Raw genomic sequence first — 56981 nt, 5'->3', positions numbered from 1 at the left:
TCCCCTTCTCCATCATCGAGGCCATGTCCTGCGGCCGCACCACCGTCTCCACCGACGTGGGCGGGGTCCGCGAGGCCGTCGGCGACACCGGCCTCGTCGTCCCGCCTCGCGAGCCCGAGACCATGGCCCGCGCCACCCTCGCCCTGCTCCGCGACGACGAACGCCGCGCGGAACTCGGCCGGATGTCGCGCAAGCGGGTGGTGGAGAAGTTCACGCTCCACCAGTCCGTGGACGGCTTCCGCCACATCTACCGCGAGCTCGCCGGCCAGCCCGTGCTGCCCGTCCACGTGGGCGACGAGTGGACCCAGCGCCTCGCCGACCCCTGGTACAAGGAACTCGCCGCCGACGGGAGCCTGTGGTGAGCGGATCCCTGTGGCTCAAGCCGCCCGGCCCGGACGGGACCTGGGTGCCCGTCGGCCACGCCGCGTCCGCCGGGCGCGGTACGGCGCCCGCCGCGGACGCGGCCGACGCCCTGCCCGGCATCCCCCGGCCGCGCCGCGCGGGACCGGCCGCCGACCCGATGGACGAACTCGCCGAGCGCCTCGACGTGTTCATCGCCGCCGCCGTCCACCCCGACGAGATCGCCGCCGTCCTGGAATCCGACGGGATGACCGACGAGCACATCCGCCTCACCTACGGGCGCCAGGACTCCTTCGGTCTCGCCGAGGAGCTCTACGCCCGGGTGCCGCGCTCCTTCCCGGAGCCCGACCGGGTCCCCGACCCGTGGAAGGTCCCGCTCACCGCCTGCCTCCTGCGCGGGGTGATCTTCGCGCTGCCCGGGCTCGCCTACCTGCTGGGCGCACCCCTGCTGGAGGGACCCCAGGACCGGCTGGGGCTGCCCGCCGGGACGCTCACCCTGCTCGCCGGGGCGCTCATCGGCTGGGTCTGGGACCAGACCCTGTCCCACCGGGCGTACTCCTGGCTCGGTCTCGGCGACCGGGCCGCCGCCGGGCGGACCCTGCTCGCCGGCGCCCCCGCGGGGGCCCTCCTGGGTACCGCCGCCGCCCTGGCGGTACCCGGCGGGCCCCCCTTCTCCTACGCCTTCGCCGCAGGCCAGGCCCTGTACGTCGGGGCCGCCACCGTGCTGCTCGTCCTCGGGCGGGAGCGGCTGCTGCTGGCCGCGCTCGCACCGATGGCCGCCGGGGCGCTGCTCTCCCTCGTCCTGGAACTGCCCGTCCCGGTCCGGGTGGTCCTGCTGACGGCCTCCCTCCTGGCCGCCTGCGGCCTCGCCGCACGGGAACTGCCGCTGGCCGACGGCCTACGGGCCCTCGCGACCCGGGTCCGCGGCTGGACGGAGCACCGGCCGGGCGAACGCGGCCAGGTGCGCTGGCAGATGCTGCGCGGCGCCGAGGAGGAGCACGCGCCGCGCGGACCCCGGCTCGGGGACTCCGTCCCGTACGGGGTGTTCGGCCTGGGCACCGGCCTGCTCGTGCTGTACGCCGCCCTGGGGGAGGTGCTCGCCGGCGGCCCCGCCGAGGCGGTCGCGGCCCCCTCGGCGGTGGCCCTCACCCTCAGCATGGGCCCCGCCGAATGGCTGCTCCACCGGTTCCGCAGCGGCAGTCTCGCCGGGCTGCGCGCGGCACGCTCGCCCCGGCAGTTCTGGCTGCGGATGCTCTCCACCCTGGCCCGGTGCCTCGCCGTCTACCTGGCGGTGCTGCTGGCCCTCGGCCTCACCGGAACCCTGCTCTGGCCCGGCGCGCCCGGTCTGACCGGGGTCCGGGTCGCCACCCTGCTGCTGCTCGGGGCCGTGATGTGGACCGGGCTGCTCCTGCAGTCCTTCGGGGCGGTCCGGCCCGCCGCGGTGGTCTGCGCCTCGGCCGCCGTCGCGCAGAGCCTGGCCCTGCTGCTGGGGCTCGGCCAGCCGCGCGCCGTGCAACTGGCCGTCGCCGGAGCCGCGGCGCTCGCGCTGGGCACGCTCGTCTGCCTGCTGCTCGGCCGCGCGACGGCCCACCGCTGACCCCGCCGTCCCCGCCCACCGCCGCCGACGCACGTGACCCCGTACGAGAAGAAGGACCTCATGCTCCTGGTGCCCCTCTACGAGCACCCCGCCGACCGCCCCGAGTACTGGGAGCGGCTCATCCGCTCCGCGGGCCGGCTGCACTCCGTGGTGCTCAACCCCGCCAGCGGGCCGGGCGAGGCCCCCGACGAGCGGTTCGCCGCCGTCGCGACACGGTTACGCCAGGCCGGGGTGCCCGTCCTGGGGTACGCCGACACCGACTACGGGCGCCGCCCGCACTCCGCCGTGGTCCAGGACCTGCTGCGCCACCGCGACTGGTACGGCACCGACGGGACCTTCCTGGACCAGGCCGCGTCCGGCCCGGAGTTCCTGCCGCACTACCAGCGGCTCGTCGTCGCGGCGCGGGCCGCCGGGGCCCGTACCGTGGCCCTCAACCACGGAGTGCACCCGCACCCGGGCTACGCCGAACTCGCCGACCTGCTCGTCACCTTCGAGGGGCCCTGGGACGCCTACCGCGACGCGGCCGCCGTTCCCCCGTGGACGGCGGACCATCCCGCCCACCGGTTCTGCCACCTCGTCTACGCCGTCCCGCCGGGCGCCCCGGCCGCCGAACTCGCCGAGCGGCTCGCGGCCCAGCGGGGGGCGGGGGTGCACTGTGCGGTCCCGGGGACCGGCGCGCACCCGTGGGGGACCCTGCCGTACGCCCTGGAGGCCGCCGGATGAGACGCCCGTCCACCCGCCCGTCCACCCGCCCGTCCGGCCGCTCGTCGACCCGCCGCCTGCTGGTCCACGGTGTCGCAGCCGTCCTGCTGCTCGCGGCCTGCACCTCCGGGCCGGACCACGACGAGGAGGACCGGCCCGACGACCTCTCGCCCGCCCCCGCGCCGGGGGAGCGCTGGCAGCCGGCGCCCGGGGTCAGCTGGCAGTGGCAGATCACCGGGAAGCTCGACACCTCGGTGAAGGCGGCGGTCTACGACATCGACGGCTTCACCACCACCAAGGAGCAGGTAGCCGAGCTGAAGGCCGCCGGCCGGCGGACCATCTGCTACCTCTCCACCGGCGCCTGGGAGGACTTCCGGCCCGACGCCGGGGCCTTCCCGCCGTCGATGCGCGGGGAGGGCAACGGCTGGGAGGGCGAGCGCTGGCTCGACATCCGCCGGCTCGCGGAACTGGAACCGCTCATCGCCAAACGGTTCGACATGTGCCGGGACAAGGGCTTCGACGCGGTGGAACCGGACAACATGGACGCCTACCGCAACACGTCCGGCTTCCCGCTCACCGCCGGCGACCAGCTGAACTACAACCGGCTGATCGTGCGGCTCGCGCACGACCGGGGACTGTCGGTCGGGCTCAAGAACGACCTGGACCAGATCCCGGAACTGGTGGGGGACTTCGACTTCGCCGTCAACGAGCAGTGCGCCCAGTACGACGAGTGCGGACGGCTGACCCCCTTCATCGCGGCGGGCAAGGCGGTCTTCCACGTGGAGTACGAGCTCCCGGCGAGCCGGTTCTGCGCCGGTACGACCGCGCTGAAGCTCAGCTCGCTGGAGAAGAAATACGACCTGGGCGCCTGGCGCAGGACGTGTGATCAGGTCCGGAAGCCGTAGCGTCCGGCATCCAGCGGCTCACAGGGTCGCCCGGGCGGTGGGGGTGAGGCCGTCCTGGGCCTCCTGGGCTCGCTGCGCCGCCATCTGTGCGAGCGCCTGCAGGGTTTCGACCTCGTAGTCGTCGTTGCTGCCCTTCTCGGACACGTAGACGACGGTGGTGCCGACACGGGCGAGTGCCAGGCCCTGCCCCTTCGACATCTCGGCGGCGGACGACTGGTCGCCGAGCGCCGGCATGGCCAGCGGGCTGCCGCTCCCCAGGCTCTTCCTGGCGATGTCCTCGTAGACGCGTTGCGCGTCGGCGGCGGAGGCGCAGGCGATCACCGCGAAGGACGCCGACTGGTCGAAGGGGTTGCGGAACGATGCCTGGGCCGTGTGCAGCACCCCCTTGCAGTCCGTGGCCTCCGGGCAGGCGTCGGCGCCGGACTTGAGGGAGTCCGTGGAGCGGGTGGTCCAGCCGGTCGGCATGCTGTGGAGGTCGGGCACGACGGACGAGACCACCGCCGGGTCGTCGAGCACCTTGACCTGGCGCCCGCCTCCGCCGCTTCCGCCGGGCGCCCGCCCGTCGTCGTCCGTGACCAGCCGGCCGAGCCCGTAGATGGCCGTGACCAGCAGTGCGGCGATCAGGACGAGGCCTGCGAGCGCACCCGGGCTGCCCTGGCGGATCTTGGTGACCGCCTGGTCCCCGAGTACGAAGGTGCCCCGGGCCCGGCCGTTGCGGTCGATGTTGATGCTTCCGACGAGGCTGGGCGGCGCCGCCGGCGGGGGCGGCGCCACCACGCTCGCCAGGTACGCGGCGAACGCGGGGTCCTCGGCGAGCACCGCCGCGAGCTTTTCGTGCAGCCGCGCACGGGCGTCCGGATCGTCCGGTGACAGCTCGACCGCGGCCACGGCCTCGGCGCCCTGGCTCACGGCGCCCAGTCTGCCCCGCACCAGGTCCACGATCATGCCCCCGGCGGCGGCGCCGGCCGCACCCGAGGCGCCGGCCACCGCGGCGTTCGCCGCCCGTGCCACCGCTTCCACCGCTGCTGCTGCCAGATCCATCGCCATGGCCGTCCCCCCGGACATCGGCTCGCCTCGAGTCGCACCAACTCTGCAAGTCTGTACGGGAGTTGCAGTTTTGTCAGGTGTGGTGGCAAGCCAAATCGAGAACGGCCGGGAGCGCTCAGCCCACCGGGAGGATCGCGTGCACCCGGTAGCCGCCCCCGAAGCGGGGGCCGGCGAAGCAGGAGCCGCCCAGGGCCACGGCCCGCTCGCGCATGCCGAGCAGGCCGTGCCCGCCACCGGGATCGCGGGGCTCAGGCGAGGGGTCCGGCGCGGAGCCGCCGTCGTCCAGCACGGTCACCTCCACCGAGCCGCCCACCCGCACCACGCTGACCTCGGCGCCGGCCCCCGGGCCCGCGTGCTTGCGGACGTTGGTCAGCGCCTCCTGGATCACCCGGTATGCCGCCAGGTCCACCGCGGCGGGAAGCGCGGCCGCGGCGGCCGGACCCAGCTGGACCATCACCTTCACCGGGAGCCCGGCGTGCCGGAAGGTGCCCACCAGGTCGTCGAGGACCGCCAGACCGGGCGCCGGTTCCGTCGGCGCCTCCGGGTCGCCGGACTGGCGCAGCAGACCGACGGTCGCCCGCAGCTCGTTCAGGGCCGAGCGGCTGGCGTCCCGTACGTGCGACAGGGCCTCCTTGGCCTGGTCCGGGCGCTTGTCCATGACGTGCGCGGCCACCCCCGCCTGCACGTTGACCAGGGCGATGTGATGGGCCACCACGTCGTGGAGGTCCCGGGCGATCCGCAGCCGCTCCTCGGCGACCCGGCGCCGGGCCTCCTCCTCGCGGGTCCGCTCGGCGCGCTCGGCCCGCTCCTGGATGGCGTCGATGAACGCCCGCCGGCTGCGCACCGCGTCCCCGGCGGCCGCGGCCATGCCGGTCCAGGCGAAGATGCCGAGGTTCTCCTGCGCGTACCAGGGCAGCGGTCCGGCCAGCATGGCCACGCCCGTCAGCCCGGCCATGGTGATCAGGCCGAGCTTCCAGGTGGTGGGCCGGTCGGTGCGGGAGGCCACCGTGTACAGGGCGATGACCGTGCACATGGCGACGGGCGCCCGCGGCTCCCCGGTGGTCAGCTCCAGCAGGGACAGCCCGATGGTCACGGCCAGCACCGCGCGCGGCCGCCGCCTGCGCAGCACCAGGGCGCCCGCGCCGAGCACCATGAGGACCAGCGAGAACGGCTCGGGGGTACGGGTTCCGAAGGTCGGACCGTGCTCCCCGTGCGGGTCGGCGAAGGACCCGACGACCATGGCGACGAGCGCCCCGAGCGCCAGTACGGCGTCGGTGGCCAGCGGATGGTCCCGCATCCACTGCCGCGTGGGGGCGAGCGGCCCGAGGTGTGTCGTCACCCCGATACGGTACGGCCCCGCACGCGTTCTCAGACCCGGGGCGGCGCTGCGGGTGGGGGCGGCGCCGCGGGTGGGGTCCCCGCCGGGGGCCGCCCCAGCGGGGCGCGGGAGCGCTCCGGGCCCCACCGGGCGCGGACCAGGCAGAGCAGCATCACCGAGGCGATGGCGGCCAGGTGTTCCTTGCCCGCCAGGTTGTCCTTGAAGACCAGTTCGCCGACCATGACCAGGATCACGACGGCGCCTGTCAGGTACGCCCGGTAGCGCCAGCAGACGTACACGGCGAGCCCGACCACCGCCGCCGAGGGCCCGGTGTCGTTGACGATCCTGTCCGACGCGGGCAGACCGAAGGGGTGGTCCGGGCCCAGCGAGAGCCCGATCCGCGCGTAGGTGGTCCCGGCCAGGGTGGCCACGTAGCCGATGACCAGCGTCCGCCACCAGCCGATGCAGATCTCCGAGATCCCGAAGACGAGCAGGATCTGCGCGAGCGCACCCCACACCGGCAGGTCCAGCGCCGGGACGAACAGCGACAGCGGGGTCCGCAGCAGGGCCAGCCAGAGCGGGTCGACGGCCTTGACCGACCCGAGGTCCTGCACCGGCTGGAAGCCCCAAGAGGTCTGCTGCACGATCTGGAAGACCGCAGTCAGGCAGACCGCGCCGAGGGTCATCGGGATCGCCCGCCACGTGTCGCGGACGAGCGCGTCCCGGACCGTCCGGTACAGGGGCCCCCACTCGCGGCGGGCAAACCGCCGCAGGGAGGCAGTGGTCAACGCTTGCTCTCCAGATGTCTGCGGTGCATCCACTTCGGCAGCCCGGGTGCTTCCAGGAAGCCCTCGGCCCGGCCCGCCGCGATCCCGATCCGCAGGAGGTCCGAACTCTTCTCGAAGAGCATGAACCGCGGTTCCCAGATCGGCCTGTATTTGGCGTTGGCCCGGTAGAGGGACTCGATCTGCCACCAGCGGGAGAAGAAGCTCAGCAGAGAGCGCCACAGACGCAGCACCGGGCCGGCGCCGAGCTTCGACCCGCGCTCGAAGACGGACCGGAACATCGCGAAGTTGAGCGAGACCTGGGTGACCCCGATCTCCTTGGCACGCTCCAGGAGTTCGATGACCATGAACTCCATCAGGCCGTTCTCGGAATCCCGGTCACGGCGCATCAGGTCCAGCGACAGGCCTTTGGGGCCCCAGGGCACGAAGGACAGGACGGCGCGCAGCTCGCCGTCTCCGTCGAAGCACTCCAGCATCACGCACTGGCCGTCGTCGGGGTCGCCCAGCCGGCCCAGCGCCATCGAGAAGCCGCGCTCGGTCGCGCCGTCGCGCCAGTCGTCGGCGCGCAGCAGGAGTACGTCCATCTCCTCGGCCGGGATGTCGGCGTGGCGGCGGATGCGGACGGTGTACCCGGCCCGCTTGACCCGGTTGTACGCCTGGCGGACGGTGCGCATGGCCCGGCCCTCCAGGGTGAACTCGTCGGTCTCGACGATGGCCTCGTCGCCCAGTTCCAGCGCGTCCAGTCCGTGCCGGGCGTAGATCTGCCCGGCCTCCTCGCTCGCGCCCATCACGGCGGGGACCCAGCCGTGCTCGCGGGCCTCGGCCAGCCAGGGCTCGATGGCGCCGGGCCAGGCCTCGGGGTCGCCGATCGGGTCGCCGGAGGCCAGGGAGACCCCGCCGACGACGCGGTAGGTGACCGCGGCCTTGCCGGTCGGGGACCAGATGACGGACTTCTCGCGGCGCAGCGCGAAGTACCCGAGCGAGTCGCGGTCGCCGTGCCGGGCGAGCAGCAGGCGCAGCTTCTCCTCGTCCTCCTCGCCGATCGGGTCCACGGCGCGGCGCGAGCGGAAGGCCGCGAACAGCACGGCGAGCAGCAGCAGCGTCGACATGACGTTGATCGTCACGTCCACCCAGCCCGGGGTGGTGATCGTGTTGTACGCCTTGTCGTCCGGAGCCAGGGTGACCAGACGCATGACGCCGTACCGCCAGCGGGCCAGGAACGTGGCGTCCGCGGCGTCCGGGTCGGTGTTGGTCGCGCCGACGAGCAGGGCGGCCACCAGCGAGGTCACCAGCAGGCCGACGGAGGCGACCAGGCTGGCCAGCAGCGGGTTGGAGCGGTCGCCCTTGGCGTAGAACTCCCGGCGTCCCAGCAGGAGGGCGCCGACGAAGAGCGCGGTCAGCCCGAAGGCCACCCAGTTCTGGGGATGGACGCGGAACTCCGGATAGCAGAACTCGTACGAGCCCCCCGAGCACGGGGTGAAGGAGGCGACGGCGGCCATCGAGAAGGCCGCCAGGAGCAGCCCGCTGAGCACGAGGTTCAGGATCCAGGCCGCGCGTTTGCGGCGGCCCATGGTGACGGTGAGCAGCAGCGAGAACGCCGCGGAGGCGAAGCCCGCCGTGAGCAGGTACGGCGTGTAGAAATCGGCGGTGCTGTGCCGGCGCAGGTCCTGGCCGAGCGAGAACCACACCGCGCTGAGCAAGTTGACGAAGGTGACGGCACGCAGGTACCACACCGCGAAGGCGGCGCTGCGCCGCGAGCGGACGCTTCCCCGGCCGGATTCGCGGCCGGATTCCCGGCCGTTCACCTGGCCGGCCGGTGCGGCGCCCTGTGCGGCTCCCTTGGTGTTCCCCTGGGCGCTCGCCTGGGCGTTCCCCCGCCCGCCCCCCGGATTGTTTCTGCCGTCCGGATCCCCACCGGTTCCTCGGTCGGTCTTCCGATCGGTCTCTGCGCTGGTCAAACGGACCTCTCCCATAAAAAGCGATGATATGGGGCATCGCGGTCCGTGCTGACGTGCGGAGTGCCGCGGCCTGGTCAGGACCGCGGGCTCCGGCGACTCATTCGGTGGGCTCGGCCGCTCGTTCGGGGAGTTCCGCCGCGAGTGCGGCGGCCGCCTGGACGAGGGGAAGAGCCAGCAGCGCCCCGGTTCCTTCTCCCACAGTGACGCCGTGGTCGAGCACGGGGTTGAGTGCCATCCGGTCCAGTGCCTTCGCCTGGCCGGGCTCCCCGCTGGCCTGTCCGGCCAGCCACCAGTCCGGGGACCGGAAAGCCGCCCGCTGGGCCACCAGCCCGCAGGCGGCCGAGACGACCCCGTCGAGGATCACGGGGGTACGGCGCACCGCGCACTGGAGCAGGAAGCCGGTGATCGCGGCGACGTCGGCGCCGCCGACGGCGGCGAGCAGCGCGACCTGATCCCCGAGGACGGGCCGGGCGCGTCGCAACGCGTCGCGGATCGCCGCGCACTTGCGCATCCAGGTCAGGTCGTCGATCGGCATGCCGCCGCGGCCGGTGACCACGGAGGCGTCCGTGCCGCACAGGGCGGCGACGAGGGTCGCGGCGACGGTGGTCCCGCCGACGCTCAGGTCGCCGAGGACGACCAGATCGGTCCCGGAGTCGGCCTCCTCGTCGGCGATCCGGATGCCGAGCCGCAGCGCGTCGGCGGCCTCCTCGGCGGTGAGCGCGTCCTCCACGTCGATCCGCCCGCTGCCGCTGCGGATCCGGTGCCGGGTGATCTCCTCCGGCAGCAGTGCCGGATCGCACGCCAGGCCCGCGTCCACGATCCGTACGGAGGCGCCGAGCCGCCCGGCCAGGACCGCCACCGGGCTCCGGCCGTCCAGGACGGCCCGCACCAGCTCGTGGGCGCTGCCGGCCGGACGCACGGAGACCCCCTCGGAGGCCACCCCGTGGTCGGCGGCGAACAGGACGACGCGGGGCCGCTCGATCGGCTTGACCGGCACCTGTCCCTGCGCGGCGGCGAGCCACTCGGCGAGTTCGTCGAGCCGCCCCAGCGCCCCGACCGGCACGGCCAGCCGTTCACGGCGTTCCTCGGCGTCACGCCGGACGCCCCCGTCGGGGCGCTCGATCAGATCGGAGAAGTCGTCGAGATTCAGCGTGGTCATTTGCCAGAGGGTACAGCGGCCCCCCGCGGTGCCCGAACGGTCCGTGCGCCGCGCTGCGTTGCCGGTCCCCGCGGCTACTGCCTCAGGACCAGCGCCTGCCCCGCCACCACCAGCAGGACGTGCTCGCACTCCCCGGCGACCCCCGCGTTCAGCCGCCCCAGCTCGTCCCGGAACCGGCGCCCCGACGCGGTCGCGGGGACCACGCCCGAGCCGACCTCGTTGCTGACCAGCACCACCGGCCTGCGGGTCGCGCGGACGGCGGCCACGAGCGACGCGGTCCGCTCCCGCAGCTCCGCCGCGCCCTTGTCCGCCCACACCGCGTCGTCCCAGGCGCCGACCCGGTCCATCGCGTCCGTGAGCCACAGCGCCAGGCAGTCGATGAGCAGCGCCGGGCCCTCCTGCTCCAGCAGCGGCACCAGATCGCAGGTCTCCACCGTCCGCCAGGACGCGGCCCTGCGCTCGCGGTGGAGCCCGACCCGCGCGGCCCATTCCGCATCGCCCTCGCGCGTACCGCCCGTGGCCACGTAGACGACCTCCGGGTAGCCGGTCAGCCGGCGCTCGGCCTCGTACGACTTGCCCGACCGGGCCCCGCCCAGGACCAGGGTCCGCCGCGGCACCTCCGGCGCCGGGCGGTATTCCCCGGCCGCCACCGTGGTCCCGTCCGCCACCGTCCGCGCGCCCGCGGCCGCGCACCGGCGCTCCAGTTCCGCTCCCGGCGGGGTGTCGTGGTCCAGGTGGACGGCGATCACGTCCGTCGCCGGGCCCACCGCCCCGCTGGCCCGCAGCCGCGCCAGGGCCTCCGGCCGGCCGAGCACGTCCGCGAGGACCACGTCGTACGCGCGCCGCCCGCTGGAACCCGAGGTCCCGGCCGGGGCCCCGCCCGGCGGCAGGTACAGCATCCGGGCGCCGTCGGGCCCGGTCACCTCGTACCCGGTGCCCGGCGCGTCCATCGGCACGGCCCGCACCCGGTGCCCGGAGATCACCGCGAGCTCCCGCCCGTCCGGCACCCGCCCGGCCGTCGGCAGCCCCGGCGGCAGCTCCACGGCGGGGCCGTCGTGCGGGTGGGTCAGCAGGACCTGCCGTACGGCGGCCAGCGAATGCCCCGCCCGGGCGCCCGCGAGCACCGCCCCGGGGGTCAGGTCCAGCAGCAGCGCCCCGTCCACGAGCACGGAGGTGGCGGCGCGCGCGCGGGGCCCCACGGAGAGCGCGCAGGCCGCGCAGGGACAGCCGGGGCGGGGCAGTCCTTCGGGTGTGCCGGTGCCGAGCAGAGTGAGTTCCACAGGATGATCCTCCCGCGTCGCCGGGACTGCTGCGCGCCCGGTTAGTCTGCGGGCACACTCAAGGCGAGAAGCGTGTGAGAAGCGGACGAGCAACGGAGGCGGACATGGCGTGGACGTGGCGGTTCGAGACGGCCGACGGCAGTGAGACGAGCCCGTCGGTGGTGCCGGAGGAGTTCACCACGCAGGGGGACGCCGAATCCTGGATCGGCGAGTACTGGAAGGACCTGCTGGAGGGCGGTACCGAACAGGTGAAGCTGTCCGACGACAACGGGGTCCAGCTCTACACGATGAGCCTGCGCGAGGCCGCGGAACTCTGACGAGCACTGACCAGCGCTGACCGGTACCGACCGGTACCGACCGGTGCTGGCGCGCCGACCGGGTACGCGAGAGCCCGGACCCCTCAGGGGTCCGGGCTCCGCCGTGTCCAGGGCGGCTCGGGTGCTCAGCCCCGTACGCCGCACAGGTGCAGCAGCGCGGCGACCCCGCGGTAGGGGTCGGTCCGCCCGGCGCGGTCCTCGGCGGCGAGCAGCCCCTCCAGCTCCGCGTCGGCGGGGAGCTGGTCCCCGGCCTCGGTGCCGTCGGTGAAGACGCGTACGCCGTACCAGGTCTGCAGCGGGGCGCCGATCCCCGACAAGGTCGCGGTCAGCGTGGCCAGCCGGTCGGCGCGCACGTCCAGGCCCAGCCGGTTCGTGTAGTCGACGCCGTCGAAGGCCGCCAGCGCGGCCGTCCAGTCACCGTGCAGGCCGGGTCGCATCGCGAGGGCGTCGCCGTTGCGCACCAGCAGGGACAGCAGTCCGCCGGGGGCCAGCATCCGGGCGAGCCCGGCGAGCATGGCGTCCGGCTCGGGGACGTACATGAGGACGCCGTGGCAGAGCACGACGTCGAAGCTGCCCGGCAGGAAGTGCGCACCGGTCTCCCGGCCGTCGCCCTCCATGAGGCGGACGCGGTCCCGGATCCCGGGGGGCTCGGCGGCCAGCACCTCGCGGGCGACGGCCAGCATGGCCGGATCCTGCTCCAGCCCGGTCACCATGTGCCCGGCGCGGGCCAGGCGCAGCGCCTGGGTGCCCTGGCCCATGCCGACGTCGAGGACGCGCAGCCGCTGCCCCACGGGGAAGCGGTGCGCGATCTGCTCGTCGACCTGACGGCCGACGAGCTCCTGGCGCACCACGTTGCGGAGCCCGCTCAGGCCTTCGAGCCAAAGCCGGGCCCCGTCCGTGAAGCCACTCCCGCCGAACGCTCCGGGCGTTCCTCGGCTCAGGGCCGTTCCCCGCGCTTGACCTGCGGCTTCGGCAGACGCAGCCGGCGCATCTGGAGGGTGCGCATCAGGCCGTACGCGACGGCGCCGCGCTTGGGCTCGTCCGGGAAGCGCTGGTTCAGTGCCTTGCGCAGGCGGATGAACATGCCGATGGAGTCGACGATGATCAGCGCGATCACGCCGAGCCACAGCAGGAGCGCGATGTTCTGGATGGACGGCACCCGCACCATGCTCAGCACCAGGATGATCACGGCCAGCGGCAGGAACATCTCGGCGACGGAGAAGCGGGAGTCCACGAAGTCGCGGACGTACCTGCGTACGGGACCCTTGTCGCGGTTGGGCAGATAACGCTCGTCGCCATTGGCGAGTGCCTCGCGCTGCTTGGTCATCTCGACCCGGCGGCGCTCACGAGCTCGCTTGGCATCCTCCTTGCGGTTGCCGGTCGAAGCCACCACGGCCTTGCGCTGCGACTGGGCCACAGCACGCTTCGGCGTCGGGCGGCCCTTCGGGGCCTGAGGGTCACGGGACTGCGAGAGGTCGGCGCTCACCTTGTCGGTGACGGCGTCCTTCTCTTCCTTGGAGGATCGGCTACCAAACACAAAACCCAAGGGTACGTGGTTGTGGGCACGGGCCCCATACCGTCGGGGAACGATCCGGCAACGGCGGGCGTCCTACCTGAGGGAAGCACCTACTCCTTACGCCTGACACGGCGGACGCGCAGTCGTCCTGGAGGAGGAGCGCATCCCCGCTCGAACAGTGCGGTAATGGAGGCAGGGCCCGTACTGTGGGTCTTGTTGGTGACCTGGAGCGAAGTCCGTCTAGAAGGGGGCGCGCGAAGCCCATGAGCGGTGTCATGAAGCGTATGGGGATGATCTTCCGCGCGAAGGCGAACAAGGCCCTGGACCGGGCCGAGGACCCGCGCGAGACCCTCGACTACTCGTACCAGAAGCAGCTGGAGCTGCTTCAGAAGGTGCGCCGCGGCGTCGCCGACGTGGCGACCTCCCGCAAGCGGCTGGAGCTGCAGCTGAACCAGCTCCAGGGCCAGTCCAGCAAGCTGGAGGACCAGGGCCGCAAGGCGCTGGCCCTGGGCCGCGAGGACCTGGCCCGCGAGGCCCTGTCCCGCCGCGCCTCGCTGCAGCAGCAGGTCAGCGACCTGGAGGTGCAGCACCAGACCCTGCAGGGCGAGGAGGAGAAGCTGACCCTCGCCGCGCAGCGGCTGCAGGCCAAGGTGGACGCCTTCCGCACGAAGAAGGAGACCATCAAGGCCACGTACACGGCCGCGCAGGCGCAGACGCGGATCGCCGAGTCCTTCTCCGGCATCTCCGAGGAGATGAGCGACGTCGGCCTCGCCATCCAGCGGGCCGAGGACAAGACGGCGCAGCTGCAGGCCCGCGCCGGCGCGATCGACGAGCTGCTCGCCTCCGGTGCGCTCGACGACCAGAGCGGCCTCGGCTCCAAGGACGACATCCAGGCCGAGCTGGACCGCCTCTCCGGCGGGACGGACGTGGAGCTGGAGCTCCAGCGGATGAAGGCCGAGCTGGCCGGCGGCACCGCCGCCCAGCAGCAGGCCATCGAGGGCGGCGCCCAGGGCGCCGGCCAGCAGCCGCAGACCCAGCACCGGTTCGACAAGCAGTAGGACGGGGCCCGTCATGATTGTCCGCATCATGGGGGAAGGGCAGGTGGAGCTGGCGGACAGCCACTTCGCCGAGCTCAACAAGCTGGACGACGAACTGCTCGCGGAGATGGAGAGCGGTGACGAGGAGGGCTTCCGACGCACCCTGGGAGAGCTGCTCGACGCCGTGCGGCGGCTCGGGGAGCCGCTGCCCGACGAGGCGCTGGAGCCGTCCGAGCTGATCCTGCCCGCCCCCGACGCCTCGCTGGACGAGGTGCGGGAGATGCTCAGCGACGACGGGCTGATTCCGGGCTGAGCCCGGGCCGGGTACCGGCTGGTCCCGGGCCGCGACGCGGCCGTACGACGTGAACGGAAGGGCCCGCCCCCTCGGGGGCGGGCCCTTCCGTCGTCCGCGCCGGACGCCGGGTCACTGCAGTTCCTTCTTGGGGGCCTGCAGTTCCGGGTCGGGCGTGCCGCCGATGAAGTTCTCGAACCTGCGCCGCGGCGAGGCCCATCGGCGGTCGTGGTGGAAGGCGCGCAGTCCGGCCTTGGCGCGGGCCTTGGGGCGGTTCGCGTAGAACTTCTTCGCGTACGGGGAACCGGGCCGGGCGAGGCGGATCGCGCCGATCAGCGCGACGAAGGGGATGACCGTGCCGAAGAACGCGGTGCGGGGCTTGCCCTTCCACAGGGCGATCAGGGCGAGGAAGAAGTTGGTCGCCGTGTTCATGGCGACCAGTCCGCGGTTGTGCCGCTCGTCCTCGGTGAGGTCGTTGACCCCGAAGGGCAGGAAGCCGCCCAGCACCAGTGCCACGATCGCCGCCGTGAGGACCACGATCTCCACGCTCTTGCGCCCCTGCTCGCTCCAGTAGACGTCGTCCAGGTGCAGGATCAGGGCGAACTCATCCAGCACCAGGCCCGCGCCCAGCCCGAAGAGCACGGCCGACAGGCCCGCCCCGAAGCTGTGCCGGGCGCTGCCGATCGCGCCGAAGCCGCCGATGATCACCAGGATCACGCCGGGGACCACGTGGTGGATGTGCATGCCGCCCGGGGTGACGTTCTTGAAGGGCCCCCGGCCCGCCCGGATCATGCGGGTGATCACGCGGGTGACCAGGAAGGACAGCACGAAGGCGACCAGCGCGAGGAGCAGCGGGAGCTTCCCCGGCTCCACAATGTTGCGATACCACCAGTGACCCATGCCACCACCTCCCGATTTGGGCCGTTATCGGTAACTTACCGGTCCCGTCGAGCGGGTAGCGTTCGCGCCGATGACAGATTCGTACGACGGCCCGCCCCTGACCCCGCCCCCGGACCGGGCCTCCCTGCTCGACGGGGTTCGCTTCGCCTTCGGCACGCTCACCGTGCTGCCCGCGCGCATCACCCGCTGGGACCGTCCCGCCGCCCGCACCGGCATGGCCTGCGCTCCGCTCGCCGGGCTCGTCGTGGGGCTCCTCGCGGCCGCGCCCGGTGTGCTCCTGCTGCTGTGCGGCGGCGGTCCGCTGCTCGCCGCGGTCGTCACCGTCGCCGTACCGGCGGCCCTGACCCGCGCCCTGCACCTGGACGGCCTCGCCGACACCGCGGACGGACTGGGCAGCGCCAAGCCGGCCGAGGCCGCACTGCGCATCATGAAGCAGTCCGACATCGGCCCCTTCGGGGTGGTGGCGCTGGTGTTCGTGCTGCTGGTCCAGGTCGCGGCGCTGGCCGACGTGTACGCCGACAGCTGGAGCCGGGGTGCGCTGGCCGCCGTGGTCGCCGCCGTCACCGCCCGGCTCGCCATGACCCTGGCCTCCCGCGACGGGGTCCCCCCGGCCCGCCCCGAGGGGCTGGGCGCGGCGGTCGCCGGGGTCGTTCCGCTGCGCACCGCCACCTTGGTCGCCGCGCTCACGGTGGTCCTGTCCGCCGCCGCCGCGCTGCCGCTGGGCCTGCCGTCCGCCGCGCAGCACGCGGGGGCGGTCCTGGCCGCCCTGCTGGCGGCGGAAGCCCTGCTCCGCCGCTGCGTACGCCGCTTCGACGGGGTCACGGGCGATGTGTTCGGAGCCCTGGCCGAGGTCTCGGCGACGACGGCCCTGCTGGTACTCGCCCTCGGCTAGCTGGACCGGGCCCGCCCCGGACCGCGCCGCGCGGGACGACGTAGGGTCAGGGCGTGGACACGACCCCGAACCAGGCCCCGACGCCCATCCGGGTGCTCCTCGCCGACGACCAGGCCCTGCTGCGCAGCGCGTTCAAGGTGCTCGTCGACTCCGAGGCCGACATGTGCGTCGTCGGGGAGGCCTCCGACGGGGCGCAGGCCTTCGAACTCGCGCGCACGGAGCGGCCCGACGTCGTCCTCATGGACATCCGGATGCCCGGCACCGACGGACTCGCCGCCACCCGGCTGATCAGCGCCGACCCTGAACTGGCCGACGTGCGCGTGGTGATGCTGACGACCTTCGAGGTCGACGAGTACGTGGCGGCGGCGCTGCGGGCGGGCGCCTCCGGGTTCCTCGGCAAGGGCGCCGAGCCCGAGGAACTGCTCAACGCCATCCGCGTCGCGGCCGCCGGCGACGCACTGCTCTCCCCGGCCGCCACCAAGGGGCTCATCGCCACCTTCCTCGCGCAGGGCGGCGGCGACGGGGCCACCCCCGCCGCGGGCGCCGCCCACGTACAGCGCCTCGCCGCGCTGACCGGACGCGAGCGCGAGGTCCTCGTCCTGGTGGCGACGGGCCTGACCAACGACGAGATCGCCCGCCGGCTGGAAGTCAGCCCGCTCACCGTCAAGACCCACGTGAACCGGGCCATGTCCAAGCTCGGCGCCCGGGACAGGGCGCAATTGGTGGTCATAGCGTACGAATCGGGACTGGTCCGGCCCAGGGCCGAGTAGTTCGGGGCGGTTCGCAGCAGTTCGGAGTACTCCCGCCTACTGCGGACGCGGTACGCCACGGACAAGGACGGGACCTGGGGGCGACGTGGGCGGGCCCGCGCGCACGAGAGGCTGAGCGGACCTGCGCGTGCCCGAAGGCACGGCCCCTTCACGCCTCGTCGACGTCCCCGCGTCCCTGCAGAGAGATCCCCATAGCCATGTTCCGGCTGTCCCGCTTCAGCCTCGCCCAAAGGGCGCTGATCGGCCTCGTGTCGCTCGTCGCGCTCCTCTTCGGCGCCATTGCCATCCCGCAGCTCAAGCAGCAATTGCTGCCCTCCATCGACCTGCCGATGGTGTCCGTGCTCGCGCCGTACCAGGGCGCCTCGCCCGACGTGGTGGAGAAGCAGGTCGTCGAACCGATCGAAGCCATGCTCAAGGGCGTCGACGGGATCACCGGCATCACCTCCACCGCCAGCGAGGGCAACGCGCTCATCATGGCGACCTTCGACTACGGCGACGACGGCACCAAGCAGCTCGTCGCCGACGTCCAGCAGGCCGTCAACCGGGCCCGCGTCCGGCTGCCCGCCGAGGTGGACCCGCAGGTGATCGCCGGTTCCACCGACGACATCCCGACCGTGGTCCTCGCCGTCACCTCCGACAAGGACCAGCAGGCACTGGCCGACCAGCTGACCAAGTCCGTGGTCCCCGCGCTGGAGGACATAGCGGGCGTCGGCCAGGTCACCGTCGACGGGGTCCAGGACCTCCAGGTCACGGTCACCCCCGACGACACCAAGCTCGCCGCCGCGGGCCTCGACGGCGCGGCCCTGGCCCAGGGCCTCCAGGCGGGCGGCGCCACCATCCCCGCCGGCTCCTTCGACGAGGCGGGCAAGAACCGCACCGTGCGCGTCGGTTCGGGCTACACCTCGCTCGCCCAGCTGGAGGACCTGCGCCTCACCGCCGGACCGGGCAAGCCCGCCGTCCGCCTCGGCGACGTGGCCGGCGTGAAGCAGGAGCCCGCCAGGGCCGACTCGCTCACCCGCACCAACGGCAAGCCCAGCCTCGCCGTGGTCCTCACCATGGACAAGGACGGCAGCGCCGTCGCCATCTCGGACGCGGTCAAGGACAAGCTGCCCGAGCTCCGCTCCACCCTCGGCTCCGGCGCCGACCTGACCGTGGTCAGCGACCAGGGCCCGGCCGTCGCCAAGTCCATCTCGGGCCTGACCACCGAGGGCCTGCTCGGCCTGGTCTTCGCGGTCGTCGTGATCCTGGTCTTCCTCGGCTCGCTGCGCTCGACGCTGGTCACCGCGGTCTCCATCCCGCTGTCCGTCGTCCTCGCGCTGATCGTGTTGTGGACCCGCGACCTCTCCCTCAACATGCTGACGCTGGGCGCCCTCACCATCGCCATCGGCCGGGTCGTCGACGACTCGATCGTGGTCCTGGAGAACATCAAGCGCCACCTCGGCTACGGCGAGGAGCGCAGCAGCGCGATCATCACCGCGGTCAAGGAGGTGGCCGGCGCGGTCACCTCCTCCACGCTCACCACCGTCGCCGTCTTCCTGCCGATCGCCTTCGTCGGCGGCATGGTCGGCCAGTTCTTCGGCCCGTTCTCCATCACCGTCACCGCGGCCCTGCTGGCCTCGCTGCTCGTCTCCCTGACGGTCGTGCCGGTGCTCTCGTACTGGTTCCTGCGCGCGCCGAAGGGCGTCAGCGAGGGGGACGCGGCGAGCATCGAGAAGGCCCGCCGCGAGGCCGAGGAGAAGGAGTCCCGCAGCAAGCTCCAGCAGTTCTACGTACGGGCCCTGGGCCTGGTCACCCGCCGCCGGGTCGCCACCCTGGTCGTCGCCGTCGTGGTGTTCATCGCGACGCTGGGCATGACCCCGCTGCTCAAGACGAACTTCTTCGACCAGGGCGAGCAGGAAGTCCTCAGCATCAAGCAGCAGTTGCCGCCCGGCACCTCGCTGACCGCCGCCGACGAGGCGAGCCGCAAGGTCGAGAAGGTCCTCTCGGGGACCGACGGGGTCAAGGACTACCAGGTCACCGTCGGCTCCTCCGGCTTCATGGCCGCCTTCGGCGGCGGTACGGGCTCCAACCAGGCCTCGTACCAGGTCACGCTGGAGAGCTCCGAGGACACCGAGGGCGCCAAGAAGGACATCGAGACCGCCCTGAAGGGGCTCGACGGCATCGGCGAGACCACCATCGCGGCCGGAGACGGCTTCGGCAGCCAGAACCTCAGCGTCGTCGTCAAGGCCGGTGACGGGGCCGTCCTCGCCCGGGCAGCCGAGCAGGTCCGCGCCGAGGTGGCGAAGATCGAGGACGTCACCGACGTCCAGAGCGACCTGTCCCAGTCCGTGCCCCGGATCTCGGTCACCGCCACCCCCAAGGCGGCGGAGTTCGGCCTGAACCAGGCAGCGCTCGGCGCCATCGTCGGCCAGGCCGTACGCGGCAACCCGGCGGGCAAGGCCGTACTGGACGACACCGAGCGGGACATCGTCATCAAGTCCGCGCAGCCGGCCACCACCCTGGCCCAGCTGCAGGCACTGCCCGTCGGCCCGGTGAAGCTCGGCGACATCGCCGAGGTCAAGGAGGTCCCCGGACCCGTCGCGATGACCCGGATCGACGGCGCCCGCGCCGCGACCATCAGCGCGAAGCCGATCGGCGACAACACCGGCGCCGTCAGCTCCACCCTGCAGTCGAAGATCAAGGCCCTGGACCTGCCCGCGGGCGCCGCGGCCTCCATCGGAGGCGTCGGAGAGGACCAGAGCGAGGCCTTCGCGCAGCTGGGCCTGGCCATGCTCGCGGCCATCGCGCTCGTGTTCATGCTGCTGGTCGCGACGTTCCGCTCGCTCGTCCAGCCGCTGATCCTGCTGGTCTCCGTCCCCTTCGCGGCGACCGGCGCGCTCGGCCTGCTCCTGGTCACCGGCACCCCGCTCGGCGTCCCGGCGCTGATCGGCATGCTGATGCTCATCGGCATCGTCGTGACCAACGCGATCGTCCTGATCGACCTGGTCAACCAGTACCGGGCCCAGGGTTACGGCGTGATCGAGGCGGTCGTCGAGGGCGGCCGCCACCGTCTGCGCCCGATCCTGATGACGGCACTGGCGACGATCTTCGCGCTGCTCCCGATGGCGCTGGGCGTCACCGGCGAGGGCGGCTTCATCTCGCAGCCGCTCGCGGTGGTCGTCATCGGCGGCCTGATCAGCTCCACCCTGCTGACGCTGCTCCTGGTGCCGACCCTCTACACGATGCTGGAGCTCCGCAAGGAGCGCCGCAGCGCGAAGAAGAGGGCCCGCCTTACCGTGGTCCCGGCCCCGGCCGCCCCGGCGGAGGACGAGAGCCCGGTCAAGGTCTGACCCGCGGGGGGAACCCGTACCCAGGGAACCCGTACCCAGGGAACCCGTACCCCGGGAACCCGTACACGCCGAAGGGCCGCCCCTCGCAGGAGGGGCGGCCCTTCGGGCGTTGCCAGGGGGGTGCCGGCTACGGAAGCGCGAGCATCCGCTCCAGGGCGAGCTTGGCGAAGCTCTCGGTCTCCTTGTCGACCTGGATCTGGTTGACGAGGTTGCCCTCGGCCAGGGACTCCAGGGTCCACACCAGGTGGGGGAGGTCGATGCGGTTCATGGTCGAGCAGAAGCAGACCGTCTTGTCGAGGAAGACGACCTCCTTGTCCTGCGAGGCGAAGCGGTTCGCCAGACGCTGGACGAGGTTCAGCTCGGTGCCGATGGCCCACTTGGAGCCGGCCGGGGCCGCCTCGAGCGCCTTGATGATGTACTCGGTGGAGCCGACGTAGTCCGCGGCCGCCACGACCTCGTGCTTGCACTCGGGGTGGACCAGCACGTTCACGCCGGGGATCCGGGCGCGCACGTCGTTGACCGAGTCGACCGAGAAGCGGCCGTGGACCGAGCAGTGACCGCGCCACAGGATCATCTTGGCGTTCCGCAGCTGCTCGACGGTCAGGCCGCCGTTCGGCTTGTGCGGGTTGTACAGCACGCAGTCGTCGAGGGTCATGCCCATGTCGCGGACGGCGGTGTTGCGGCCCAGGTGCTGGTCCGGGAGGAAGAGCACCTTCTCACCCTGCTCGAACGCCCACTCCAGGGCCTTCTTGGCGTTGGACGAGGTGCAGATCGTGCCGCCGTGCTTGCCGGTGAAGGCCTTGATGTCGGCCGAGGAGTTCATGTACGAGACGGGGACCGTGGCTCCGGCGATGCCGGCCTCGGTCAGCACGTCCCAGCACTCCGCGACCTGCTCGGCGGTGGCCATGTCGGCCATCGAGCAGCCCGCGGCCAGGTCCGGCAGGACCACCTTCTGGTCGTCCGAGGTCAGGATGTCCGCGGACTCGGCCATGAAGTGGACGCCGCAGAAGACGATGTACTCGGCCTCCGGCCTGGCGGCCGCGTCCTTGGCGAGCTTGAAGGAGTCACCGGTGACGTCGGCGAACTCGATGACCTCGTCACGCTGGTAGTGGTGGCCGAGGATGAAGACCTTGTCCCCGAGCTTCTCCTTGGCGGCACGGGCGCGCGCCACGAGGTCCGGGTCCGACGGCGAGGGCAGGTCGCCGGGGCACTCCACCCCGCGCTCGCTCTTGGGGTCGGCTTCGCGGCCGAGCAGCAGCAAGGCAAGGGGCGTCGGCTGGACGTCCAAAGGCTGGTTGTCCAAAGGCTGGGCGGTGGTCACGACACGCACCCTTTCTGTTCTGCGACAAGGGACTTCTGAAGCCATCGCTTCGACTTCTCGTCTATTTGACGCTATCTATCATAACTGCTTCACGTCACTTTGACGATGCCGATAGTGTCGATGTGACGCATTCGCCCGCCCGTCGCGGGGGATCTCCGTGGGGACCTCGCGGGGACCCACCTCCGCGCGGCGGTGTGCGAGCATGGAATTTCTGAAACACGCGTCGGGTCCCGGAATGAATCCGCGGCCCCGCTCGTTGCCACCGACGGCAAGAGTCCGACGTTTCCCCGCTCCCGGCGGGGAGCCGCCCACTTCGGGAGTGAATGCAGATGTCCGTACAGGACGAAAAGACCACCGTGAGCGACGGCATCCTCCTGTCCGACGCCGCCGCCGAGAAGGTCAGGACCCTGCTGGAGCAGGAAGGCCGCGATGACCTGGCGCTGCGCGTCGCCGTCCAGCCCGGCGGCTGCTCGGGCCTGCGCTACCAGCTCTTCTTCGACGAGCGTTCCCTCGACGGCGACGTCGTGAAGGACTTCGACGGTGTGAAGGTCGTCACCGACCGGATGAGCTCCCCGTACCTGCACGGTGCGTCCATCGACTTCGTCGACACCATCGAGAAGCAGGGCTTCACGATCGACAACCCGAACGCCACGGGCTCCTGCGCCTGCGGCGACTCCTTCAGCTAAGCCCCGGAAACCCCGGCTGAGCTCGTAGGGCCCGACGAGAGGGGCCCGCCCGCGGACATCCGCGGGCGGGCCCCTCTCGCACGTCCTGGCGCCTACTGGCGGGGGACGGCCTTGCCCGTGGTCGCGTCGATCACCTTGCGGTCGCCGAGCGGCTGCTGGAGCGTGCCCGTCACCGTCATCTCCTGCGCCAGCATGATGCAGGCCTGCCCCGGCTTGTTCGGGGTGTCCGTGATCCTCACCATCACCGAGCCGGGCTGCTCACGGACCTCCAGGGCGTACGTGCTGCACACGCCGCCCCAGAAGTTCACGGTCAGCGTCCGGTCGGCCGAGGAGTAAGAGAAACCGGGCACGGTCTGTCCCTTCGCGGGCGGGTCGGCCGGGGTGGGCAGGTCGACCGGGGGAACCTCCTCGGCCTGCGCCGCCGGCTGGGCCACCGTGTGGCCCGGGCCGCCGCCCTGGCCCGCCACCTCGAACAGCCAGGCCGGCACCAGGCCGCGAGACCCGTCGACCGTGCCCGGGACCAGCCCGAGCTCGGCGCCCCGCACCGACTCCGTCCGCGACGGCTTCATCGGCCGGGGCTCCGGGTTGCAGGGCAGCGTGTCCGTGGCGCCGTCCGGGGTGTCCGGAGTCAGCGGGACGCTCGTGGCGCAGCCGCTCGGGCCGGGGTCCGTGGCGCCGGAGCCCCGGGACTTGTCGTTGAGCCGGGCCAGCGCGTCCACGGCGCCGATCACCGGCTGCTCGCCGGCCCGCACCGGAACCTTCAGCTCGCCACTGCCCGACACCACCCGGGAGTCCGCCCCGACGCCGATCCGGGTGGACCAGCCCTGCGTGGGCAGGCCCCCGATCACCGGGTCGGCCGTCACCACGCGTACGGAGCCCTGGGCGATCCGGGCGTCGAGCGCGGCCGAGCCCTGGCCCACGGCCGCCAGCACGGGCGCGGCGGCGGCCTTGGCGGCCTCCTCGGAGACCGGCGTCCCCGCGGCGCCGCCCGGCTCCTGACCCAGGTCCTGGGGGAGCGTGGCCGGCCCGCAGGTGTCCTTGCCGCGCACGCAGTCGTCCCCGGTGCCGCCGACCTGGAAGCGGGAGAAGTTCCATGTCCCGGGGGCCTTGAGGTTCACCGTGAGCCGGGGCCCCGAGCCGTCCGCGGTCTCCCCGGCCTGCCAGGTCTGCCCGGCGAGCCGGGGCGCGCCGGAGATCCCGAGCGCCGTCGCGAGCCGCGCCACCTCGGCGGACGTCACCTCACCGCTCGCGCTGAAGGCCGGCGCCGCGGCCGGGCCGTCCGGGAGGGGGACGTCGGCGGTGTACGTGACCCCGCCGCCCGAGGGGTCGGGCTCGCCGGGGGCGATGCCGGGCCCGGGCGGAGTGGGCAGCGCGCGCGGCGCGGAGGCCGCGCTGTCGCCCGTACGCCCCTCGCTGTGGGCGCTCGACGCCCACAGCGCGGTGCCGCCGCCGGTGAGCAGGACGGCGGCCGCGATCGAACCGACGACCCAGGCGGGCCGCCGTCGTGTGACACGAGATGAATCGGCTGCGTCGAGTGCACCGGGTGCATCAGGTCGTTCGCTGGTCACCGCATCGCTCCTTTGCCCGTCCCGCAGGGGGTGATGCGGGTGTGACGGAACAGACGCGGATCCGGTTCCGCCGGCCTAGTAGCCGTAGACCGCCGTGGAGGCGATGAGACGGGCCGAGGCCGCCGGGACGCGGATCCCGTGGATCTGCGAGGGAGCCACCCGATCCGGCCGGGGATCCGCGGGAACCGGCCAGTGCGGGGCCATCCGGGCGCAGTCGCCCAGCAGCTGTTCGAACTCGGTGCGCGCCGCGTTCCCGCGGGGCCGGACGTGCCCGAAGCCATCGGTGGAGGTCATGGGGCACGGTAAGCACGGCACCCCGGGTGAAGAAAGAGCTACTACGGGGTAGTTTCTGCCGGTCGGCCACGGTCCGTCGACCGGGTAGTTTTGAATGTCCCCTTGCCTTCCCTCGCAGGAGCGTCCACGCCGTGCGTATCGCAGTCACCGGCTCCATCGCCACCGACCACCTCATGACCTTCCCCGGCCGCTTCGCCGACCAGTTGGTCGCGGACCAGCTGCACACGGTCTCCCTCTCCTTCCTCGTCGACAACCTCGACGTACGGCGCGGCGGCGTCGGCCCGAACATCTGCTTCGGCATGGGGCAGCTCGGCGCCCGGCCGATCCTCGTCGGAGCGGCCGGCTACGACTTCGACGAGTACCGCGCCTGGCTCGACCGGCACGGCGTCGACACCCAGTCCGTGCGGATCTCCGAGGTCCTGCACACCGCGCGCTTCGTCTGCACGACGGACGCCGACCACAACCAGATCGGCTCCTTCTACACGGGCGCGATGAGCGAGGCCCGCCTGATCGAGCTGAAGTCGGTCGCCGACCGCGTCGGCGGCCTGGACCTCGTCCTGATCGGCGCGGACGACCCCGAGGCGATGCTGCGCCACACGGAGGAGTGCCGCACGCGGGAGATCCCCTTCGCCGCGGACTTCTCGCAGCAGATCGCCCGGATGGACGGCGACAACATCCGCACCCTGATGGAGGGCGCGACGTACCTGTTCTCGAACGAGTACGAGAAGGGCCTCATCGAGGCGAAGTCCGGCTGGACCGACGCGGAGATCCTGGCGAAGGTCGGCACCCGGGTCACCACGCTCGGCTCGAACGGCGTCCGCATCGACCGGGTCGGCCACGACCCGATCGTGGTCGGCTGCCCCGAGGAGACCGCGAAGGTCGACCCGACGGGCGTCGGCGACGCGTTCCGCGCCGGCTTCCTGACCGGTCTGGGCTGGGGCGTCGGCCTGGAGCGGGCCGCGCAGGTCGGCTGCATGCTCGCCACGCTCGTCATCGAGACCCTGGGCACCCAGGAGTACACCCTGGGCCGTGCGCACTTCATGGAGCGCTTCACGAAGGCCTACGGCGACGAGGCCGCCGCAGAAGTCCAGTCCCGCCTCCCGGCGTAGCCCCTCGCGGCCCGGTGGAGGGTGCGGGTGGGGCGGCCCTGCGGGGCGAAGTCACCTACCCGCCCTTCCACCGCCGGCCTCGCCGGCGTTCGAGGCGCGGGGTCCGGGGCGGAGCCCCGGGGGGTCCGGGCGCCGCCCGGGGAACGGTGGATGGGCGCGGGTAGGGGACGGCCCCGCAGGGCCCGCCCGCCACGCCGCGGCCGCAGGCCGGCCCCGCAGCCGCGGCTCGGTCAGACCGCCCGGCGGACCGTGTACGCAGTACCGAGGGGACGCGGGGCTTCGCCCACGTAAGTCTGCCCCCGCATCGCGCACCACGCCGGGATGTCCAGCCGCGCCACCTCGTCGTCCGACAGGACGGTCACCGTGCCGCCCACCGGAACCCGGCCGATGGCCCGGGCCAGCTCGATCACCGGCTGCGGACACCGCAGGCCGAGGGCGTCCAGCTCCAGGGACTGCGCCTGCGGATCGGCGGCCATCGCCGGTTCCACCACGCCGAGTTGCTCGCGCACCCCCGCCACCAGCCCCGGCAGGACATCCAGGAAGCCGTTGACCTCGGCCGCCGTCGTGCCCGACGGCAGCGACACCCGTACGTTCCCCTCCGACAGCACCCCCATGGCCCGCAGGACATGGGACGGCGTCAGCGTCGAGCTGGTGCACGAGGAGCCGGAGGAGACGGAGTAGCCCGCCCGGTCCAGCCCGTGGAGCAGGGTCTCCCCGTCCACGTACAGGCAGGAGAAGGTGACCAGGTGGGGGAGCCGGAGGTCGGGATGGCCCACCACCTCCACGTCCGGCACCAGGCGGGCGACCCGCCGCCGCAGCCGGTCCACCAGGATCCGCAGCCGGGCAGCCTCCGCCTCCGCCTCGGCCCGCACCGCCCGCAGCGAGGCCGCCGCCGCGACGACCGCGGGGAGGTTGACGAAGCCGGGGGAGCGCCCCGACTCCCTTTCGTCGGAGGGGCCTTGGGGAGCGAAGCGCACTCCCTTACGGACCGCCAGCAGGCCGACCCCGGCCGGGCCGCCCCATTTGTGGGCGCTCGCGCACAGCACGGACCAGCCTCCGGGGACGGGCCCCCAGCCCAGCGACTGCGCGGCGTCCACCAGCAGCGGGACCCCGGCGGCGGCGCACACCTCGGCGACCTCCGTCACGGGCTGGACCGTGCCGACCTCGTGGTTGGCCGACTGGAGGCAGGCCAGCGCGGTGGAGGGCCCCACGCGTTCCCCGTAGGAGGAGGCGGAGACCCGGCCGAACCGGTCCACCGGGACCTCCTCGACCCGCCCGCCGCCCGCCGCGTGGACCTCCGCCGCGTGCAGGACGGAACTGTGTTCCACAGCTGATACGACCAGGTGCCCGCCGACGCGCCGACGCCCCGCCAGGACCCCGGCCACGCCCGAGTGAACCGCGTGCGTCCCCGAAGGAGTGAACACGAGCTCGTCGGGACGGCAGCCCACCGCCTCCGCCGCCGCCTCCCGCGCCGCGTCCAGCAGCAGTCGGGCCCGGCGCCCCTCCCGGTACAGCCGGGCCGGGTCGGCCCAGCCTTCGTCAAGGGAGGCCTGGAGCGCCTGCCGGGCCACGGGGTGGAGCGGGGCGGCGGACGCGGTGTCGAAGTACGGCATCCGGTCACGCTAACCGGCCGCCCTGCCGACGCCGCGACCGACCGAGGTCAGGGGCCGTCAGATGTCGTCGGGACCCCGCCATTCGGGGCCCGTTGGGCCGTCCCCCGTACGGCGGATCCATCCCTTCGGGGTCAGTAACGGCGCGTTGGGCACCCTCCCCGCGCGACCCCAAATAGCGTCCAGTAGGGTTTGGTCCGCATAAACATCCAAACCCCTGCCTGCGTCAGGGCCGGCGACCGACCCGAATGCGGCCGCGGCCGGCCGCGCGGGCCGAGACTCTCGGGAAGGCGCTACGTGAGTCCCTACGGCTCCGACCGCTCGCCGCGGCGCCCGATGCGGCGGAAGCTGCTGCAGGCGCTGACTGCGGGCGTGGTCCTGGCGACCGCCACTGGTTGCTCGTATACATGGAAAGACTTCCCCCGCCTCGGATTGCCCACCCCGGTCACTGAAGAGGCGCCTCGCATCCTCTCCCTGTGGCAGGGGTCCTGGGCGGCCGCTCTGATCACCGGCATCCTCGTATGGGGCCTGATCCTGTGGAGCGTCATCTTCCACCGGCGCAGCCGGACCAAGGTCGAGGTTCCCCCGCAGACCCGGTACAACATGCCCATCGAGGCGCTGTACACCGTGGTCCCTCTCATCATCGTCTCGGTGCTCTTCTACTTCACCGCGCGTGACGAGTCGAAGCTGCTCGCCCTCACCCCCAAGCCGCCGCACACGATCAACGTGGTCGGCTACCAGTGGAGCTGGGGCTTCAATTACGTCGAGGACGTCGACGGCGATGCGGCGACTCCGAAGGCGGGCGAGGTTCCCAAGGAACTCGCCACCATCCCGGACCGCTACACCAAGGACTTCCCCGCGGGCGCCGAAGGCGTCTACACCAAGGGCGTCCCGAGCGACCGGAACGCGGAGACCGGCAACCCGGGTCCGACGCTCTGGCTGCCGAAGGGCGAGAAGGTCCGCTTCATCCTGTCGTCCAACGACGTCATCCACTCCTTCTGGGTGGTCCCCTTCCTGTTCAAGCAGGACGTCATTCCGGGGCACACCAACGTCTTCGAGGTCACCCCGACCGAAGAGGGCGTCTTCATGGGCAAGTGCGCCGAGCTCTGCGGTGTCGACCACTCCCGAATGCTCTTCAACGTCAAGGTCGTCTCCCCGGAGGCGTACAAGGCGCACCTGAAGGAGCTCGCGGAGAAGGGGCAGACCGGGTTCCTCCCGGCCGGCATCCGGCAGACCGACCCGGCCCGCAATGCTGAGGTGAACAAACTGTGAGCATCCTCAACCAGCCTCAGGGTGCCGAGGCCGACTCGTACGAGAACGAGTTGCCGGTACGGAGCAAGCAGCCGGGCAATGTCGTCGTGAAGTGGCTTACCACTACCGACCACAAGACCATCGGCACGATGTACCTGCTCACGTCGTTCGTGTTCTTCCTCATCGGCGGACTCCTGGCGCTCTTCATGCGCGCCGAGCTGGCCCGTCCGGGTACGCAGATCATGTCGAACGAGCAGTTCAACCAGGCGTTCACCATGCATGGCACGATCATGCTGCTGATGTTCGCCACCCCGCTGTTCGCGGGCTTCGCGAACTGGATCATGCCGCTGCAGATCGGCGCGCCCGACGTGGCGTTCCCGCGGCTGAACATGTTCGCGTACTGGCTGTACCTCTTCGGTTCGACCATCGCGGTGGCCGGCTTCATCACCCCTTCGGGTGCCGCCGACTTCGGCTGGTTCGCCTACTCCCCGCTGTCGGACGCCGTCCGCTCGCCGGGCATCGGCGCCGACATGTGGATCATGGGTCTGGCCTTCTCCGGCTTCGGCACGATCCTCGGCTCGGTCAACTTCATCACCACGATCATCTGCATGCGCGCCCCCGGCATGACGATGTTCCGCATGCCGATCTTCACCTGGAACGTGCTGCTGACCGGTGTTCTGGTCCTGCTCGCCTTCCCGGTGCTGGCCGCCGCGCTCTTCGCGCTGGAGGCCGACCGGAAGTTCGGCTCGCACATCTTCGACGCGGCCAATGGCGGCGCCTTGCTGTGGCAACACCTCTTCTGGTTCTTCGGACACCCAGAGGTGTACATCATCGCGCTGCCGTTCTTCGGAATCGTGTCCGAGGTCATTCCGGTCTTCTCGCGCAAGCCGATGTTCGGTTACATCGGTCTGATCGCCGCGACGATCTCGATCGCCGGTCTTTCGGTGACCGTGTGGGCCCACCACATGTACGTCACCGGCGGTGTACTGCTGCCGTTCTTCTCCTTCATGACGTTCCTCATCGCGGTTCCGACCGGTGTGAAGTTCTTCAACTGGATCGGCACCATGTGGAAGGGCTCGCTGTCCTTCGAGACCCCGATGCTCTGGACGATCGGCTTCCTGGTCACCTTCACCTTCGGTGGTCTGACCGGCGTCATCCTGGCCTCGCCCCCGATGGACTTCCACGTCTCCGACTCGTACTTCGTCGTCGCGCACTTCCACTACGTCGTCTTCGGCACCGTGGTCTTCGCGATGTTCGCCGGCTTCCACTTCTGGTGGCCGAAGTTCACGGGCAAGATGCTGGACGAGCGCCTCGGCAAGATCACCTTCTGGACGCTGTTCATCGGCTTCCACGGCACCTTCCTGGTGCAGCACTGGCTGGGCGCCGAGGGCATGCCGCGTCGTTACGCGGACTACCTCGCGGCGGACGGCTTCACGCTGCTGAACACGATCTCGACGATCAGCTCGTTCCTGCTGGGCCTGTCGATGCTCCCCTTCATGTACAACGTCTGGAAGACGGCGAAGTACGGCAAGAAGGTCGAGGTCGACGACCCGTGGGGCTACGGCCGTTCGCTCGAATGGGCGACGTCTTGCCCGCCGCCGCGGCACAACTTCCTCACCCTGCCGAGGATCCGGTCCGAATCCCCGGCATTCGATCTGCACCACCCCGAGATCGCGGCCCTCGACCACCTTGAGGACCACTCCGTGGCCGCCAAGGCCGTCGCTGATGGCAAGGAGGCCGGCAAGTGAAGATCCAGGGCAGGATGTTCCTGTGGCTCGCCGCCTTCATCCTGATCATGACCGTCGTGTACGGCGTGTGGTCGAAGGAGCCGGTCGGCACCACCGCGCTCGCACTGGCCTTCGGCCTGAGCGCCATGATCGGCTACTACCTGGCCTTCACGGCCGCGCGCGTGGACGAGATGGCCCAGGACAACCTGGAGGCCGACGTCGCCGACGAGGCGGGCGAGCTGGGGTTCTTCTCCCCGCACAGCTGGCAGCCGCTCTCGCTGGCCATCGGTGGCGCCTTCGCCTTCATGGGCGTCGTCTTCGGCTGGTGGCTGATGTACTTCTCGGCGCCGCTGATCCTGATCGGTCTGTGGGGCTGGGTGTACGAGTACTACCGCGGCGAGAACCAGAACCAGTAGCCGCACCCGCGCCACTGCCTCCGGCAGCGGCCACAGCATGAGACCAGGGGCCCGGACACCTCCAATGGAGGAGTCCGGGCCCCTCGTTTGCAGTCACCCCGCGCGCCGTAATTGTCATATCTTCATAGCGTTGGCTCCATGAACCAGTCACCGCGTCTTTGGACGGTTATCGGCTGCTCCCTGCTGGTCGCGTCCCTCGGGGCCGGCGCCACCGCATGCGGGTCGGGCGACGACAACCCGCTGTCCGCCCGCCCCTACGACGCGGGCGACCAAGTCGCCCTCAACCAGTCCTCCGGCAGTCGCCCGGTCGACCCGGACCGGCCCCTGGAGGTCACCGCCAAGAGCGGCGGCGGCCGGATTACCGACGTGAGCGCCGTCGACACCCACGGACGCCGCCTGGCGGGCGAGCTGTCCGCCTCCGGAGACCGCTGGCACAGCACCGCCCCGATGGCCGCCGGCGTCCGCTACACCGTCCTCGTGAGCACCGAGGACGAACGGGGCGCCCCCGGGCAGCGCACGCTCACCTTCGACACCACCCCGGCCCAGAAGGTCCTCAAGGTCGAATTCGGCCCGGACGAGGGCAAGTACGGCGTCGGACAGCCCCTCACGGCCGAACTCAACGAACCCGTGAAGGACAAGGCCGCCCGCGCCGTCATCGAGCGGGGCCTGGTCGTCGACGCCCCGCCCGAGGCCGTGGGCGCCTGGCACTGGGTGGACGACAAGAAGCTCCACTACCGGCCCAAGGAGTACTGGCCCGCCAACACCACGGTGTCCGTCCGGAGCAACCTGGAGGGCGTCAAGATCGCCGATGACCTGCACGGCGCCGCCTCCAAGCCGCTGAAGCTGGAGATCGGGGACCGCGTCGAGGTCACCACGGACGCCGCCTCGCACTGGATGACCTTCAGGCGCAACGGAGAAGTGATCAATTCCATCCCGGTGACCACCGGCAAGCCCGGGTTCTCCACCCGCAACGGCGTCAAGGTGGTCCTCGGCAAGCAGTACTACGTCCAGATGCGCGGCGACACGGTGGGCATCGGCGGCAGCGAGTACTACAACCTGCCGGTCTACTACGCGACCCGCGTCACCTGGAGCGGTGAATACGTCCACGCCGCGCCGTGGTCCGTCGGCTCCCACGGCTACGCCAACGTCAGCCACGGCTGCACCGGCATGAGCACGGGCAACGCCGCCTGGTTCTACGAGAACATCACCGAAGGCGACATCGTCCGGGTCATCAACAGCATCGGCGACGACATGGACATCTTCGGCAACGGCTTCGGCGACTGGAACATGGACTGGAAGGACTGGCGCGAGGGCAGCGCCCTCCTCAAGGGCACCCAGGAGGGCCGCAGCCCGGTCGACCAGGCCCGCCTGCGCCCGCAGGTGTAACCGACGGGGCGGGAGCGCCGGAAGAGGCCACAACGGGGGCACGGGTGCCCGTACGGTCCGTACGGGCACCCGTGCCCCGGTATGCGCCGGTAGGGGGCTGTGCGGGGCGCACAGGCCCCGTTACGCCGCCGGGGAGAGCCGCGCGCGCAGCAGACCCGCCAGGGCCTGCGCGAAGTCCACCGGATCGACCGGAAGGGTGACCGCGGCGTCCGCGCGGCTCCAGGTGGCCAGCCAGGCGTCCTGCGGACGGCCCATCAGGAGCAGGACGGGCGGGCACTGGAAGATCTCGTCCTTGATCTGCCGGCACACCCCCATGCCCCCGGCCGGAACCGCCTCGCCGTCCAGCACGCACACGTCGATGCCGCCCGCGTCCAGTTCCTTCAGGACGGCCGGCAGCGTGGCGCACTCCAGGAACTCCACCGGCGGCAGGTCGGCGGCCGGCCTGCGCCCGGCCGCCAGCCGCACCTGCTCCCGGGTGCCCGCGTCGTCGCTGTAGACCAGAACCCGCGCAGTCGCCCGCATTTCGTTCCTCCACGTGTCCCGTGAATCACGTTGATGTTGCGCGGGATGCTACTCCGTCCGACCCGGTGTCAACATCGGTTCGCACAGCCTCGCCCGAGCGACGGCCGACCGGCGCCCGAAGGGCGATCTGATGGGCCGTTCGGGCCTTGCACACGCCCCTGACACTCCGAACGGCACCCCCCGGGGTGAGGGCGGGATAAGGGACCGACATAATGTCGGTCGTGGCGACAGCAACGACAGTAGATACCGGGCACGCGCACCCGACGGTCAACAGGCCGAACCTCGTCAGCGTGGGAACCATCATCTGGTTGAGTTCCGAGCTGATGTTCTTCGCGGCCCTCTTCGCGATGTACTTCACCCTGCGATCCGTGACAGGCGCCGAGTACTGGACAGAGCAGGCTTCGGCCTTGAATCTGCCCTTCTCGGCGACGAACACGACGATCCTGGTGCTTTCCTCGCTCACCTGCCAGCTCGGCGTATTCGCCGCCGAGCGCGGTGACGTGAAGAAGCTCAGGACGTGGTTCATCATCACGTTCGTCATGGGTGCGATCTTCATTGGCGGCCAGGTGTTCGAGTACACCGAGCTGGTCAAGCACGAGGGCATGAGCCTCTCGTCCGGTCCGTACGGCTCGGTCTTCTACCTGACCACCGGCTTCCACGGTCTGCACGTGACGGGCGGTCTCATCGCCTTCCTGCTGGTCCTCGGCCGGACGTACGCGGCCAAGAGGTTCACCCACGAACAGGCCACGTCGGCCATCGTCGTGTCCTACTACTGGCACTTCGTCGATGTCGTCTGGATCGGCCTCTTCGCGACGATCTACCTGATCAAGTAGCGAACACGTCGCCGGGCCCGACCCGGCACTCCATCCAGACACACCGACGCAGAAGATCCTGACACCGGGGTAATCCGTGAAAAAGCTCTCCGCACGACGACGCCATCCGCTGGCGGCGGTCGTCGTTCTACTCTTCGCGCTGGCGGTTACCGGGGGGCTGTACTCCGCCTTCGCGCCCGCGGGCAATGCGAAGGCCGACGAAACCGTCCAGTCCCTCGCCATCGAGGAGGGCCAGAAGCTCTACGCCGTCGGCTGCGCAAGCTGCCACGGTACCGGCGGTCAGGGTTCCTCTGACGGCCCCAGCCTGGTAGGCGTCGGCTCCGCTGCCGTCGACTTCCAGGTGATGACGGGCCGTATGCCCGCCCAGCAGCCCGGCGCCCAGGTGCCGAAGAAGCCCGTCATCTACACCCAGGCGCAGACCGACCAGCTCGCCGCGTACATCGCGTCCCTCGGAGCCGGCCCGATCGTGCCGACCGAGAAGCAGTACGACCCGGCGGGTGCCGACATCGCCAAGGGTGGTGAGCTGTTCCGCAACAACTGCGCGCAGTGCCACAACTTCACGGGCGAGGGCGGCGCGCTGACGAACGGCAAGTACGCCCCCAACCTTGAGGGTGTCTCGCCGAAGCACGTCTACGAGGCCATGCTCACCGGCCCGCAGAACATGCCCTCCTTCCCCGACAGCACCATGCCGGAGAAGCAGAAGAAGGACATCATCGCGTACATCCAGCACGTCAACGGCGACAAGTCGACCAGCCCCGGTGGCCTCAAGCTCGGTGGCCTCGGCCCCGTCTCCGAGGGTCTCTTCGGCTGGATCTTCGGGCTGGGTGCGCTGATCGCTGTCGCCGTCTGGGTCGCGGCCCACACCGCTAAGGCCAAGAAGTCATGAGTAGCCAAGACATTCCCGAAGAGAAGCACCTGCCGAGCGAGCAGGGCGACGCGCACCACGGTGCCGTGGCAGTGGCGGACGACCCGTTCGCCGACCCCGGCCTGCCGGTTCACCGGCCGCGGATCCAGGACATCGACGAGCGGGCCGCGAAGCGCTCCGAGCGCACGGTGGCCTTCCTGTTCACCCTGTCGATGCTGGCCACGATCGGCTTCATCGCCTCGTTCGTGATCCTGCCGGTCGACAAGATCGTCTACATCTTCCCCATCGGGAAGGTGAGCGCTCTGAACTTCGCCCTGGGCGTGAGCCTCGGCGCGGCCCTCTTCTGCATCGGCGCGGGCGCGGTCCACTGGGCCCGCACCCTGATGTCCGACGTGGAGGTCGCCGCCGAGCGCCACGAGATCGCGGCCCCGCCGGAGGTCAAGGCGCAGGTCCTGCAGGACTTCGCGGACGGCGCGCGCGAGTCGGCCATCGGCCGCCGCCCGCTCATCCGCAACACGATGCTCGGTGCGCTGGCCCTGCTGCCGCTCTCCGCCGTCGTGATCCTGCGCGACCTGGGCCCGCTGCCCGAGGACAAGCTGCGCAAGACCATCTGGGCGAGGGGCAAGATGCTCATCAACCAGAACACGATGGAGCCGCTTCGTCCCGAGGACATCGTCGTCGGTTCGCTGACCTTCGCCATGCCGGAAGGCCTGGAGGAGGACGCGCACGACTTCCAGGTGCAGATCGCCAAGGCCGCCCTGATGATCGTCCGCATCCAGCCGGAGGACATCAAGGACAAGAAGGAACTGGAGTGGTCCCACGACGGGATCGTGGCCTACTCCAAGATCTGCACCCACGTCGGCTGCCCGATCAGCCTGTACGAGCAGCAGTCGCACCACGTGCTCTGCCCGTGCCACCAGTCCACCTTCGACCTCTCCGACGGCGCCCGAGTCATCTTCGGCCCGGCTGGTCACGCGCTCCCGCAGCTGCGGATCGGCGTCAATGACGAAGGTTTCCTCGAGGCGCTCGGCGACTTCGAAGAGCCCGTCGGTCCCTCTTTCTGGGAGCGCGGATGAGCACTGCCACCGAAACCAAAGAACGCAAGGCTCCGGCCGGCGAGCGTGTAGCCGACTGGGCCGACGGCCGGCTGGGCATCTACAGCCTCGCCAAGGCCAACATGCGCAAGATCTTCCCGGACCACTGGTCCTTCATGCTGGGCGAGATCTGCCTCTACAGCTTCATCATCCTCATCCTCACGGGTGTGTACCTGACGCTGTTCTTCCACCCGAGCATGAACGAAGTGCACTACGACGGCTCGTACATCCCCATGCAGGGTGTGCAGATGTCGGAGGCCTTCCGCTCGACTCTGGAAATCAGCTTCGACGTCCGCGGCGGTCTGCTGATCCGGCAGATCCACCACTGGTCGGCGCTGATCTTCATCGCGGCGATGCTCGTGCACATGATGCGCGTGTTCTTCACCGGCGCGTTCCGCAAGCCGCGTGAGGTCAACTGGGTCTTCGGCTTCCTGCTGCTGGTCCTCGGCATGTTCACCGGTTTCACCGGTTACTCCCTGCCGGACGACCTGCTCTCGGGCACCGGTGTCCGCTTCATGGAAGGCGCGATGCTGTCCGTGCCGATCGTGGGCACGTACCTGTCGTTCTTCTTCTTCGGCGGGGAGTTCCCCGGCGGCGACTTCGTGGGCCGGCTCTACTCGGTGCACATCCTGCTGCTGCCCGGCATCATGATGGGCCTGCTGGTGGCCCACCTGATCCTGGTCTTCTACCACAAGCACACCCAGTTCGCGGGCCCCGGCAAGACCGAGAAGAACGTCGTCGGCATGCCGCTGCTCCCGGTCTACATGGCCAAGGCCGGAGGCTTCTTCTTCCTGGTCTTCGGCGTCATCGCGCTGATCGCGGGCATCGCCTCGATCAACCCGATCTGGGCGCTGGGCCCGTACCGTCCGGACCACGTGTCCACCGGTGCGCAGCCCGACTGGTACATGGGCTTCTCCGAGGGTCTGATCCGTGCCATGCCGGGCTGGGAGATCAACCTGTGGGGCCACACCCTGGCCCTGGGCGTCTTCATCCCGTTCACGATCTTCCCGCTGGTCCTGGCCACGATCGCGGTCTACCCGTTCATCGAGTCCTGGGTCACCGGGGACAAGCGCGAGCACCACATCCTGGACCGCCCGCGCAACGCCCCGACCCGTACGGGCTTCGGTGTGGCATGGCTGACGTGGTACGTCATCCTGCTGATCGCCGGTGGAAACGACATGTTCGCGCAGTACTTCCACCTGTCGATCAACGCGATCACGTGGTTCGCCCGCATCGGCTTCTTCGTCGGTCCGGTCATCGCCTTCGTCATCACCAAGCGGATCTGCCTCGGCCTCCAGCGCCGGGACCGGGACAAGGTGCTGCACGGTCGCGAGACCGGCATCATCAAGCGCCTGCCGCACGGTGAGTTCGTCGAGGTCCACGAGCCGCTCTCGCAGGGCAAGCTGCACACGCTCACCTCGTACGACCAGTACGAGCCCGCCGAGATCGGCCCCACGGTCGACGAGAACGGTGTCGAGCGCAAGGTGAAGCCGCTGGAGAAGCTCCGCGCCAAGCTGAGCAAGGGCTACTACGGGGAGAACAACCAGATCCCGAAGCCCACGGTCGAGGAGTACAAGGAGATCCAGAGCGGCCACGGCCACCACTGACCTCCCGCATCACGGCTTCACACGCTTCAAGATCCGCGCAGTACGCACCACGCACTACGCATGACTGCTTGAGGGACTGATTTCGGTCAGTCCTGGTGTCGCCACGGCGAGAGCCCCGTCCAGCGTCTGGACGGGGCTCTTTGCCGTCCCCGGGGCTGGATAGGCTGAAGCCCTTCCCATTCCACGTGGAATCCTTCACGAGCAGCAGGAGCGGACCATGAACCTGGTGACCCCGGCAGGCGGCGACAGCGTGGCGGCCCGCGGCTGGCCGGGCCTTCTGGACGCCCTGCTGAGCGGCCGTGACCTCGGCGCCGACGACACGGCCTGGGCCATGGACCGGATCATGCGCGGGGAGGCCACCGACGCGCAGATCGCCGGCTTCGCCGTCGCGCTGCGGGCCAAGGGGGAGACCGTCTCCGAGATCAACGGCCTGGTCCGCGCCATGTACGAACACGCCAACCTGATCGAGGTGCCGGGCCGGACGGTGGACATCGTCGGCACCGGTGGCGACGGGGCCAAGACGGTCAACATCTCCACGATGTCGGCCGTCGTCGTGGCCGGTACGGGCGCCAAGGTCGTCAAGCACGGCAACCGCGCCGCGTCCTCCGCGAGCGGCTCCTCGGACGTCCTGGAGAAGCTGGGCGTCAACCTCGACCTCACCCCCGCGCGGGTCGTGGAGGTGGCCGAGGAAGCCGGCATCACCTTCTGCTTCGCGGTCAAGTTCCACCCCGCGCTGCGGCACGTGGCGGCGGCCCGCAGGGAGCTGGGCATCCGGACCACCTTCAACTTCCTCGGCCCGCTGACCAACCCGGCGCGGGTCCGGGCACAGGCCACCGGTGTGGCCGACGCGCGCGTGGCACCGATCGTCGCGGGCGTCCTGGCGGAGCGGGGTTCCTCGGCGCTGGTCTTCCGCGGTGACGACGGGCTCGACGAGCTCACCACCACGGCGACCTCCCGGGTCTGGTGGGTCCGCGACGGCGAGGTCAGGGAGCAGGGCTTCGACCCCCGCGACATCGGCATCCCGCTGGTGGAGGTCTCCGCCCTGGCCGGCGCGGACGCCTCGTTCAACGCGGACGTCGCCCGCCGCCTCCTGGCCGGCGAGACCGGCCCCGTGCGCGACGCGGTGCTCCTGAACGCGGCGGCGGCCCTGGTCGCGCTGGACCCGGGCACGGGCACCCTGGAGGAGCAGCTCGCCGGCGGTGTCGTACGGGCGGCGGAGTCGGTGGACTCGGGCGCGGCCCGGGCGGCGCTGGCGCGCTGGGTGGCGGCGAGCAACGCGTAGCCGCCGCGCCGCGTAGCCGCTGCCATGCGTAGCTCCTGCGCCCTTCGGCCGTCCTGACGGGATCCGGCCAAGATCCAGCACTGACCCCGGTCCGCCATGTGGACCGGGGTCTTGCGTTCGGAAGATCGTGTGGCAGGATGCTCCTCAGGTCACGAGTGACAGCGTTTAGGCCCCGGCTTGCTGTCCGGCAACCCTCCTTCCGTGGCGGGGTGCCCCGGGTGATGACCAGGTCGTAGGCAGTGAGGTCTACGGCAAGCGCGGATCCCTCGACACCAGGGGTCCTGGTCTCTCGAGGAGCTTTTCCGTGAGCAAGCGAATGCGATAGGGCGAGTCCGCCCCTTCTTCACCCCCCGGAACAGGGTCACTTCCGCGTACCCGCACACCTGCGTACGCCGGCCGATCCGCACTCCGGGGCACTCCCGTACCCCGAACGGCCGCAGCGCCGTATCCGCGTACGGGCACACCGAAGCCATTGCGACCTGCCTGCCGGGAGATACCGCCATGTCCGCAACCCTGAACGCCGCCGCTGCCGCCGCCGTCACCCCTGGGGCCGAGGGCCCTGCCTGTGCCGAACCGCTGCCGGTCCTCGGCCGTGACGTCACCGTCCCGCTCGTCACCGGCGGCGAAGTCACCTACGCCGCCCTCGACTACGCGGCCAGCGCCCCCGCACTGCAGCGGGTCTGGGACGACGTGGCCGCGTACGCCCCGTACTACGGCAGCGTCCACCGCGGCGCCGGGTACCTCTCGCAGCTCTCCACCGACCTGTTCGAGCAGAGCCGGGTCACGGTCGCCGAGTTCCTCGACTGCCGACCCTCCGACCAGGTGATCTTCACCCGGTCCACCACCGACTCCCTCAACCTGCTCGCCGCCGTGCTCCCGGCCGACTGCCAGGTCTTCGTCTTCGAGACCGAGCACCACGCCTCGCTGCTCCCGTGGACGAACGCCCAGGTCACCTACCTCAACGCCCCCCGCACCCCGGACGAGGCCGTCGCCACCCTGGAGCGCGCCCTCGCCGACCGCGACCCCTACGGCCCGGCGCTGGTCTGCGTCACCGGAGCCTCCAACGTCACCGGCGAGCTGTGGCCCGTCAGGGAACTCGCCGCCGCCGCGCACGCCCACGGCGCCCGCATCGTCCTGGACGCCGCCCAGCTGGCCCCGCACCACCCCGTCTCGGTCCAGGACCTCGACGTGGACTGGGTCGCCTTCTCCGGCCACAAGCTCTACGCACCCTTCGGCTCGGGCGTGCTCGCCGGCCGCGCGGACTGGCTCCAGGAGGCGGACCCGTACCTCGCCGGCGGCGGTGCCTCGCGCAAGGTGACGCGACGCGTCGGCGGGGAGGATGCCGGCGGCGTGGACGTCGAGTGGCACACCACCGCGGCCCGCCACGAGGCCGGCTCGCCGAACGTCATCGGCGTCTACTCCATCGCCTCCGCCTGCAAGGCGCTGAAGGAGGCCGGCTTCGAGAGCCTCGTCGCCCGCGAGCGGCACCTCATCGCCAAGGTCCGCGAAGGCCTCGCCGGGGTCCCGGCGGTCCGCGTCCTGTCCCTCTTCGGCGACGAGGCCCCCCGGGTCGGCGTCATCTCCTTCGTGGTGGACGGCTGGAACAGCTCGCACTTCGCGGCCGCGCTCTCCGCCGAGTACGGCATCGGCGTCCGCGACGGCCTGTTCTGCGCCCACCCGCTGGTCCGCACCCTGCTCGGCAGCGAGCCCCAGGCCCAGGGCGAGTGCGGAGCCCCGGAGGCGGCCCCGGGCGAGCGGTCCCTGAACGCGATCCGCGTCAGCTTCGGCGCCGGCACCCCCGACGAGCACGTGGACCGCTTCGTCCGCGCGGTCGGGGAACTCGTCACGGACGGCGCCAAGTGGCAGTACCGCACCGAAGAGGGCCGCTGCGTCCCGGCGGTCTGACGGGCTGCGGCATGCCCACGGGGCCCGGTACCCACCGTCCGTGAATCCGTCGGACACCCGCTGGAGGGTGGGTGCCTCCCGGTCGGCCGGAGCCTACGCGTCGAGACCGATCGCGAAGGCCGCTTCCAGGTCGTGCTGGGAGTACGTGCGGAACGCCACGTGCGTGTCCGTCGCCTCGACGCCCGGGATCTTGCTGATGCGGCCGGGGATGATGTCGGCGAGGTCCTCGTGCCGGGACACCCGGACCAGTGCGATGAGGTCGTACGTACCGGTGACCGAGTAGACCTCGCTGACGCTTTCCAGCGCGGCGATGGCCTCGGCGATCTCGGGGATCCGGTCCACGCTGGTCTTGATGAGCACGAGTGCGGTGATCACGGTTGGCTGTCTCCCTCGCCTACTGTCACTGGTCGACCCACTCTAGTCCCACCCCGGTAGCGGGCCCACGCGTAGAGGAAGCCGACCGAGAAGCCCACCACGTGGGCCAGGTAGGCGACTCCGGGGCCGCTCGCCGCGCGGTGGGCGGCCAGCCACTGCAGGCCGAACCAGAACATCAGCACGATCCACGCCGGGAACCGCAGGGGCAGGAAGAAGAGGAACGGGAACAGGCTCGTCACGCGGGCCTTGGGGAAGAGGTACAGGAAGGCGCCGAGGACCGCGGAGATCGCCCCGGAGGCTCCGACCAGGGTCTGGTCCGAGGAGGCGTAGGCCGCCGCGTAGGCCGCCAGGGCCAGGTAGCCCGTACAGACGTAGAAGCAGAGGAACCCGGCCCGGCCCATGCGGCGCTCCGTCATCGCCCCGAAGACGTAGAGGAAGAGCATGTTGCCCAGCAGGTGCAGCCAGCTCCCGTGCACGAACAGGGCCGTCAGCGGAGTGAGCAGGGCCCGGCCCGAGCCGGTGAACAGTTGGTCGGGGACCACGCCCCAGCGCCGGAAGTACGCCGTGCCCGTGGTCAGGAGCTGATCACCCGTCCCGTAGACCGGGTTCAGCCCCGACGCCGGACTCAGTACGAACACCACGCAGCAGCCGGCGATCAGCGCGTGGGTGACCACCGGGCCCCGGGCGGCCTCGCGTACGGCCTGCCACCTTACGATCATGCGATCGAGCATGACCCAGCCGAGCCCACCAGCGGGTGCGGCAGGCCGTAGGGTTACGAGCTACGTACGCACGCGGTACCCGTGACGACACGGGCGTGTGCGCCGCGTGCGGCACGTACACCATAGAAGGATAGAAGGAGAGAGCGGCCTGATGACGGTTCCCCTGCCGACCGACACCACCCGGTGGCGCTGCACCCTGTGCGGCAACCTCACGCGTTTCGACGTCACCCGTTCGTCGAAGGTCGTGGAGTACGTCCACCTGGACCTCGCCGGGGAGCCCAAGGTCGAGGAGCGCGAGGTGGTCAATGAGACCATCGAGTCGGTGCGCTGCCGCTGGTGCAACGCGGTGGACCAGATCGAGCTCGTCGACAGGCCGGGCGCGGACTCCTAAGGAGCCCCGCCCACAGGTGAATGACGGTAGGGGTGACGGATTGTGGAGCCAGCAAGCGGCGCTGAGCCGGCCGACGCGGCCGGCGACGCCGCGGAGGTGCTCGACCGCCCGCTGCCGGAAGGCGTGCGGCGCCGGGTCGTCGCACTCGTCTCCGACGCCTTCGGCGGGCTGACGGTCGCGGACCTGCCGGCGCAGTTGCGCCAGTACGCCCGTTTCACCCCGACGAGGCGCGCCAAGTTCGCGGGCAACGCCATGGCCACGGCCGTGGAGAGCGACCCCGTCTTCCGGGGCCGGGTCGCCGAGAAGCTCCGCGAGGCGCAGGCCGACCTGGCCTCCGCGCTGGAGTCGGGCGCGCCGCCCGCCGCCGCCGATCCGCTGGACGTGGCGGCCGCCGCGTACGTCCTGCGGCCGGCCGGCTGGGTCAAACTGGTCGCCGCCGCGGGCGAGGAGGCGCAGCGCGCCGACGCCGAGCGGGTCGACGGGGAGACGCGCCGCGAGATGGAGCGGCTCCGCGAGGAGCTGGCCCACGTACGGGAACTGCAGCGCACGGGCGTCGACCAGGTGCGGGCCGAGCTGGACGCGGCGCGCAAGGAAGCGGAATCGCTTCAGCGCAAGCTGCGCAGTGCCCTCAGCGACGTCAAGCGGGGCGACGCGGCCCTGCGCAAGATCAACGCGGAGGTCGACGGCATCCGCGCCGAGGCGGCCGCCCAGGTGACCACCGCGGAGAGCGAGACCCGGCGGCTCAAGTCCCGCCTCGCGGAGGTCGAATCGGCGCTGGAGACCTCGCGCCGGGCCACCCGCGAGGGGCGCAGCATCGAGGACATGCGGCTGCGGCTGCTGCTGGACACCGTGCTGGACGCGGCCGCGGGACTGCGCCGGGAGCTCGCGCTGCCGCCGGTCTCCACGCGGCCCGCCGACACGGTGGAGGCGGTGGAACCCGGCCGGATGACCCCGAAGGACATCGCGGCGCGCGCCCTGTCGGAGACCGACCCGGCGCTGCTGGACCAGCTGCTGGCGCTGCCCCAGGCCCATCTGGTGGTGGACGGCTACAACGTCACCAAGACCGGCTACCCGACGATGCCGCTGGAGAAGCAGCGCCTGCGGCTGCTGGGCGGGCTGTCGATGCTCGCCGCGCAGACGGGCGCCGAGATGACCTGTGTCTTCGACGGGGCGGAGCTGGCGGCCCCCGTGCTGCTCGCGCCGCCGCGCGGGGTGCGGGTGCTGTTCTCCAAGGCCGGGGTGACGGCGGACGAGCTGATCCGCCAGCTGGTGCGCGCCGAACCGGCGGGCCGTCCGGTGGTGGTGGTCTCCACCGACCGCGAGGTCGCCGACGGGGTCGCCAAGGCCGGGGCGCGGCCGGTGGCGTCCGCATTGTTGCTGAAGCGGCTTTCGCGCGTTTCGTAACTGGTGTGCCCAATGCCGGAATTGGCAGGGCCTCGCGGGAACGTACCGTCAAGTCACCGGCACAGAGCGTGCGCTGTAGGTAAAGAACCTGGTCGGACAGCGAGTTTTTTGCCGACAGGATTTGAACTGATCACAGAAGGGTCACTAGGGTCAGTCAAACCTTCGTGCGGTAGTTCACTCATTCGGGGTGGCAGCGAAGGTGTCGCCGAGTCTGTAGGACGGATTGCGTTCTTCGGCGGCTCTAGGAAGAAGGAGCTCGCCTTCGTGGCGTCCCACCGTCGACCCAAGCAGCCGACCCGCATGCGCACGACCGTGCTCGGCGTCACCGCGGCAGCCGCCGTGGTCCTCTCGGGGCAGGCCGCCAACGCCGCCCCCGCCAAGCCGAGCAAGGACGAGGTCAAGGCCAAGGTCGACGCCCTCTACGAAGAGGCGGAGCAGGCCACCGAGAAGTTCAACGGGGCCAAGGAGCGCCAGGACAAGCTCGAGACCGAGATCGGGCAGCTCCAGGACCAGGTCGCCCGCGGCCAGCAGGACCTCAACGCGCTGCGCGGCACGCTCGGTTCGATGGCCAGCGCCCAGTACCGCAGCGGCGGCATCGACCAGTCCCTCGCGCTCTTCCTCTCGGCCGACCCGGACAACTACCTCGACAAGGCCTCCACCCTGGAGCAGCTGAGCGGTCAGCAGGTCGAAGCGGTCCAGAAGATCCAGGCCAAGCAGCGCACGCTCGCGCAGCAGCGCCAGGAGGCCGCCGGCAAGCTCACCGACCTCGAAGCCACCCGCAAGGAGCTGGGCGAGAAGAAGAAGGCCTCCTCCGACAAGCTCGCCGAGGCCCAGGCGCTCCTCAACACCCTGACCGCCCAGGAGCGGGCCGCGATCAAGGACGAGGACAGCCGCGCCAGCCGCAGCGCGGGCCAGCGCGTCCCCAACCTCGGCAACGTGAAGCCCTCCGGCCGGGCCGGCGCCGCCCTCGCGGCCGCCCAGACCAAGATCGGCAGCGCGTACATATCCGGGCACGAGGGCCCCAACTCGTTCGACTGCTCGGGTCTGACCCAGTGGGCGTACAAGCAGGCCAACGTTTCGATATCGCGCACCACCTTCACGCAGATCAACGACGGCACCCGGATCGGCAAGAGCCAGCTCCAGCCGGGCGACCTGGTGTTCTTCTACGGCGACCTCCACCACGTCGGCCTGTACGCGGGCGGCAACCAGGTGCTGCACGCCTCGAACCCGCGCGGCGGCGTCAAGTACGAATCGATCAACAACATGCCCTTCCAGTTCGGCGTGCGCGTGGGCTGACGCCCCCCCGCCCAGGGTCCGACCGGACGCGCCGCACACCGCCCATCCGGGCGAATTCCGCAGCCCCGCTCCGACCACACGCCCCGCCGGTGACCTGCGTCTCCGACGGGGCGTCACTGTGCGTGCCCTCCGGAGGTCGTTGGCCGGTGCCCTCCCGCGCGGCTACTGTCTGCCAGCGCGGAACCCCGGCACACGGCCGTCCACGGAGGGCGGACCCGGGTCCCGCTCAGCAGGAGGGAGCGGTTTCACGTGGCGTCCCATCGCCGGTCCGGGCCCAGCGCCCTCGACCGGAACACCAAGGTCACCGTCCTCACCGCCGCGGCGGCGGGGGCAGCGGCTCTCATGTCGGGCGCACCCGCCGGTGCGGCCCCCGGCCTCCCGCAGGAGCCCTCGGCGGGCACCCGCGCCCAGGTCGACCGGCTCTTCGAAGAGGCCGAACAGGCCACCGAGCGCTTCAACCAGGCGGGCGAGCGCGCCGGCCGGCTCCGCGCCGAAGTCGACCAGATCCAGGACGCGGTGGCCCGCGGTCAGGACCGCATCAACACCATGCGCGGGGTGCTCGGCGCCTACGCCGGAGCCCAGTACCGGGCCGGTGGCATCGACCCCGCCGTCGAGCTGATGCTCTCCGACGACCCGGACGACTACCTCGCCAAGGCCGCCGCCCTCGACCGGCTGTCCGGCCGCCAGGCCCGCCAGCTCGACGAACTGCGCTCCGAGCAGCGCAGGCTCGGCCAGGAACGCCGGGAGGCCTCCCGCAAGCTCTCCGAACTCGACGCCCTGCGCGCCGACGTGGCGAAGGAGAAGCGCGCCGTCACCGCCAAGCTGGCCGCCGCCCGCCGCCTGCTGAACGCCATGCCCACGCAGGAGCGCGCCGATTTCGACCGGGCCTCGCGCTCCGGCGGCCGCCCCGACGCCCTGCCCGAGCTCCCGGACGCCGCGGCCTCCGGGCCCTCCTCCGGCCGCGCCGCGGCCGCCGTGATGGCGGCCCGGTCCGCCGTCGGACGGCCCTACGTATGGGGTTCCACCGGCCCCTCCGGCTTCGACTGCTCCGGGCTGATGGTCTGGTCGTACCGGCAGGCGGGCGTCGCCCTGCCGCGCACCTCGCAGGCGCAGCGGCACGCCGGGCGGCGGGTGTCGCTGTCGGAGGCGCGCCCGGGTGACCTGGTGACGTACCGCTCGGACGCCAGCCACGTCGGCATGTACGTCGGCAACGGCCAGGTGGTGCACGCCCCGTACCCGGGGGCGCGCGTGCGGTACGACCCGGTCGGGATGATGCCGGTGTCCTCGGTCACCCGGCCCTGAGGGCCGCGCTGCGTACGATCGGGTGATGTTCCCGGTCCTGGGCAGTACCGCTCGCCGGCGCCCGCGCGCACTGCCGCTGGTGCTGCTCTGCCTGCTGCTGCTCTGGGCGCCGCTCGCCGGATGCGGCTCCGGGGCCGGCTCCGGAGCCGGGGTCCCTGCGGCGGACCCCGCCGACCGGGACGTCAGGCGGGCCGTCGCCGTCTGGTCGGCGGCCCCGCCCGCGGCCCTCGCGGCGATCCCGCTGGAGGGATGGTCGTACGAGGTGTCCGCGGTCCGGGTGGACGGCGTACGGGCCCTCGTGCGCGCCGAGCTGCGCTACCGGCTCACCGGCTACGACGCCGCCCCGGCCGGCTCCGCCCGCGAGGTGGAGCTCACCCGGGACGGCGGCTCCTGGGCGGTGACCGCCGACCGCCCCGCCCCGGGAGCCCTGCCACAACTGTGGGACCAGGGCCCGGTGTCCGTGGAGCGCGGGACGCGCGCCCTGGTGCTCGGAGGGGCCGGCCGGAGCTCCGGCTCCCTCGCCGAGATCGCCGCGGAGGCGGACAAGGCGGTGCCCGCGGCGAGCGCGGCCTGGGCGCGGCCGTGGGCGGGCCGGGTCGTCGTGCTGGTCCCCGGCTCGCTGGACGCGATGGCTGCGCTGCTGGGGCGGCCCGCGGCCGAGTACCGGGGCCTCGGCGCCGTCACGACCGGGCGGACCGGGGCGGGCCCCGCCCCCGCCGACCGGGTCGTGGTGAACCCGGAGGGGTACGGGCAGCTCACGGCGGAGGGCCGCCAGGTGATCCTGACCCACGAGACCACCCACGTGGCCACCCGGGCGGCGACCACCGACCGGACCCCGCTCTGGCTCTCCGAGGGCTTCGCGGACTGGGCCGCGTACCGCGACAGCGGCCGCACCCCGGCCGAAGCCGCGCCGTCCCTCGCCCGCGCGGTGCGCCGGGGCGACCTGCCGGCCACCCTCCCGGAGTCCGCGGCCTTCGCCTTCGGCGGGGACGCGGACGCGCTGGCGCGGGCCTACGAGGGCTCCTGGACGGCCTGCCGGCTCATCGCCCGCCGGTGGGGGGACGCGGCGCTGGTCTCCCTGTACGAGAAGTCCGGCCGGGAGTCCCTCCCGACGGCGCTGGCGGACACCCTGGGGACGGACCAGGACGCGCTGACCCGGGCCTGGCAGCAGGAGCTGACCCAGGAGTTCCGCTAGCCCGGCGGACCCGGCGTCCGACCGTGCGGCGCCGCTGCCGGGGGCCGGGCCCCGGACCCCCGCGCCTCACACGCCGGAGGGGCGGGATCGTGGCCCGCGCGGGCCCGCTCCCGGGGGCCGGCCCCCGCGCCCCGGACCCCCGCGCCCAAGCGGCGGAGAGGCTGGATTCCGGCCGGCGGGCGGGAATTTCCGGCCCGCTCCGTTCAGGTGCGGCCCGGCGTCGGCCGAATCCGGCCCCGCCGGCGTTTCAGGCACGGGTCTGGGGCGGAGACCCAGGAGCCCCGGGCGCAGCACCGGCTCCGCGGGGCCCGCCGTGGGCCTCCGGTAGGGTCGGCAGGCGATGGACAAGACGCTGATCGTGACCAACGACTTCCCGCCCCGGCCGGGGGGCATCCAGGCCTTCCTCCACAACATGGCGCTACGCCTGGACCCCGACCGGGTCGTGGTCTACGCCTCCACCTGGAAGCACTCGGCCGAGGCCCGCGCCGCCACCGCCGCCTTCGACGCGGAGCAGCCCTTCCAGGTGGTCCGCGACCGTACGACGATGCTGCTGCCGACCCCCAGGGTCACGCGCCGGGCCGTGGGCCTGCTGCGCGAACACGGCTGCTCGTCGGTGTGGTTCGGCGCGGCGGCCCCGCTGGGCCTGATGGGACCCGCGCTGCGCCGGGCCGGCGCGCGCCGGATCGTGGCGACCACGCACGGGCACGAGGCGGGCTGGGCACAGCTCCCGGTCGCGCGCCAACTGCTGCGGCGCATCGGCGAGGGTACGGACACGCTGACCTACCTGGGGGAGTACACCCGTTCGCGGATCGCCCCGGCCCTGACCGACCGGGCGGCGGCGCGGATGACGCAGCTCCCGCCGGGGGTGGACGAGAAGACCTTCCACCCGGAGTCGGGCGGCGCGGAGGTCCGGGCGAGGCTGGGCCTGACGGACCGCCCGGTGGTCGTCTGCGTCTCGCGGCTCGTCCCCCGCAAGGGCCAGGACACGCTGATCGAGGCGATGCCGAGGATCCTGGCGGCGCTGCCGGACGCCGTCCTGCTGATCGTGGGCGGCGGCCCCTACGAGGCCGACCTGCGGGCTCTGGCCGCGTCGACCGGGGTCGCGGAGTCCGTCGTGTTCACGGGCGCGGTCCCGTGGGCCGAACTGCCCGCCCACTACGGGGCCGGGGACGTCTTCGCGATGCCCTGCCGGACCCGGCGCGGCGGACTCGACGTGGAGGGCCTCGGCATCGTCTACCTGGAGGCCTCCGCCACGGGCCTGCCCGTGATCGCGGGCGACTCGGGCGGCGCCCCGGACGCCGTACTGGACGGAGAGACGGGCTGGGTGGTCCCCGGCGGAGCCCCGGCCGAGACCGCGGACCGCGTCGTGACCCTGCTCCGGGACCCGGCCCTGCGCGCACGCATGGGTGAGCGCGGCCGTGCCTGGGTCGAGGAGAAGTGGCGCTGGGACCTGCTGGCGGAGCGCCTGCGCGAGCTGCTCTAGCACGCCCGCGCAGAGCGCGGCGGGGATCCCCTTTCCGTACGGAGGGGGGATTATCGCCCCCCAGGGCCCGATCGCGGGCAGAGTCGATCAAACCGCACGGGCCACGGCGGGCCCCGCCTACGGTCGAGCCATGTCTGACTGTTACTCAGAAGCGTGTCAGCGCGGGTTATGGCCGGTTGGGCGGAATCCGCTCATGATGCGGCCATGACACCAAAACTGACACGCCGTCACGTGCTCGGTCTCGGCGCCCTCCAGACCGCGGCGGCCCTCGGCTTCACCCGGATCGGCCTGCAGTCCGCGGCCGCCGCCGAGCCCGCGGCCGCGACGTACGCCCCGGCCATCGTCGTCGGCTCCGGCTACGGATCCGCCGTCGCCGCGCTCCGCCTCGGGCAGGCCGGCGTGCGGACCGTCGTCCTGGAGATGGGCCGGCTCTGGGACACCCCGGGCGCCGACGGGAAGATCTTCCCCGCCACCTCCGCCCCCGACCAGCGCTCGATGTGGTTCCGCAACCGCACCGAGGCACCGCTCGCCCAGTTCCTCTGGCTGGACGTGGTCAACCGCAACATCAGCCCGTACCCGGGCGTCCTGGACCGGGTGAACTACGGGGACATGTCGGTGTACGTCGGCCGCGGCGTCGGCGGCGGCTCCCTCGTCAACGGCGGCATGGCGCCCACGCCGAAGCGCTCGTACTTCACCGAGGTCATGCCCCGGGTCGACGCCGACGAGATGTACGGCACCTACTACCCCCGGGCCCGCGCCATGCTCGGGGTCAACGACATCGACCCGGCCTGGTTCGAGTCCACGGAGTGGTACCGCTTCGCCCGGATCTCCCGCAAGCACGCCCAGAAGACCGGCCTGCGGACCACCTTCGTCCCCAACGTCTACGACTTCGAGTACATGAAGCGCGAGGCCGCCGGGACCGCCACCAGGTCCGCCCTCGCGGGCGAGGTCATCTACGGCAACAACCACGGCAAGAAGAGCGTGGACAAGACCTACCTCGCCGCCGCCCTGGGCACGGGGAACGTCACCATCGAGACCATGCAGCGCGTGGTCGGCGTACGGCAGGACCCGGCCGGCGGATACGTCCTGACCGTGCAGACGAGCGACCTCACCGGCCGCGTCACGCAGGTCCGCGAACTGGGCTGCGGACAGCTCTTCCTCGGCGCCGGCAGCCTCGGCACCACCGAGATCCTGCTGCGCGCCCGCGAGACCGGCACCCTGCCCGCCCTCAACGACAAGGTGGGCCTCGGCTGGGGCCACAACGGCAACGTCATGACCGCCCGCGCCAATCACCTGTGGGACACGGTCGGCGCCAACCAGGCCACCATGCCCGCCCTCGGCATCGACGACTGGGACAACGCCTCGAACCCGGTCTTCGCCGAGATCGCCCCGCTCCCGATGGGGTTCGAGCACTGGATCTCGATGTACCTGGCCATCACCAAGAACCCGGAGCGCGGGCACTTCACCTACGACGCCGTCAGCGACTCGGCGAAACTCCAGTGGACCCGGGACCAGAACACCCCGTCCGTCCAGGCCGCGAAGCGGCTCTTCGACCGGATCAACCGGGCCAACTTCACGATCTACCGCTACGACCTCTTCGGCGACAACAGGAACTTCGCCGACAACTTCACCTACCACCCGCTGGGCGGCTGCGTCCTCGGGGACGCGACCGACGACTTCGGCCGCGTCAAGGGCTATCAGGGCCTCTACGTCACCGACAGCTCGCTGATCCCCGGATCGCTCGGCGTGAACCCCTTCGTGACCGTCACCGCGCTGGCGGAGCGGAACATGGCGAGGGTCCTGGCCGACCCCCGCTGATCAGCGGCCTCCGGCCGCGGGCCGCTGACCCGGGGAGCCTGCTCAGAGGCGGCCTAGCCCCGGTAGAGGGCTTCGATCTCGTCCGCGAAGTCCTTCGCCACCACATTCCGCTTCAGCTTCAGCGAAGGCGTGATGTGCCCGGACTCCTCCGTGAACTGGGAGGGAAGAATGCGGAATTTCCGCACCGATTCCGCCTTGGAAACCGCCGCGTTGCCGTCGTCCACGGCCTTCTGGACGGCGGCGACGAGATCCGCGTCCTCACGCAGCTGGGCCGCCGTCGAACCGGCCGGCTTGCCGTGCTCCGCGGCCCACCGGCCCAGGAACTCCTCGTCGATCGTGACCAGCGCGGCCACGAACGGCCGTGCGTCGCCGACCACCATGCACTCCGCGACCAGCGCGTGCGCCCGGATCCGGTCCTCGATCACCGCGGGCGCCACGTTCTTGCCGCCCGCCGTGACGATGAGCTCCTTCTTGCGCCCGGTGATCGCCAGATAGCCGTCCTCGTCGAGGGTGCCGACGTCGCCGGTGTGGAACCAGCCGTCGGTCAGCGCGTCGGCGGTGGCCGTCGGGTTGTTCCAGTACTCCTTGAAGATGTGCTCGCCGTGCAGCAGCACCTCGCCGTCGTCGGCGATGCGCACCACGGAGCCCGGGAGCGGCTGGCCGACCGTACCGATCTTCGTCTTGTCCCACGGGTTGAAGGCCGTGGCCGCACAGGACTCGGTCAGGCCGTAGCCCTCCAGCACCGTGAAGCCGATGCCGCGGAAGAAGTGGCCGAGCCGCTCGCCCAGCGGAGCCCCGCCGGAGATCGCGTACTCGCCGCGCCCGCCGAGGACCGTGTGCAGCTTGCTGTAGACCAGCTTCGAGAAGAGCTTGTGCTTCAGCCTGAGCCCCAGGGACGGACCGCCCGGCAGGTCCAGCGCACGGCTGTACGCGATCGCCGTCTCGGCCGCCGCGTCGAAGATCTTGCCCTTGCCGTCGGCCTGGGCCTTGGCGCGGGCCGAGTTGTAGACCTTCTCGAAGACGCGCGGCACGCCGAGGATCAGCGTGGGCCGGAAGGACTGCAGCTCGTCGGTGAGGTTCTTGATGTCCGGTACGCAGCCCAGCCGGATCGGCGCCAGCACCGCCGCCACCTCCACCAGGCGGCCGAACACGTGCGCGGCCGGCAGGAAGAGCAGCACGGAGCACTCGCCGGTCCGGAAGAGCGGACGCAGCCGGGCCACGATGTTCCCGCACTCGGCGAAGAAGCTGCGGTGGGTCAGCACGCAGCCCTTGGGGCGGCCGGTGGTGCCCGAGGTGTAGACGATGGTGGCCGGGTCGTCCGCTCCCGCGAGCGCGCTGCGCTCGTCGACCTCGGCGTCGGAGACCTCGGCGCCGGCCGCCTTCAGCGTCTCCAGGGCGCCCTGCTCGATCTCCCAGACCTCGCGCAGCTCGGGCAGCCGGTCGCGCAGGGCGGCCACGGCCGCGGCGTGCGCGGGGGACTCCACGACGACGGCGACGGCGCCGGAGTCGCCGAGGATCCACTGGATCTGCTCGGGGGAGCTGGTCTCGTACACGGGGACGGTGACGCCGCCCGCGCTCCAGATCGCGAAGTCGATCAGCACCCACTCGTAGCGGGTGCGGGAAATCAGGGCGACCCGGTCGCCGGGCCGGATCCCGGCCGCGATCAGGCCTTTCGCCGCGGTGCGGACCTCGGCGAGGAACTGCGTCGCGGTGACGTCCTGCCACGCGCCGCCGACCTTGCGCGCCATGACGGCGGTGTCGGGATGCTGAGCGGCGTTGCGGCGGATGAGATCCGTCAGGTTCCCGTCCGACGGGACCTCGTACAGGGCCGGAAGGCTGAACTCGCGCAAGACTGCTGCTCCTCTGGGCGCCATCGCCACCATGTGGACCGACCGGACGTTACCCACCGGTAGTGGGTTCCGGATAGAGGGAACCGGCCAGATGTTTTCTGCGTCACATGCGGCGGCCGTGTCCTGTCGACAGTAGTCGACCCCGTTTGCGACTCGGAAGTAACCGCAGGTCCGGCCGCCTGGCTCGATTCCCTACCCGCGGTGGCCAAGCGCCCCTAGGGTGGCCGCATGGGTGGATCTACGGGTGGCACGCAGAATCGGACACGGGTCCATGTCGTCAGCGACGTCCACGGCAACACCGAGGCCCTGGCGCGGGCCGGGGAGGGCGCCGACGCGCTGATCTGCCTCGGCGACCTCGTCCTCTTCCTCGACTACGCCGACCACTCGCGCGGCATCTTCCCCGACCTCTTCGGCGTCGAGAACGCCGACCACATCGTCGAACTGCGCACCGCCCGCCGTTTCGCGGAGGCCCGTGAGTTCGCCCGCGGACTGTGGACCGGGCTGGACCGGGAACGGCTCGTCGAGGGCGCGGTCCGGCGCCAGTACGCCGAGATGTTCGCCGCCTTCCCGCGGCCCACGTACGCCACCTACGGAAACGTGGACATCCCCGGGCTCTGGCCCGAGTACGCCGGCCCCGGCCTCACCGTGCTCGACGGGCAACGGGTCGAGATCGGGGGCCGGGTCTTCGGTTTCGTCGGGGGCGGACTCCCCTCGCCGATGCGCACGCCCTACGAGGTGCCCGAGGAGGAGTACGCGGCCAAGGTGGAGGCGCTGGGCGAGGTCGACGTGCTGTGCTCGCACATCCCGCCGGAGGTGCCGGAGCTCTGCTACGACACCGTGGCGCGGCGCTTCGAGCGGGGGAGCGGGGCGCTGCTCGCCGCGATCCGGCGGGTGCGCCCCCGGTACGCGCTCTTCGGCCACGTCCACCAGCCGCTCGCCCGGCGGATGCGGATCGGCGCCACCGAGTGCGTGAACGTCGGGCACTTCGCCGCCACGGGAAGGCCGTGGGCCCTGGAGTGGTGAGGTCTTGACGCGCGATAGCCTTCACGCGGCGGCCCAGGGCCGTCCGCACACTTCCTCGAACTCCCCCCGGAGGAGCGACCGCGATGGCGGAACACACCAGCTCGAGCATCACGATCGAGGCGTCCCCGGCCGACGTCATGGCCGTGATCGCCGACTTCGCCCGCTACCCGGAGTGGACCGGCGAGGTGAAGGAGGCCGAGGTACTGGCCAAGGACGACGCCGGCCGGGCCTCCCTCGTCCGCCTGCTGCTGGACGCGGGCGCGATCAAGGACGACCACACGCTGGCCTACACCTGGCCCGCCGAGAACATCGTCAGCTGGACGCTGGACAAGTCCCAGATGCTGAGGCAGCTCGACGGGTCCTACCAGCTGGCGCCGGTCGCGGGCGGTGCGCGCACCGAGGTGACGTATTCGCTGACGGTGGACGTCAAGATCCCGATGCTCGGCATGATCAAGCGCAAGGCGGAGAAGGTCATCATCGACCGGGCGCTCGCGGGCCTGAAGAAGCGGGTGGAGAGCCACCCCGAAGCTTCCTGACGCACCGCTCGCACGGTGCGGCCCTGGCGGGCCTTACCGGCTTCGCGCCGCTGCGCCGGATTCTCTCCGGCGGCCGGTCGGTGCTGTCGCCACCCGTTCCCCGGGCTGCGCCCGGGCCGTTCGCCGGGCGCAGGCCGGCTTCGGGGGCGTGGCAGGCCGGCTTCGGGGGCGTGGCAGGCTGGCAGCGGCCACCCTTCGGCCCCGCCGGAGACCCGGGCCAGGCACACGCGGAGCTAGGAGCAGCATGCACACCCTTCTCGTCACCGGCCCCGGCGGCGCCGGCCGCAGCACCGTCGCCGCGGCCACCGCGCTCGCCGCCGCACGGCAAGGCCACCGGGTGCTCCTGCTCTGCGCCGGCCCCGCCGAGCCGCCCGTCCCCCCGGAAGGCACGCTCAGGGTGGCCCGCGTCGACTCCGGTGAGGAGTTCCGGCGCGAGTTCGTCGAGCTCCAGGAGCGCGGCTCCGCGGTCCTCGGAATGCTCGGCGCCCGCCCCCTGCACGCCGACGAGATCACCGAACTGCCCGGCGCCGAGCAGTTCGCCCTGCTCCGCGCCCTGCGCCGGGCCGCGGACGAGCCCGGCACCGACCTGGTGGTGGTCGACCTGCCGCCGCTGCACCAGGCCGTCACCACCCTCGCCCTCCCCGCCCAGCTCCGCCGCTACCTCGCCCGGCTGCTCCCCGCGGAGCGCCAGGCGGCCCGCGCCCTGCGACCCGTACTGGCCCAGCTCGCCGGCGTCCCGATGCCCGCGCAGTGGCTGTACGAGTCCGCCGCCCGCTGGGACGAGGACCTGGCGGCCGTCCAGGACGTCCTGGAGGCCCCCACCACCTCCGTACGGCTCGTCGCCGAACCGGGACCCGCCGCCGACGCCGCGCTGCGCCTGGGCAGGCTCGGGCTCGCCCTGTACCGGCTGCCCGTCTCGGCGCTCGTCGCCAACCGGATGCTGCCCGCCGGATCCACCGACCCGTGGCTCGCGGGCCTCGCCGCCCAGCAGGAGAAGTACGCCACCCAGTGGGCCGGGGACGGGAGCGTCCCGGTGCTCCCCGTGCCCCACCTGGGCCGCGACCCGTACGGCCCGGAGGACCTGGCGGAGCTGGCCCCGGCCCCCGCCCCGGCGATGGCGCCCCGCCCCGCCTGGGCCGTCGAGGACCGGATCGCCGAGGACGGGGTGCTGCTGTGGCGGGTCCCGCTGCCCGGCGCCGAGAAGCGCGAGCTCGGCCTGGTCCGGCGCGGAGACGAGCTGCTGCTCACGGTGGGCCCGTACCGCAGGATCGTCCCCCTGCCCGCCGCCCTGCGCCGCTGCACGGTCTCCGGGGCCGCCCTCGCCGACGGCGAGCTCCGCATCCGCTTCACCCCGGACCCGGACCTATGGCCCCGCGGCGGCGCGAAGGCGTAGCCGGCGACGCCGGGCCCGGGCCCCGGGGGCCTGGGGGGCGTACCGCCGTTCGGGTAACGTCGGAGGGAGTAGGAGTCCGTACCGCACGCCCAGCCGCCGCCGCAGCAGGAGAGTCCGCCATGAGCGAGGCCACCGACCGCCCCACCGATGCCTCCGCCGGGGACGACGCCTGGGCCGAGGCCTGCGCCGAGGACCTCGCCGCCGAGCGGGAGCGCCGCAGGTCCGAGCAGGGCGCCTCCGCGGGCGCCGGCACCGGGACCGCCGCCGAGGAGCTGTTCAAGCTCTTCGAGACCGTCGCCGAGAAGGTGTCCGACAAGGTCGCCGCGCTGAACAACCCGCTGTTCGGCGTCGCCGCGCAGGGCGCCGTACGGCAGTTCGTCAACCAGGCGAAGACCGCCGCCAAACCCGTCGTCGAGCGCAATCCCGAGGTCTTCGACCACCTCGCCGCGGCCGGCTCCGAGCTGCTCGCCGCCTACCGATCCGCGGTCGAGGGCCACGAGCGCCGCTGGACGCGCGACGAGCCGGCCCCCGGCGGGGGGAGCGGGACCGCCGAAAACGCGTCCGGGAACGCCAAGGACCCCCGTGACGGGGGAGACGACGGCCCGACCGAGCGGATCGATCTCGACTGAACCCCCCGCTCCCTCGGGTACGGTTGACAGCGGCGGGGTTTGACCGGAAACCGAGGGACTAATGGGACTCACCATCGGCGTCGACATCGGCGGCACGAAGATCGCGGCCGGCGTGGTCGACGAAGACGGCACCATCCTGGAGACGTACAAGGTGCCGACCCCGCCGACCCCGGACGGAGTGACGGACGCGATCTGCGCCGCCGTCTCCGAGGTCAGCGCCAGTCACACCATCGACGCGGTCGGCATCGGCGCCGCCGGATACGTCGACGACAAGCGCGCGACCGTACTCTTCGCGCCGAACATCAACTGGCGGCACGAGCCACTGAAGGACAAGGTCGAGCAGCGCATCGGCCTGCCCGTGGTCGTCGAGAACGACGCCAACTGCGCTGCCTGGGGCGAGTACCGCTTCGGCGCCGGCCAGGGCCACGAGGACGTCATCTGCATCACGCTCGGCACGGGCCTGGGCGGCGGCATCATCATCGGCAACAAGCTCCGGCGCGGACGCTTCGGGGTGGCCGCCGAGTTCGGCCACATCCGGGTGGTCCCGGACGGCCTGCTGTGCGGCTGCGGCAGCCAGGGCTGCTGGGAGCAGTACGCCTCCGGGCGCGCGCTCGTCCGGTACGCGAAGCAGCGCGCCAACGCCACCCCCGAGAACGCGAAGGCCCTCCTCGCCCTCGGCGACGGCACCCCCGAGGGCATCGAGGGCAAGCACATCAGCGAGGCGGCCCGGGCCGGCGACCTCGTGGCCATCGACTCCTTCCGCGAACTGGCCCGCTGGGCGGGCGCCGGCCTCGCCGACCTGGCCTCGCTCTTCGACCCGTCGGCCTTCATCGTCGGCGGCGGCGTCTCCGACGAGGGCGACCTGGTCCTCGACCCGATCCGCAAGTCCTTCAAGCGCTGGCTGATCGGCGGCGCGTGGCGTCCGCACGCGCAGGTGCTCGCGGCGCAGCTGGGCGGCAGGGCCGGTCTGGTCGGCGCGGCGGACCTGGCGCGCCAGGGCTGAGCCCTGCGCCACCCCGTATCGGCGGACTGCCCGCCGCGCCCCCTGGGGTGCGGCGGGCAGTCTCGTTATGTTGCCGGGTATGGAACTCGCAGAGCTGCCGAACTCCCGTACCGAAGCCGATGGTTCCGCCGTGATCCGGGTGCTCTCCTACAACGTCCGCTCACTGCGCGACGACGAGGACGCGCTGGCCCGGGTGATCCGTGCGTGCGCGCCGGACCTGGTGTGCGTCCAGGAGGCGCCGCGGTTCTTCCGGTGGCGCAAGCACGCGGCGCGGCTGGCCGCGAAGTGCGAGCTGGTGGTGCTGTCGGGCGGTGCGACCGCTGCGGGACCGCTGCTCCTGTGTTCCCTACGGGCCTTCGTGGAGCGGACCGAGGACGTGCTGCTGCCGCTGACGCCGGGCCGCCACCGGCGGGGCTTCGCCACGGCGGTCGTGCGGCTGGGCGGGGTCCGGGTCGGGGTGCTGAGCGCACACCTGTCGCTGGACGGGCCCGAACGGCTGGCCCAGTCGGAGCTGCTGCTGGACCGGCTCGCCGGGATGGACGTGCCGTACGCGATCGCGGCGGGGGACATCAACGAGGGGCCGTCGGGGGCGGCCTTCCGCCGGCTGGCGGGGGCGCTGCAGGACTGCCGGGTGGTGGCGCCGTGGGGTGGGGAGCACACGTGGGTCCGGTCTTCGCCGCCGCGGCGCATCGATGCCGTCTTCGCCAGTGAGGGGGTGGAGGTCCTCGCCTGCGGTGTCCCCGCCGGGCTGCCCGGAGTCACCTCCGCGGACCTCTCCCGCGCGACGGACCACCTCCCGGTCCTGGCCACCCTCCGGCTTCCCTCCGTTCCCCGGGGCTCCGCCCCGGACCCCGGTCCTCGAACGCCGGCCGGGCTGAAGGACCGCCTCAAACGCCGGCGGGGCTGGATCCGTCCAGCCCCGCC

51 protein-coding genes, 1 pseudogene and 1 riboswitch (1 of these 53 running past the window's edge) are annotated in these 56981 nt (G+C 71.9%); of the genes and pseudogenes, 35 read left to right on the top strand and 17 right to left on the bottom strand.

Annotated elements, in window-relative coordinates:
• The 4 genes in view from pelF to ABZY57_RS08515 are tightly spaced (at most 60 nt apart) and all read left to right on the top strand, a layout consistent with a single transcriptional unit that may run on beyond the window.
• Positions 1–362, top strand: partial view of a GT4 family glycosyltransferase PelF gene (gene pelF / locus ABZY57_RS08530; protein ID WP_356509484.1) — the end only. 1153 nt of this gene lie to the left of the window's left edge; the window shows 362 of its 1515 coding nt (coding positions 1154–1515); its start codon lies off the left edge, out of view; its stop codon occupies positions 360–362.
• The gene (locus tag ABZY57_RS08525) at positions 359–1957 is read left to right on the top strand and encodes a hypothetical protein (RefSeq protein WP_356509482.1); all 1599 of its coding nucleotides are present in this window, start codon (positions 359–361) and stop codon (positions 1955–1957) included. The genes pelF and ABZY57_RS08525 overlap by 4 nt, the downstream gene beginning before the upstream one ends.
• Positions 1958–2017: 60 nt before the next feature.
• Complete coding sequence (locus ABZY57_RS08520) at positions 2018–2680, top strand: spherulation-specific family 4 protein (RefSeq protein WP_356509480.1); 663 nt, start codon at positions 2018–2020, stop codon at positions 2678–2680.
• On the top strand, positions 2677–3564 hold the full coding sequence (locus tag ABZY57_RS08515; RefSeq protein WP_356509478.1) for an endo alpha-1,4 polygalactosaminidase: 888 nt from the start codon (positions 2677–2679) through the stop codon (positions 3562–3564). Before ABZY57_RS08520 ends, ABZY57_RS08515 begins: the two co-directional genes overlap by 4 nt.
• An 18-nt stretch (positions 3565–3582) precedes the next feature.
• Here the strand turns inward: ABZY57_RS08515 and ABZY57_RS08510 are convergent, their stop codons facing one another.
• From ABZY57_RS08510 to ABZY57_RS08485, 6 genes are all read right to left on the bottom strand, one after another.
• Complete coding sequence (locus ABZY57_RS08510) at positions 3583–4611, bottom strand: hypothetical protein (RefSeq protein ID WP_356509476.1); 1029 nt, start codon at positions 4609–4611, stop codon at positions 3583–3585.
• A 115-nt stretch (positions 4612–4726) separates the two neighbouring features.
• Positions 4727–5908, bottom strand: a complete 1182-nt coding sequence (locus ABZY57_RS08505; RefSeq protein WP_356509504.1) for a histidine kinase — start codon at positions 5906–5908, stop codon at positions 4727–4729.
• A gap of 71 nt (positions 5909–5979) precedes the next feature.
• Positions 5980–6717 carry a hypothetical protein gene (locus tag ABZY57_RS08500; RefSeq protein ID WP_356509474.1) on the bottom strand — a complete coding sequence of 246 codons (738 nt, stop codon included), beginning with the start codon at positions 6715–6717 and terminating at the stop codon, positions 5980–5982.
• Positions 6714–8687, bottom strand: coding sequence for a phosphatidylglycerol lysyltransferase domain-containing protein (locus ABZY57_RS08495; RefSeq protein ID WP_356509472.1), 1974 nt, complete (start codon positions 8685–8687; stop codon positions 6714–6716). Before ABZY57_RS08495 ends, ABZY57_RS08500 begins: the two co-directional genes overlap by 4 nt.
• A gap of 82 nt (positions 8688–8769) precedes the next feature.
• Positions 8770–9831: a nicotinate-nucleotide--dimethylbenzimidazole phosphoribosyltransferase gene (gene cobT, locus ABZY57_RS08490; protein ID WP_356509470.1), complete on the bottom strand. Its 1062-nt coding sequence runs from the start codon at positions 9829–9831 to the stop codon at positions 8770–8772.
• Positions 9832–9905: 74 nt separating this feature from the next.
• The gene (locus ABZY57_RS08485; protein WP_356509468.1) at positions 9906–11111 is read right to left on the bottom strand and encodes a bifunctional adenosylcobinamide kinase/adenosylcobinamide-phosphate guanylyltransferase; all 1206 of its coding nucleotides are present in this window, start codon (positions 11109–11111) and stop codon (positions 9906–9908) included.
• A gap of 104 nt (positions 11112–11215) precedes the next feature.
• Between ABZY57_RS08485 and ABZY57_RS08480 the strand changes: the two genes are divergently transcribed.
• Positions 11216–11428, top strand: a complete 213-nt coding sequence (locus ABZY57_RS08480) for a hypothetical protein (RefSeq protein WP_250742535.1) — start codon at positions 11216–11218, stop codon at positions 11426–11428.
• Between the two features lie 125 nt (positions 11429–11553).
• Here the strand turns inward: ABZY57_RS08480 and ABZY57_RS08475 are convergent, their stop codons facing one another.
• Together ABZY57_RS08475 and ABZY57_RS08470 are read right to left on the bottom strand one after the other, a co-directional pair.
• Positions 11554–12276 (bottom strand): methyltransferase domain-containing protein, encoded by a 723-nt coding sequence (locus ABZY57_RS08475; protein ID WP_356509503.1) that lies wholly within the window; start codon positions 12274–12276, stop codon positions 11554–11556.
• An 89-nt stretch (positions 12277–12365) separates the two neighbouring features.
• Complete coding sequence (locus ABZY57_RS08470) at positions 12366–12974, bottom strand: DUF3043 domain-containing protein (RefSeq protein ID WP_356509465.1); 609 nt, start codon at positions 12972–12974, stop codon at positions 12366–12368.
• 233 nt (positions 12975–13207) lie between these two features.
• On the opposite strand from ABZY57_RS08470, the gene ABZY57_RS08465 reads away from it, so the two are divergent.
• Complete coding sequence (locus ABZY57_RS08465; RefSeq protein ID WP_356509463.1) at positions 13208–14002, top strand: PspA/IM30 family protein; 795 nt, start codon at positions 13208–13210, stop codon at positions 14000–14002.
• Between the two features lie 13 nt (positions 14003–14015).
• On the top strand, positions 14016–14294 hold the full coding sequence (locus ABZY57_RS08460) for a hypothetical protein (RefSeq protein WP_356509461.1): 279 nt from the start codon (positions 14016–14018) through the stop codon (positions 14292–14294).
• A gap of 111 nt (positions 14295–14405) precedes the next feature.
• Here ABZY57_RS08460 and ABZY57_RS08455 read toward each other — a convergent pair whose 3' ends face one another.
• Positions 14406–15173: a hypothetical protein gene (locus ABZY57_RS08455; RefSeq protein ID WP_356509459.1), complete on the bottom strand. Its 768-nt coding sequence runs from the start codon at positions 15171–15173 to the stop codon at positions 14406–14408.
• A gap of 70 nt (positions 15174–15243) precedes the next feature.
• Here ABZY57_RS08455 and cobS point away from each other — a divergent pair, with 70 nt between their 5' ends.
• The 3 genes from cobS to ABZY57_RS08440 all read left to right on the top strand — a co-directional run bounded on the left by cobS (position 15244) and on the right by ABZY57_RS08440 (position 20164).
• Positions 15244–16065, top strand: coding sequence for an adenosylcobinamide-GDP ribazoletransferase (gene cobS / locus ABZY57_RS08450; protein WP_356509457.1), 822 nt, complete (start codon positions 15244–15246; stop codon positions 16063–16065).
• Positions 16066–16118: 53 nt separating this feature from the next.
• Positions 16119–16835 carry a response regulator transcription factor gene (locus tag ABZY57_RS08445; RefSeq protein WP_356509455.1) on the top strand — a complete coding sequence of 239 codons (717 nt, stop codon included), beginning with the start codon at positions 16119–16121 and terminating at the stop codon, positions 16833–16835.
• Between the two features lie 197 nt (positions 16836–17032).
• Positions 17033–20164 (top strand): efflux RND transporter permease subunit, encoded by a 3132-nt coding sequence (locus ABZY57_RS08440; protein ID WP_356509453.1) that lies wholly within the window; start codon positions 17033–17035, stop codon positions 20162–20164.
• Positions 20165–20291: 127 nt separating this feature from the next.
• On the opposite strand, the gene nadA is transcribed toward ABZY57_RS08440, so the two are convergent.
• The gene (gene nadA / locus ABZY57_RS08435; RefSeq protein WP_356509451.1) at positions 20292–21494 is read right to left on the bottom strand and encodes a quinolinate synthase NadA; all 1203 of its coding nucleotides are present in this window, start codon (positions 21492–21494) and stop codon (positions 20292–20294) included.
• A 320-nt stretch (positions 21495–21814) separates the two neighbouring features.
• Between nadA and erpA the strand changes: the two genes are divergently transcribed.
• Positions 21815–22171: an iron-sulfur cluster insertion protein ErpA gene (gene erpA, locus ABZY57_RS08430; protein WP_136217385.1), complete on the top strand. Its 357-nt coding sequence runs from the start codon at positions 21815–21817 to the stop codon at positions 22169–22171.
• 92 nt (positions 22172–22263) lie between these two features.
• Here the strand turns inward: erpA and ABZY57_RS08425 are convergent, their stop codons facing one another.
• Positions 22264–23739, bottom strand: a complete 1476-nt coding sequence (locus tag ABZY57_RS08425; RefSeq protein ID WP_356509449.1) for a hypothetical protein — start codon at positions 23737–23739, stop codon at positions 22264–22266.
• 75 nt (positions 23740–23814) lie between these two features.
• A complete protein-coding gene (locus ABZY57_RS08420) occupies positions 23815–24033 on the bottom strand; it encodes a hypothetical protein (protein ID WP_356509447.1) in 219 nt (72 codons plus the stop codon).
• Between the two features lie 131 nt (positions 24034–24164).
• On the opposite strand from ABZY57_RS08420, the gene ABZY57_RS08415 reads away from it, so the two are divergent.
• Positions 24165–25142 carry a carbohydrate kinase family protein gene (locus ABZY57_RS08415; RefSeq protein WP_356509446.1) on the top strand — a complete coding sequence of 326 codons (978 nt, stop codon included), beginning with the start codon at positions 24165–24167 and terminating at the stop codon, positions 25140–25142.
• Positions 25143–25372: 230 nt separating this feature from the next.
• Here ABZY57_RS08415 and ABZY57_RS08410 read toward each other — a convergent pair whose 3' ends face one another.
• Complete coding sequence (locus tag ABZY57_RS08410; protein ID WP_356509444.1) at positions 25373–26755, bottom strand: aminotransferase class V-fold PLP-dependent enzyme; 1383 nt, start codon at positions 26753–26755, stop codon at positions 25373–25375.
• Between the two features lie 294 nt (positions 26756–27049).
• Here ABZY57_RS08410 and coxB point away from each other — a divergent pair, with 294 nt between their 5' ends.
• From coxB to ABZY57_RS08390, 4 genes are all read left to right on the top strand, one after another.
• Positions 27050–28024, top strand: coding sequence for a cytochrome c oxidase subunit II (coxB, locus tag ABZY57_RS08405; RefSeq protein WP_356509442.1), 975 nt, complete (start codon positions 27050–27052; stop codon positions 28022–28024).
• Entirely contained in the window at positions 28021–29751 is a 1731-nt protein-coding gene (ctaD, locus tag ABZY57_RS08400; RefSeq protein ID WP_356509440.1) for a cytochrome c oxidase subunit I, read from the top strand. Before coxB ends, ctaD begins: the two co-directional genes overlap by 4 nt.
• The gene (locus ABZY57_RS08395) at positions 29748–30146 is read left to right on the top strand and encodes a cytochrome c oxidase subunit 4 (RefSeq protein ID WP_266909384.1); all 399 of its coding nucleotides are present in this window, start codon (positions 29748–29750) and stop codon (positions 30144–30146) included. The genes ctaD and ABZY57_RS08395 overlap by 4 nt, the downstream gene beginning before the upstream one ends.
• Positions 30147–30284: 138 nt before the next feature.
• Complete coding sequence (locus ABZY57_RS08390) at positions 30285–31532, top strand: Ig-like domain-containing protein (protein ID WP_356509438.1); 1248 nt, start codon at positions 30285–30287, stop codon at positions 31530–31532.
• Between the two features lie 120 nt (positions 31533–31652).
• On the opposite strand, the gene ABZY57_RS08385 is transcribed toward ABZY57_RS08390, so the two are convergent.
• Positions 31653–32054 (bottom strand): hypothetical protein, encoded by a 402-nt coding sequence (locus ABZY57_RS08385; RefSeq protein ID WP_250742508.1) that lies wholly within the window; start codon positions 32052–32054, stop codon positions 31653–31655.
• Between the two features lie 212 nt (positions 32055–32266).
• Here ABZY57_RS08385 and ABZY57_RS08380 point away from each other — a divergent pair, with 212 nt between their 5' ends.
• From ABZY57_RS08380 to ABZY57_RS08355, 6 genes are all read left to right on the top strand, one after another.
• Positions 32267–32887, top strand: coding sequence for a heme-copper oxidase subunit III (locus ABZY57_RS08380; RefSeq protein ID WP_008738823.1), 621 nt, complete (start codon positions 32267–32269; stop codon positions 32885–32887).
• A gap of 76 nt (positions 32888–32963) precedes the next feature.
• Positions 32964–33773 carry a c-type cytochrome gene (locus ABZY57_RS08375; RefSeq protein WP_356509435.1) on the top strand — a complete coding sequence of 270 codons (810 nt, stop codon included), beginning with the start codon at positions 32964–32966 and terminating at the stop codon, positions 33771–33773.
• Entirely contained in the window at positions 33770–34828 is a 1059-nt protein-coding gene (locus tag ABZY57_RS08370) for a Rieske 2Fe-2S domain-containing protein (RefSeq protein WP_356509433.1), read from the top strand. The genes ABZY57_RS08375 and ABZY57_RS08370 overlap by 4 nt, the downstream gene beginning before the upstream one ends.
• Positions 34825–36453 carry a cytochrome bc complex cytochrome b subunit gene (locus tag ABZY57_RS08365; RefSeq protein WP_356509431.1) on the top strand — a complete coding sequence of 543 codons (1629 nt, stop codon included), beginning with the start codon at positions 34825–34827 and terminating at the stop codon, positions 36451–36453. The genes ABZY57_RS08370 and ABZY57_RS08365 overlap by 4 nt, the downstream gene beginning before the upstream one ends.
• A 217-nt stretch (positions 36454–36670) precedes the next feature.
• Entirely contained in the window at positions 36671–37735 is a 1065-nt protein-coding gene (gene trpD / locus ABZY57_RS08360) for an anthranilate phosphoribosyltransferase (RefSeq protein ID WP_356509429.1), read from the top strand.
• 147 nt (positions 37736–37882) lie between these two features.
• A riboswitch (SAM riboswitch) is annotated at positions 37883–37999 on the top strand.
• A gap of 237 nt (positions 38000–38236) precedes the next feature.
• Positions 38237–39640, top strand: coding sequence for an aminotransferase class V-fold PLP-dependent enzyme (locus ABZY57_RS08355; protein WP_356509427.1), 1404 nt, complete (start codon positions 38237–38239; stop codon positions 39638–39640).
• Positions 39641–39733: 93 nt separating this feature from the next.
• On the opposite strand, the gene ABZY57_RS08350 is transcribed toward ABZY57_RS08355, so the two are convergent.
• Both ABZY57_RS08350 and ABZY57_RS08345 read right to left on the bottom strand, forming a co-directional pair.
• Positions 39734–40015 carry an Lrp/AsnC ligand binding domain-containing protein gene (locus ABZY57_RS08350; RefSeq protein ID WP_356509425.1) on the bottom strand — a complete coding sequence of 94 codons (282 nt, stop codon included), beginning with the start codon at positions 40013–40015 and terminating at the stop codon, positions 39734–39736.
• Entirely contained in the window at positions 40012–40746 is a 735-nt protein-coding gene (locus ABZY57_RS08345; RefSeq protein ID WP_356509423.1) for a rhomboid family intramembrane serine protease, read from the bottom strand. Before ABZY57_RS08345 ends, ABZY57_RS08350 begins: the two co-directional genes overlap by 4 nt.
• Positions 40747–40885: 139 nt before the next feature.
• Between ABZY57_RS08345 and ABZY57_RS08340 the strand changes: the two genes are divergently transcribed.
• The 7 genes from ABZY57_RS08340 to ABZY57_RS08310 all read left to right on the top strand — a co-directional run bounded on the left by ABZY57_RS08340 (position 40886) and on the right by ABZY57_RS08310 (position 49623).
• A complete protein-coding gene (locus tag ABZY57_RS08340; RefSeq protein ID WP_008738811.1) occupies positions 40886–41125 on the top strand; it encodes a hypothetical protein in 240 nt (79 codons plus the stop codon).
• Between the two features lie 39 nt (positions 41126–41164).
• Positions 41165–42529, top strand: coding sequence for an NYN domain-containing protein (locus ABZY57_RS08335; protein WP_356509501.1), 1365 nt, complete (start codon positions 41165–41167; stop codon positions 42527–42529).
• Between the two features lie 264 nt (positions 42530–42793).
• Positions 42794–43825 carry an NlpC/P60 family protein gene (locus ABZY57_RS08330; protein ID WP_356509420.1) on the top strand — a complete coding sequence of 344 codons (1032 nt, stop codon included), beginning with the start codon at positions 42794–42796 and terminating at the stop codon, positions 43823–43825.
• Positions 43826–44074: 249 nt separating this feature from the next.
• Entirely contained in the window at positions 44075–45127 is a 1053-nt protein-coding gene (locus ABZY57_RS08325) for an NlpC/P60 family protein (RefSeq protein ID WP_356509418.1), read from the top strand.
• Positions 45128–45152: 25 nt separating this feature from the next.
• On the top strand, positions 45153–46322 hold the full coding sequence (locus tag ABZY57_RS08320; RefSeq protein ID WP_356509416.1) for a hypothetical protein: 1170 nt from the start codon (positions 45153–45155) through the stop codon (positions 46320–46322).
• A 340-nt stretch (positions 46323–46662) separates the two neighbouring features.
• Positions 46663–47805, top strand: a complete 1143-nt coding sequence (locus ABZY57_RS08315) for a glycosyltransferase family 4 protein (RefSeq protein WP_356509414.1) — start codon at positions 46663–46665, stop codon at positions 47803–47805.
• A 204-nt stretch (positions 47806–48009) separates the two neighbouring features.
• Positions 48010–49623 (top strand): GMC oxidoreductase, encoded by a 1614-nt coding sequence (locus ABZY57_RS08310; protein WP_356509412.1) that lies wholly within the window; start codon positions 48010–48012, stop codon positions 49621–49623.
• Between the two features lie 53 nt (positions 49624–49676).
• Here the strand turns inward: ABZY57_RS08310 and ABZY57_RS08305 are convergent, their stop codons facing one another.
• A complete protein-coding gene (locus ABZY57_RS08305) occupies positions 49677–51473 on the bottom strand; it encodes an AMP-dependent synthetase/ligase (RefSeq protein ID WP_356509411.1) in 1797 nt (598 codons plus the stop codon).
• Between the two features lie 228 nt (positions 51474–51701).
• Here ABZY57_RS08305 and ABZY57_RS08300 point away from each other — a divergent pair, with 228 nt between their 5' ends.
• From ABZY57_RS08300 to ABZY57_RS08275, 6 genes and pseudogenes are all read left to right on the top strand, one after another.
• Positions 51702–52496, top strand: a complete 795-nt coding sequence (locus ABZY57_RS08300; protein WP_356509409.1) for a metallophosphoesterase — start codon at positions 51702–51704, stop codon at positions 52494–52496.
• Between the two features lie 83 nt (positions 52497–52579).
• Positions 52580–53032, top strand: a complete 453-nt coding sequence (locus tag ABZY57_RS08295) for an SRPBCC family protein (RefSeq protein ID WP_356509407.1) — start codon at positions 52580–52582, stop codon at positions 53030–53032.
• A gap of 244 nt (positions 53033–53276) precedes the next feature.
• Positions 53277–54425 carry an ArsA-related P-loop ATPase gene (locus ABZY57_RS08290; protein WP_356509405.1) on the top strand — a complete coding sequence of 383 codons (1149 nt, stop codon included), beginning with the start codon at positions 53277–53279 and terminating at the stop codon, positions 54423–54425.
• A 119-nt stretch (positions 54426–54544) separates the two neighbouring features.
• A complete protein-coding gene (locus tag ABZY57_RS08285) occupies positions 54545–55054 on the top strand; it encodes a DUF5304 domain-containing protein (protein ID WP_356509403.1) in 510 nt (169 codons plus the stop codon).
• A 61-nt stretch (positions 55055–55115) separates the two neighbouring features.
• Positions 55116–56057, top strand: a complete 942-nt coding sequence (locus ABZY57_RS08280) for an ROK family glucokinase (RefSeq protein WP_356509401.1) — start codon at positions 55116–55118, stop codon at positions 56055–56057.
• A 79-nt stretch (positions 56058–56136) separates the two neighbouring features.
• Positions 56137–56883 (top strand): annotated as a pseudogene (locus tag ABZY57_RS08275) (endonuclease/exonuclease/phosphatase family protein); the annotation flags it as partial.
• Between the last annotated feature and the right edge of the window lie 98 nt (positions 56884–56981).

The sequence above is a fragment of the Streptomyces sp. NPDC006450 genome, from assembly GCF_040612195.1.
GTDB lineage: Bacteria > Actinomycetota > Actinomycetes > Streptomycetales > Streptomycetaceae > Streptomyces.
The sequence above is the reverse complement of the archived record's forward strand: the minus strand, read 5'-3'. Positions and strand labels throughout refer to the sequence as shown.

Excerpts from the sequence above, each read along its gene's own strand:
- ABZY57_RS08290 (WP_356509405.1), top strand. The coding sequence starts at position 53,277 with ATGCACACCCTTCTCGTCACCGGCCCCGGCGGCGCCGGCCGCAGCACC.
- ABZY57_RS08515 (WP_356509478.1), top strand. The coding sequence starts at position 2,677 with ATGAGACGCCCGTCCACCCGCCCGTCCACCCGCCCGTCCGGCCGCTCG.
- ABZY57_RS08420 (WP_356509447.1), bottom strand. The coding sequence starts at position 24,033 with ATGACCTCCACCGATGGCTTCGGGCACGTCCGGCCCCGCGGGAACGCG.
- ABZY57_RS08315 (WP_356509414.1), top strand. The coding sequence starts at position 46,663 with ATGGACAAGACGCTGATCGTGACCAACGACTTCCCGCCCCGGCCGGGG.
- ABZY57_RS08280 (WP_356509401.1), top strand. The coding sequence starts at position 55,116 with ATGGGACTCACCATCGGCGTCGACATCGGCGGCACGAAGATCGCGGCC.
- ABZY57_RS08505 (WP_356509504.1), bottom strand. The coding sequence starts at position 5,908 with ATGCGGGACCATCCGCTGGCCACCGACGCCGTACTGGCGCTCGGGGCG.
- ABZY57_RS08510 (WP_356509476.1), bottom strand. The coding sequence starts at position 4,611 with ATGGCGATGGATCTGGCAGCAGCAGCGGTGGAAGCGGTGGCACGGGCG.
- ABZY57_RS08480 (WP_250742535.1), top strand. The coding sequence starts at position 11,216 with ATGGCGTGGACGTGGCGGTTCGAGACGGCCGACGGCAGTGAGACGAGC.
- ABZY57_RS08440 (WP_356509453.1), top strand. The coding sequence starts at position 17,033 with ATGTTCCGGCTGTCCCGCTTCAGCCTCGCCCAAAGGGCGCTGATCGGC.
- ABZY57_RS08385 (WP_250742508.1), bottom strand. The coding sequence starts at position 32,054 with ATGCGGGCGACTGCGCGGGTTCTGGTCTACAGCGACGACGCGGGCACC.
- ABZY57_RS08495 (WP_356509472.1), bottom strand. The coding sequence starts at position 8,687 with ATGGGAGAGGTCCGTTTGACCAGCGCAGAGACCGATCGGAAGACCGAC.
- ABZY57_RS08380 (WP_008738823.1), top strand. The coding sequence starts at position 32,267 with ATGTCGGTCGTGGCGACAGCAACGACAGTAGATACCGGGCACGCGCAC.
- ABZY57_RS08355 (WP_356509427.1), top strand. The coding sequence starts at position 38,237 with ATGTCCGCAACCCTGAACGCCGCCGCTGCCGCCGCCGTCACCCCTGGG.
- ABZY57_RS08340 (WP_008738811.1), top strand. The coding sequence starts at position 40,886 with ATGACGGTTCCCCTGCCGACCGACACCACCCGGTGGCGCTGCACCCTG.
- ABZY57_RS08310 (WP_356509412.1), top strand. The coding sequence starts at position 48,010 with ATGACACCAAAACTGACACGCCGTCACGTGCTCGGTCTCGGCGCCCTC.
- ABZY57_RS08410 (WP_356509444.1), bottom strand. The coding sequence starts at position 26,755 with ATGCCGTACTTCGACACCGCGTCCGCCGCCCCGCTCCACCCCGTGGCC.
- ABZY57_RS08460 (WP_356509461.1), top strand. The coding sequence starts at position 14,016 with ATGATTGTCCGCATCATGGGGGAAGGGCAGGTGGAGCTGGCGGACAGC.
- ABZY57_RS08345 (WP_356509423.1), bottom strand. The coding sequence starts at position 40,746 with ATGCTCGATCGCATGATCGTAAGGTGGCAGGCCGTACGCGAGGCCGCC.
- cobT (WP_356509470.1), bottom strand. The coding sequence starts at position 9,831 with ATGACCACGCTGAATCTCGACGACTTCTCCGATCTGATCGAGCGCCCC.
- ABZY57_RS08455 (WP_356509459.1), bottom strand. The coding sequence starts at position 15,173 with ATGGGTCACTGGTGGTATCGCAACATTGTGGAGCCGGGGAAGCTCCCG.
- cobS (WP_356509457.1), top strand. The coding sequence starts at position 15,244 with ATGACAGATTCGTACGACGGCCCGCCCCTGACCCCGCCCCCGGACCGG.
- ABZY57_RS08295 (WP_356509407.1), top strand. The coding sequence starts at position 52,580 with ATGGCGGAACACACCAGCTCGAGCATCACGATCGAGGCGTCCCCGGCC.
- ABZY57_RS08465 (WP_356509463.1), top strand. The coding sequence starts at position 13,208 with ATGAGCGGTGTCATGAAGCGTATGGGGATGATCTTCCGCGCGAAGGCG.
- ABZY57_RS08300 (WP_356509409.1), top strand. The coding sequence starts at position 51,702 with ATGGGTGGATCTACGGGTGGCACGCAGAATCGGACACGGGTCCATGTC.
- ABZY57_RS08320 (WP_356509416.1), top strand. The coding sequence starts at position 45,153 with ATGTTCCCGGTCCTGGGCAGTACCGCTCGCCGGCGCCCGCGCGCACTG.
- trpD (WP_356509429.1), top strand. The coding sequence starts at position 36,671 with ATGAACCTGGTGACCCCGGCAGGCGGCGACAGCGTGGCGGCCCGCGGC.
- erpA (WP_136217385.1), top strand. The coding sequence starts at position 21,815 with ATGTCCGTACAGGACGAAAAGACCACCGTGAGCGACGGCATCCTCCTG.
- ABZY57_RS08285 (WP_356509403.1), top strand. The coding sequence starts at position 54,545 with ATGAGCGAGGCCACCGACCGCCCCACCGATGCCTCCGCCGGGGACGAC.
- ABZY57_RS08365 (WP_356509431.1), top strand. The coding sequence starts at position 34,825 with ATGAGCACTGCCACCGAAACCAAAGAACGCAAGGCTCCGGCCGGCGAG.
- ABZY57_RS08390 (WP_356509438.1), top strand. The coding sequence starts at position 30,285 with ATGAACCAGTCACCGCGTCTTTGGACGGTTATCGGCTGCTCCCTGCTG.
- ABZY57_RS08370 (WP_356509433.1), top strand. The coding sequence starts at position 33,770 with ATGAGTAGCCAAGACATTCCCGAAGAGAAGCACCTGCCGAGCGAGCAG.
- ABZY57_RS08520 (WP_356509480.1), top strand. The coding sequence starts at position 2,018 with ATGCTCCTGGTGCCCCTCTACGAGCACCCCGCCGACCGCCCCGAGTAC.